Here is a 57,671-nt window from a genome sequence, read left to right as displayed (position 1 = left end):
GCACCTGTGCGAGCTCCGGGTCCTGCCTCTGCAGCAACCCGAAGTCGGGACCGTAGTAGGGTTCCCCACCCATTTCCCCACTGTACGACCTAATGTCCGTTTCTCCCAGCCACACCCCCTCGCCCCCTCAACCAGCCCCTCCCCGACTCCCCACCAACCGCCCTCCAAGCCACCGAAGGGGCGGTCTTAGGGGCGGCTCGGTGGCTACCGGCGGGAGACCGCCCCTCCAAGCCGCCCCTCAGGCCGCGCTCCAAGCCGCCCCTCAGGCCACGCTTCAAGCCGCCCCTCAGGCCACCCCCAAGCCGGCCCCTCGCGCCGCCCTCCACGTCGCCCTCTCCAAGCCGCCCCTCAGGCCGCGCTCCAAAACTGCCCCCAGCCCGCCCCCTCCAAGCCGCCCCTCGCGCAACCTTCCACGTCGCGGTCTCCAAGCCGGCCTCCCTGAAACGGCCCCCGCCACTCCCTCAAGCCACGTCTTCCCCGGCCCTCCCTCAAGCGGATTCGCGCCACTGCGCCACTAAGCGGCACTCTCCCCTGCCGCCTCAAGCGTCACCCCGGGCCGCTTTCCCTCCAGGGACCGCCCGGCTACTTCCCCTCAAAAGACCTCAGCCGGAGTACGGCGGTGTCGCGGGGCGATGGACCTCAGCCGGGCTACTGGAACGCGTGTGGCGCGTTGGCCGTCGTCGGGATCCACCTGGGCGTGTCCGCTGCCTCGTCGCTGATGGCGGTCAGCACGGAGTGGCGGTAGACGGCCAGCCTGGTACGCCATTCGCGGATGTCCTGGACATAGCGCTCGCCCACCGGCGCGTCCCACGTCTGAGGGCTCTTGGCCAGGCCGTACGCCTTGTCCAGTGCCGTCCTGAGCGTCTCCAGCTGCGGCAGCACGGTGTTCCAGGCCAGCACCAGGCGTTGATAGTCGGGGTTGAACTCCCAGGCCCTCTGAGGGCTGTCCAGGGCCCCTGAGGGGGCGGCGGGCGGTGTCTCGTCGCGCTCCCTGGGCCGGGGCGCCGGCGGGTCGACGTACATCACGCGCTCCTTTCCGGCGTACCGGGATCGACGTCGCCGGGCGGGCCGTCGGGCCGGATGTCCCTGGGCGCCCATTCACCCTTGCCGTACTCGCCCGGGGGAACCTCTACGGAGGGCATGTCGAGGGGCTGGATCTCGCGGTGGTGCTCCACGACCGTCCGCAGGGCGTCCAGGCTGGGCGGGGGGACGTCGACGGAAACGACATCGCTGCCGTCGTTCGCCCAGGCGTTGACGTCCGACGCGGCGGGGTAAGCGGCTTCCGTCCCGTATGCGATCTGCACCTGAACCGACGGGTTGGTCGGCGGGATCGCAACGGGCGTCCCTTGACCCCGCGTCCCCTGATCCCCGGTCGCCGGCCTATCGCCCCTCCCTTGACCGCCCTGCTCCCCCGCCCCTTGACCGCCCTGACCGCCCTGGCCGCCCTGGCCACCACCCTGACCACCCTGACCACCCTGACCGCCTTGGTCGCATTGACCCTGACCGCCCTGGCCGCCTTGGTCGCCCTGGCCACCTTGGCCGCCTTGGCCACCCTGGTCCCCTGCCCCATGGCCTCGCTGGTCGCCCGCCCCTTGACCACCCTGGTCGCGAGTCCCCTTGCCCTGGTCGCGGGTCCCCTGGTCGTCCTGACCGTAGGTGCCCTGATCGCCCGCACCTCGGCCCTGGTCGCGGGTTCCCTGATCGCCTTGGCCGTAGGTGCCCTGATCGCCCGCACCTCGGCCTTGGTCGTCGGCCCCTCGGTCGCCCGTCGGCTGGTCGCTGCCCGTCCGTTGGCCTGCGTCACCGCCTGAGGGCTGGTCCGGCGTCGTGTCCTTGGCACCCGGCGTGGTGTCGGTGCCTCCAGGCGTGGTGTGCGAACCGCCCTGCCTGGCGTCCGTACCTCCAGGCGTCGTATCCGTGCCACCCTGCCTGGCGTCCGTACCTCCAGGCGTCGTATCCGTGCCACCCTGCCTGGCGTCCGTGCCGCCGGGTGTGGCGTCCGTGCCGCCAGACGTGCAGGCGTCGTTCGCGCCTGCGGTGGCAGTGGTGCCGTCCGTGGGAGTGGTGTCGTAGCCGGAAGTGTCCGCTAATCCCGGCATGTCCAGCGGCGGGATTTCCCGGTGGTGCCCCACCACCGTCTTCAGCGCGTCCAGGTTGGGCGGAGTGGTGTCGGCGGAGACCACGTCGCTGCCGTCGTTCGCCCAGGTGTTGACGTTCGCGGCGGTGGTGCTGTCGGCGGGAACCTTCGGCATTTCTGCCGGTTGCACCTTGTCGGCGTTCTCGAGGAGGTCTTCCAGCTGCTCGGCCGTGGGCGGGTCGATGGGTATCTGGAGGACCTTTACGCCGTCCACTTCCACGATGTGCGGCTTGGTCGGGTCCTGCTGGTCGTTGGCCGGGGGGTTGACAGCGCCGCCGTCCGCCTCCGCGCCGCGATCGCGCCTGCTGCCCACATCGTCGTCCTTGGGCTGGTCGACGGGCTGATCGACGGGCTGATCGCCGGTCCTGCCGTCGCTTCCGGCGTCCTGGCCGATCCCGGTGTCCTTGGCGCCGTCGCATGCCTTCCCATCGGCATCGGAGCCCGTTTTCCCGTCAGCGCCGGTTTTCCCGTCGGAATCCGACTTGCCGTCAGCGCCGGTCTTGCCGTCGGAATCCGACTTGCCGTCAGCGCCGCTCTTGCCGTCGGAATCCGACTTGCCGTCAGCGCCGCTCTTGCCGTCGGAATCCGACTTGCCGTCAGCGCCGCTCTTGCCGTCCGAGTCCGACTTGCCGTCAGCGCCCGTCTTGCCGTCCGAGTCCGACTTGCCGTCAGCGCCCGTCTTGCCGTCCGAGTCCGACTTGCCGTCAGCGCCCGTCTTCCCGTCCGAGTCCGACTTGCCGTCAGCGCCCGTCTTCCCGTCCGAATCCGACTTCGGGTCGTCGTCCTTCGATGGTGGCTCGTCGGCCCGTGGGTTGTCGTACTTGTCCCGATCCCCCCGCACCTCCTTGGGATCGTCGTCCTCAGTAGCCCCCGCCCCCATCCGAGGCGGGTCGACGCGCTTCTCCAGCACCCCCAGCCGGACGTTGACGTCCTTGACCATCGCGTCGACGGCGTCCGCCACCTGGGCGGGGCGGTGGGTGGTCTGGGTGGACAGCCCGGCACGGTGCATGGCGGCCCTGACCTGGTCCTCGACCGTACGCATCTGCGTGGCCGCGTGTTTCACCTCGGTCAGCAGGTCACGGACCAGCTTGGGATCCATGCCGTCGAACTTGCCCATGGGCCACTCCCGGACGTAATCGCCGCTCCGGGCCTCACCGTAATGTCGGCCGGAGCGCGATCGCAGCCGGGATAAGCAGACGGTATACGTCAGTCGTCGGTGGCGACGTATCCGATGATGCCCCGGAGCTTCTCCACCGGGATGGCCCCGCGCCGCAGCAGCCGGGGCACGGCGGTGGTGAGGTCGAGCATGGTGGAGGGCGTGTTGTCGGTGGTCTTGCCACCGTCGAGATAGACCTCGACCGAATCGCCGAGCTGCTCCTCGGCCTCCTCCGCCGTGGTGGCGGCGGGGGCGCCGGAGCGGTTGGCGCTGGAGACGGCCATGGGGCCGGTCTCCTTGAGCAGATCGAGCGCGACCGGGTGGAGCGGCATGCGGACGGCCACCGTGCCCTTGGTCTCCCCCAGGTCCCAGGAAAGGGCCCTGTTGGCCTTGCAGACGAGCGTGAGCGGCCCGGGCCAGAAGGCGTCTATCAGGTCCTGCCCGTACGGCCCCAGGTCGTCTATGAGCGCTGTGGCGGCTCTGACGGTGCCCACGAGCACGGGCGGCGGCATCTCGCGGCCCCGGCCCTTGGCGTCGAGCAGTGCCGTGACCGCCGCCGGCGTGAACGCGTCGGCGCCGATGCCGTAGACGGTGTCGGTCGGCAGCACCACGAGCTCGCCGCGCCGCACGGCGGCCGCGGCCTCCATCACGCCCACGGTCCGCTGCTCCAGGTCGGAGCAGTCAAAACGTCTGGCCATCGGTCCTGTCACCTCGCTCGCATGGATCCTAGTCCTGGCCCAGCCGGGCCGTGACGAAGCGGTCCCTTCTGGTGAGGTCCTGGCGAAGGCGCACGTCGCGCCAGCCGTTGTCCTCGGGGAACGTCAGATAGACCGACCGGCCCTGCTGGTCGGCGTGCTCGACGACCACCCAGCCGCCGGGCCGCAGCAGGCGGCGGGCCGTGCGCTCGACCGCGCGCACCTCGCCGAGCCCGTCCTCGCCGGAGCCGTACAGCGCCCTGGAGGGGTCGTAGTCGCGCACCTCGGGGTCGCGCGGGATCGCGCCGGGCGGGATGTAGGGCGGGTTGGAGATGACCAGGTCGACCTTGCCGTTGAGCTCGGGCAGCGCCTCGGCCAGGTCTTCGGGGTGCAGGTGGGTGCGGCCCTGGCCGAGCTCGGAGATGTTGCGCTTGGCCCACGTGTACGCCCCGGGATCGACCTCCACGGCGTGGACCTCGGCCAAGGCCACCTCCTGGGCGATCGACAGCGCGATCGCGCCCGAGCCGGTGCCGAGATCGACGACGAGCGGGGCGGTCACGTCCATCGCGCGCAGCGTCTCGATGGCCCAGCCCGCCACCACCTCGGTCTCGGGCCGCGGCACGAACACGCCGGGCCCGACCGACAGTTCGAGGTAGCGGAAGTAGGCGTGGCCGGTGATGTGCTGCAGCGGCTCGCGGGCCTCGCGCCTGGCCACGCCCTCCCAGAACAGCGCGTCGAAGTCGGAGTCCTTGACCGTGTGGAGCTCGCTCCTGCGCACGCCGTGGACGAACGCCGCGATCTCCTCAGCGTCGGTGCGCGGTGAGGGAACACCTGCCTCGGCCAGCCGGGCGGTGGCGAGGGCGATCTCGTCCAGCAGAAATGTCATGAGTGTTGTGCGAGCTTCTCCGCCATCTCGGCGTCGATGAGGGCCTGGGTGACGGCGGTGAGCTCACCGTCGAGAACTTGGTCGAGGTTATACGCCTTGAAGCCGACCCGGTGGTCGGAGATGCGGTTTTCCGGGAAGTTGTAGGTGCGTACGCGCTCGGAGCGGTCGACCGTGCGGACCTGCGACTTGCGCTCGGCCTGCGCGGCGGCCTCGGCCTGCTCCTGCGCGATGGCCAGCAGCCGGGCCCGCAGGATGCGCAGGGCCGACTCCTTGTTCTGGAGCTGGCTCTTCTCGTTCTGGCAGGAGACGACCACGCCGGTGGGCAGGTGGGTGATGCGGACCGCCGAGTCGGTGGTGTTGACGCTCTGGCCGCCGGGGCCGCTGGAGCGGTAGACGTCGATGCGCAGGTCGTTGGGGTCGATCTGGACGTCGACGTCCTCGGCCTCGGGGTAGACGAGCACGCCCGCGGCGCTGGTGTGGATGCGGCCCTGCGACTCGGTGACGGGCACCCGCTGCACGCGGTGGACGCCGCCCTCGTACTTGAGCCTGGACCACACGCCCTCGTCGCCCTTGGCCTTGATACCGACGGTGACGTCTTTGTATCCGCCGAGGTCAGAAGGCTGGCTGTCGATGACCTCGGTCTTCCAGCCGAGCCGCTCGGCGTATCTCAGGTACATCCGCAGCAGGTCGCCCGCGAACAGCGCGGACTCCTCGCCGCCCTCGCCCGCCTTGATCTCCATGATGATGTCCTTGTCATCGTTGGGATCGCGCGGGATGAGCAGGTGCCTGAGCTTCTCCTCGAGCTGGGGGATGCGCTCCTCCAGCTCGACCGCCTCGGCCGCGAACGCCTCGTCCTCACCGGCCAGCTCCTTGGCGGCGGTCAGGTCGTCACGCGTCGAGTCGAGCTCGCGGTAGGTCGTGATGATCGGCGTGAGCTGCGAGTAGCGCCTGCCGAGGGTGCGGGCCTTGTTCTGGTCAGCGTGCACGGCGGGATCGGCGAGCTGCAGCTCCAGCTCGGAATACTCCTTGAGCAACTCGTCGAGATTCACCGTGTGTCCTTAGTCTTGGGGCCAGTCTTGGGGGCCTACACCAGCAACGCCGGCCCAGCGCACGCGCGTGCGTCCGGGCCGGCGTCGGTGAAGCTACTTGCCCGTGGCCTTCTTGCCGAAGCGCTTCTCGAAGCGGGCCACCCGGCCGCCGGTGTCGAGGATCTTCTGCTTGCCGGTGTAGAACGGGTGGCAGGCAGAGCACACGTCGGCGTGGATGACGCCGTTCTTGGCGGTGCTACGGGTGGTGAACGTGTTGCCGCAGGAGCAGCTCACCTGCGTCACGTTGTAGTCAGGGTGAATGTCGCGCTTCATCGCTGTCCTTTCGGGGTGCGGCCGCCGGGTCGCCTTCACGCACGGCGTGAACCGGAACCGCTAAATGGTCAGCTACCAGTGTGCCAGATCGTCCAACCATCCCAGGCCATCGCGCATTCCCGTCAGCGGCCCAGATAGGTGAGTACGGCCAGCACACGGCGATGATCCTCGGGCGCCGGCCCCAGAGCCAGCTTGGCGAAGATGCCGGAAATGTGCTTCTCCACCGCGCCTTCCGTGACGACCAGCCGGGCGGCGATGGCGGTGTTGGAGCGGCCCTCGGCCATCAGCGCCAGCACCTCGCGCTCGCGGGGGGACAGCGAGTCGAGCGGGGCGCCGCGGCGCTGGCGGCTCAACAACTGCACGACGACCTCGGGATCGATGATCGTGCCGCCCGCCGCCACCTGCCGCACCGCCTCCAGGAACTCGGCCACGTCCGCCACCCGCTCCTTCAGCAGGTAGCCGACCGCCTTGCCGATGAGGTCGCCGGCGTAGCGCTCCTCGACGTACTGCGACAGGACCAGGATCGGGAAGTCCGGCCTGGCCACGCGCACCTGCAGCGCCGCCCGCAGGCCCTCGTCGGTGTGGCTCGGCGGCATGCGTACGTCGACGATGGCCAGGTCGGGCTCGTGCTCAAGGACGGCGGACACCAGCGCGGGCCCGTCCGAGACGGCCGCGACGGTCTCGATGCCGCCGTCGGCGAGCAGGCGCGCGAGCCCCTCGCGCAAAAGTACGGAATCCTCGGCGATGACCACGCGCATGGCCACATGACTACCACTCGCAAGGCAGCTCCGCACGCACGATGGTGGGCCCGCCCACGGGGCTGTGCAGGACGAGCACGCCGTCGATGGTGGCCGCCCGGTCGGCCAGCCCCGACAGGCCGCCGCCCGGGCAGACGAGGGCCCCGCCGATGCCGTTGTCCCACACGTCCACGACCACGCCCCGATGGTCCCTGATCACCGTCACCGACGCCTCGGTGGCGCCGGAGTGCTTGGCCATGTTGGTCAGGGTCTCGGCCACGATGAAGTACGCGATGCTCTCGACCGCGGCGGGCGGCCGCTCCCGCAGCTCGACGGAGACGTCCACGCGGATGGGAGCCCGCGCGGCCAGCCCCGACAGCGCCGCGTCCAGGCCGCGGTCGCTCAGGATGGCCGGGTGGATCCCCCTGGCAAGGTTGCGCAGCTCGGCGATGGCGGCCTTGGTGCCCGCGTGGGCCTGCGCGATGAGCATTCTGGCCTCCTCGGGCTCGCTGTCGAACTTCGACTGCGCCCGCCCCAGGTCCACCGCCACCGACAGCAGCCGTTGCTGCGCGCCGTCGTGGAGATCGCGCTCGATCCGGCGCCGCTCCGCCTCTGCCGCGTCGACGCCCCTGGCCCTGCTGGCCCGCAGCCGCTCCTCCTGGCTGCCGCCGAGCAGCACCGTCGCCAGCGTGCCGTGCAACCAGGCCATCCCGCGTACGAGGTACGCCGCGAGCACGAACAGCAGCGCCCCGAAGACCATGGCGACGAAGGCGCCCGGCCCGCTGTCGATGGTCAGGTCCGTGTAGACATCCCCCATCACCCACAGCAAGAGCAGGACGGGCTGGATGATCAGCGTCACCGCCGTGAACCACAGCACGACGGACACGGCGGACTCGACCAGGCCGAGCGGGAGCAGCATCAGCAGGTATCCCAGGTCCTGCCAGGTGGCCGCGTCCCCCAGCAGCCAGCGGAGATGCGCGCCCACCCCGCGTTCCGGCCTGGCCTGGTACGGGTCGGCGATCTTCACGCCGAACGCCGCGTACATCAGCCGTCTCTCCAGCATCGCCCCGCCGCGCCACATCAGCACCGTGGCCATCATCAGCGGCACACCCACCCAGACGACGGTCAGCGCGAGCGACGTGGGAAGGGCGACGGACAGCGCGACGAACCAGCCGAGCCCGGTCACCCCCGTGATCAGCAGATACGGCGCCGCCCGCCACGTCATCGGGTCCACCACGACCCCCAGCGGGCCCTTGGCCCCGAACGGCACCCGGTCCTTCAAGGCGACTGATCGCATGCCTTCAGACTGCACTCAGGAGAGGCCGCCGTGAATCCGGATGGCAGCCGACGTCGGGTGGGGCTAGCCCCACCTACCGAGCTGGTACGCCCCCGACGCGAAAAGGGCGGCACGGGGAACCCCCATGCCGCCCCTCTCAGGGAGCCGCTAGTCGCGGTCGTTGCTCACCGTGGTCTTCTGGACCTGCAGGAGGAACTCCGCGTTGGACTTGGTCTCCTTCATCTTCTCCAGGAGCAGCTCGAGCGCCTGCTGCATGTCGAGCGCGTGCAGCACCCGGCGCAGCTTCCAGACGATCTGGAGCTCGTCCTTGCCCATGAGGATCTCTTCCTTACGCGTGCCGGACGCGTCCACGTCCACCGCGGGGAAGATGCGCTTGTCGGCCAGGGAGCGGTTGAGCTTGAGCTCGGCGTTGCCGGTGCCCTTGAACTCCTCGAAGATGACCTCGTCCATCTTGGACCCGGTCTCGACCAGGGCCGTGGCGAGGATCGTCAGCGAGCCGCCGTTCTCGATGTTGCGGGCGGCGCCGAAGAAGCGCTTGGGCGGGTAGAGCGCCGTGGAGTCGACACCACCCGACAGGATGCGCCCGGACGCCGGGGCCGCCAGGTTGTAGGCGCGGCCGAGGCGGGTGATCGAGTCGAGCAGGACGACCACGTCGTGGCCCAGCTCCACCAGGCGCTTGGCCCGCTCGATGGCGAGCTCGGCGACCGTGGTGTGGTCTTCGGCGGGACGGTCGAAGGTCGAGTGGATGACCTCGCCCTTCACCGACCGCTGCATGTCGGTGACCTCTTCGGGCCGCTCGTCCACGAGCACGACCATCAGGTGGCACTCGGGGTTGTTGCGGGTGATCGCGTTGGCGATGGACTGCAGCACCATCGTCTTACCGGCCTTGGGCGGCGAGACGATGAGGCCGCGCTGGCCCTTGCCGATCGGCGAGACGAGGTCGATGATCCGCGTGGTGAGGATGTTGGGCTCGGTCTCGAGGCGCAGGCGCTCCTGCGGGTAGAGCGGCGTCAGCTTGTTGAAGTCAGGCCGGTTGCGGGCCTGGTCCGGGTCCATGCCGTTGACGGTGTCGAGGCGGACCAGGGCGTTGAACTTCTCGCGCCGCTCGCCGTCGCGAGGCTGCCTGACGGCGCCGGTGATGACGTCGCCCTTGCGCAGGCCGTTGCGGCGGATCTGGGCGAGCGAGACGTAGACGTCGTTGCTGCCCGGCAGGTAGCCGCTGGTCCTGACGAACGCGTAGTTGTCGAGGATGTCGAGGATGCCGGCGATCGGGATGAGCACGTCGTCGTCGCCGACGACGGGCTCGCTGCCCTCGAAGCGGTCACGGCCGCGGCCGCGGTTGCGCTCCCTGAAGCGGCCCCGGCGACCGCGCCCGCCGCGGTCGTCGTCGTCCATGCCGCCGCGCTGGTCACCTCGCTGGTCGCTCCGGCCCGCGTCGGCGGCGCGCTCGCGCTGCTCGCCGCGGCCACCGTCACGTCCAAGGTCGCGCCCGCTGTCACGGCTGCTGTCGCGGCCACTGTCACGGCTGCTGTCGCGGCTGCTCTCACGCCCGCCGTCACGGCTGCTCTCGGCACGACCGCCCTCACCGCGGTCGCTGCCGGAGCGGTCGCCCCGCTCGCGGCGCTCACCGCGGCTGCGGCGCTCGCGACGGCTCTCGCCGCGCTCGGCGCGCGTCTCGCTCTGGCCGCTCTCCACGGCCTGGGCCTGCGGCTCCGCGACCGGCTCCGCCGGCGCGGCGGCCGCGACGGGCTCGGGGGCCGCGACCACGGGCTCCGCCGGCTGCGCGACGGGCTGGGCCGCGGGCTCCTCGGCGGTCTTGGCGCGGGAACGTTCCCTGCGCGTACGGGTGGGCCGCTCGGCGGCCGGGGCCGCGTCAGCCGCGGCGGCGGGCGCCTCGGCGGCCGGGGCGGAAGCCGGTGCGGCCTCGCCGGAACCGCCACCCTGCTTCTCCTGGATGGCCGCGATGAGCTGGCTCTTCCGCATGCGCCCGGTCCCGCTGATGCCCAGCTCCGCTGCCATCTTCTGCAGCTCGGGCAGCACCTTGGCGGACAGGCCGGTGCCGGAGCGACGCGCACGGGTGGTCTTCGCCGGTGCGCGGGTGGGGGTGTCGCCGGACGCCGGCTCAGCGCCTGATGCGTCGGAGAGGAGTTCGGTGGTGTCGCTCAACTAAAAGGTCCTTCCCAGGGGTCGGGCGCCGGTTTCGTTCTGCCGGGCGTCCCGGAGGTGCTTGCGATCCGGCGGGACAGACCGGGTCGGGGTGCACTCTGCGATCTTCGGCTGTCGCTGTGGACGGCCGCCACTCTTGGGGAGGGGCTCGTCCAAGCGGCCACAGGGCCGTGGCGCGTGGCTGACACCCCCCAGATTGCTGTCGCCAACCAGATGTCGATGTGATTCGAACGCGCAGGTCCCCGTCGTCGCCGCCTCGTTTCGAGCCAACCGGGTGTGGGCCAACCGGAGGCAACGGAGTCCGGGGAGACAGCCGCGCTGCTCACGCCTCGCGACGTGAAGCATGATGCAGCGATGTGTGGCTGACAAGCACGCACCCACCAAGGGGGCATCTGGTGCGGCTATCAGCCTAACATCACCAGCGCACACGGCTATTCCCTGAAGGTCTAAAGAGGCATCAGCGTGTCTCGGGAACCTGAACGTTCGCACCAACCGGGTCGACGTCCATTTGCTGGATGTGCCAGTCATTACCCACTTCTGGCGCGATCAAATCCTGCGTATCCGATGTCGAAAACGCAAGAACCGTGGGACCCGCTCCCGAAACGACCGCGGGCACGCCCACTGCACGGAGACGTTCTACCAGATTCGCGCTCTCCCGCATCGCAGGCGCGCGGTAATGCTGATGGAGTCGATCTTCGGTGGCGGCGAGCAGCAGCCACGACTGCGGTCGCTGGGTCAGCGCCGCGATCAGCAGCGCAGCCCTGCCGGCGTTGAACGATGCGTCCTTGTGGGGCACGTCCTTCGGCAGCAGCCCCCGCGCGGTCTCCGTGGCCAGCCGGGCAGTAGGAACGACCACGACCGGGCGGATGCGCTCGTCAGGAGCCAGTTTCACCATACGCGGCGTCCCGGAGTGGTCGTACCAGGCCACGGTCAGACCGCCGGCCAGGCAGGGGGCGACGTTGTCGGGATGCCCCTCTATCTCGGTGGCCAGCGCGAAAACGTCGTCGTCCGAAAATCGCCCGCGCTCAGAAAGTTGTTCGCCCTCAGCCAAAGCGCGGGCCGCCAGGATGCCCGCGCAAAGGGCGGCAGACGAGGATCCCAGCCCGCGCGCGTGCGGAATCCTGTTACGGCAGTGCAGGCGTATCCCGCTGGGCTGGGCGACCCCCATGCGGTCGAACGTCGCCCGCATCGCCTTGACGACCAGATGACCCTCTCCGAGATCCAGCTCGCCCTCGCCCTCGCCCTCGACGGTGACGCGAGCCCCGGCTTCGTCGGTGAGCGCGGCCTCGACGTCGTCGTACAGGCTCAGCGCCAGCCCGAGCGCGTCGAACCCGGGACCCAGGTTCGCCGAGGTGGCGGGCACGCGAATCTCAACGGTCCGCACATGAACTCCCTGTCAGGCGAGGTTGAGCGCCGCCGCGGCGGCGTGGACGTCGATGGGGATGACGACGGGCGCGGGCGCGCCCGAGATCGCCCAGTCGGGGTCCTTCAGCCCGTTGCCGGTGACGGTGCAGACGATGCGCCGGCCCGGGTCGACGAGCCCCTGCGCGTGGGCCTGCAGGAGCCCCGCGACGCTGGCGGCCGAGGCCAGCTCCACGAACACGCCCTCTTCCTGGGCCAGCAGCTTGTACGCCGCCGCGATCTGCCTGTCGGTCACCGCCTGGATGACGCCGCCCGACTCGTCGCGCGCCGCGGTGGCCAGCGACCAGGAGGCCGGATTGCCGATGCGGATGGCGGTGGCGATCGTGTGCGGATGGGAGACGGGCGCACCCTGGACGATCGGCGCGGCGCCGCTGGCCTGGAAGCCGAACATGCGCGGCCGCTTGGTCGACACGCCGTCGGCCGCGTACTCCTGGTAGCCCATCCAGTACGCCGAGATGTTGCCCGCGTTGCCCACCGGGATGCAGTGGATGTCCGGGGCGTCACCCAGCGTGTCGACGATCTCGAACGCCGCCGTCTTCTGGCCCTGCAGCCGGAACGGGTTGACCGAGTTGACCAGCGCGATCGGGTAGCTGGACGACAGCTTGCGGGTCATCTCGAGACAGTCGTCGAACGACCCCTCGACCTGCAGCAGCGTGGCGCCGTGCACGAGCGCCTGGGCCAGCTTGCCCATGGCGATCTTCCCCCGTGGCACCAGCACGGCGCAGGTCAGCCCGGCGCGTACGGCGTAGGCCGCCGCCGACGCCGAGGTGTTGCCGGTGGAGGCGCAGATGACCGCCTTGGCCCCCTCCTCGACCGCCTTGCTGATGGCCATGGTCATGCCGCGGTCCTTGAAGCTGCCCGTCGGGTTGGCTCCCTCGACCTTCAGGTAGACGTCGCACCCCGTCAGCGCGGACAGGCGGTTCGCGGGGACCAGCGGCGTGCCGCCTTCGAGCAGCGTGATGACAGGCGTCTTCGGAGTGACAGGAAGACGCTCGCGGTATTCCTCGATGAGGCCACGCCACGACCTGCTCATGATGACTCCCTACCTGCGGTGTTGGGCACAGAGTGTACGGGGTGCGGCAGCCCTCCGCGGATCCGCGTCCACCCCCCGGACACATCCATTGGACAGGGGCGCTATTCAGGAAATTCTCAGCATCTCCCGATAAGGTCTCGGGGCAGGGGGTCACCACCATGGACGCGCGTCCTGCTTTGAGGCAGAACGACTATTCACCGATCGCGGCGCCGGAGCTCGGCACCTGGTCACCCGCCCTTTCCGTGAGTGTGGTGATACCCGCTCACGGCGGGCAGGACCGGCTCGACCTGACACTCGCGGCGCTGGCGGCGCAGACGTATCCGGACCATCTCATGGAGGTCCTCGTCGTCGACGACGGCAGCGAACCTCCCATCCGGCTGCCCGAGATCCGCCCCGCCAACACCCGCGTCGTACCGGTGCGCGACGGCTGGGGCATCTCCAACGCCGTCAACACCGGCGCCAAGGCCGCCGACGGCGAGATCATCCAGCGTCTCGACGCCGACATGGTGGCCTGTCGCGAGCACATCGAGGCGCTGGCCCGCTGGCACCACGTGACGGACTATCTCGTCACGATCGGGATGAAGAAGTTCGTGGACGCGCCGCCGGTCACGCCGCGCCAGGTCTTCCGGGCAGGCCACCTGGGAGAGCTGTTCGACCTGGCCGGTGCCGTGTCCAGCTCCACCGAGGCGACGATCGCCAAGACCGACGGGCTGCGCAAGAGCCGCAATCCCTACCACGTGTGCACGGGGCCGACCTTCGCCCTGCCCAGGGAGGTCTTCCACGCCGTCGGCGGTCTCGACCCGAACGTGGCGCGGGGCGAGGACACCGAGTTCTCCTACCGGCTGGCCATGCACGGCGTGGTGTTCGTCCCGGACATGGACGCGCAGGCCGTGCACCTGGGGCTGCCCGCGCAGCACCGCGACAGGGAACGCGCCGTGCGGGCCGTGGAGCCGTACCTGGCGCACCGGATCCCGCTGCGCAGGGACCTGCGCAAGGACCGGGGGCGGCGGTGGCTGGTGCCGTACGTGGAGATCGTGCTCGACGTCACGGACACCTCCGAGTCGGTGGTGCGGCAGGCGGTGGCGGCGGCGCTGGACGGCAAGCTGCAGGACGTGGTGGTGACGCTGGTGGGGCCGTGGTCGCGGCTGAGCTCCGGGCGCCGGTCCGTCCTGTCGGACCCGTGTTTCGAGCTGCGGCTGATGCGTGACCTGTTCGCGCACGACGAACGCATCCGCCTGATCGACGAGGCCGCCCCCACGCCCGCGCCCACGCCGTTCCGCTACCGGGGGCCGGTCGACGTGCCGCTGCACCGGGCGACGCTGGAGCGCATGATCGAGTCGGTGCAGAAGGATCTCACCGGCGTGCTGATCGTCGACCTGCCCGACGGGCGCACGGCCCGGCTGGAGCGCACCTCCGCCCTCGGCCGCGCCGTCCTGCTCGCCGACCCGGGCGCCGACGTGGACGACCTCATCGCCACCACCCACGGGGTACGCCACGAGCCGCCGGACCGCTACTGGCCGGCTCCCGCCCAGCCCGACCCGGTCACCATCCCGGCCCCGGCCCCGGCCGCCACCGCGCCGGTGACCGTCTCGGTGCCGCCGGAGAACACGCTGCTGCGCCGCCTCAAGTCGGCCCTCCGCCCCAACTGACCCCGCCGCTCCACAGGCGGATCGGCGCGCGCGGGACGGGGCGAGCGCAAAGGGGCGTCCGGTGATCGGGGCGGTGGCCGCCGTGAAGGGCGGCGCGCCGGCGGTGGGCCGGCGCTGAAGGGCGGGTCAGCCGCGCAGGCGTTTGCGTAAGGCGCGTTTCATGGTCGCGGACACCAGGACCCGCAGGCTCTGCTGGACGCGACCGGCGGCGGCCAGCTGGCGGCGCAGCGTGCCGACCTCGCGCCGCAGCTCCACGGTCGACTTGCGCCAGCGCCCCGCCTCGTCCCGCCACTTGGCCACCTGCGCCCGCAGCCGCTCCGCCTCTTTGGCCAGCCGGGCCGCCTCGGCCTGCGCCTCCAGGCGCGCCCGGTACGCCCCGCGCCGCCCCAGCAGCGGCCCGGCCTCGGTCGTGAAGCCGTAGGTCTCCGCCTCCACCCAGGTGACGCCCGACACCGAGTCCACCGCGTCGTCCAGGTCCTCCCCCGGCGCCACCACGATGCGGGCCCGGGCGAAGGCGGACGCGCGTTCGAGGCGGGCCGCGACGACCCCCTGGGACGACTCGTGGAGCAGCACGTTCACCAGGCCGAGCCCCTCGTCGCGGGCCAGGTCGAGCAGGCGGGCGAGGGAGTCCTCGCCCGGGACCCAGCCGGGCGGCAGGCGCAGCACGAAGGGCACGGCCGGGTCGACGGACTCCGTGGCGGACAGGCGTACCCGGCCTTCATGCCGATAGTGGCCCTGGACCAGCACCAGGTCGAGGTCGGGGTCCTTCAGGGGGGCGCGGCGGTCGCGGTCGAGGGTGTCCCAGGGCCCGAGGACGAGCACGGACAGGTCGGGCAATGTGCCGGCGAGCAGCGCGTCCACCGTCGCGCGCACCGAGTCGTAGCCCGCCGTGCCGTCCACCACCACGGTGACGTACGGCACCTTCCACTGCCGCCCGGGATGCCCGCGCAGCCACCGGTAGGCCGGGATGCGGTCGGCCACGAACGCGTGGCTCACCCGGTCGATCGGCTGTTTGCCGCGCATCCGCATGGTGGGTCCGAGATGGTAGGCGCGGGCCGAGGGTTCCGGCACGAAGACGGCGCCCGCCTGGCCGAGCCGGTAGCCCATCTCGGTGTCCTGGCCCAGGATCAGCTCGTCGTCCATCGGCCCGGCGGCCTCGATCAGCCGGGCGTTGACCGAGGTCGCGCCTCCGACGTGCAGGCTGAACGGGCGCTGGGGGTTGTCGGTGAGGCCGTTGGTGCGCTCGACGAGATCGACGATCCAGGCGTGCGGCGCCGCGGGTTCGAAGTGCCTCTCCAGGTCGTCGGGGAGCTCGCGGGGCAGCTCGGCGTCGGTGAAGCGGATGTAGCCGGTGACGACCAGGTAGGGGGCGGCGTGGTGCCAGCGCATGTGGGCCTCGATCGCGCCCGGGGTGAGCACCACGTCGGAGTCGAGCCAGTGGATCACGTCACCGGTGGCCTCGGCCAGCCCGGCGTTGCGGGCGCTGGCCCGGCCCGGCTCCGCGCAGACGATCAGGCGCGTCCGCTCGGGGCGGACGGCGGGCAGGCGCAGCGGGGGCGCGCTGCCGTTGTCGACGACGATGACCTCGGTCAGCTCCGCCGGGTACGTCTGCCTGGCCAGCCCGGCGAGCACCAGGTCGAGCTTGTCCTGCCCGCCGTAGGCCGGGATGACCACGCTGACCGTGAGCTCGGGGGTGAGGTCTTCGGAGAGGGGTTCGAGGGTCCGGTAGTCGTTGCCGCGCACCCTGGCCGCACCGGCGACGTCCGTGGTCATGCGGCTTCCATCAGCAGGCTCGGGCGGAAGCCGCGCCACTGGTTGGCGGCCACCTTGAGGAAGTGGGCGAGGGGCAGCTGCCAGGTGTGCTCGTCGCGGAGCCCACGGCGCAGGACGTAGCCCAGCCCGTGGGTGCGGTAGACGCGCGCGCCGACCTTTTGCGCTGCTTTGAGAAACTCGAGATCGACCGCCCGTGAAAGCCCAGGAAATCCCCCAATTTCCTGAAATTTCTTCCGAGAAATCAAGATCGTCCCTCCCGCCACATGATCGGCCCACACCTCGCTCGGATACGCCGCCCCACTCGCGAAAGTCGTCCGCCGCACCGTGGCCCGCAGCGGCTCCAGGTAGAAGAACTCGGCCGTCGTCCCCACCACGTCGGCCCCCGAGTACGCCAGCGCCATGATCAGATCTCCCAGGTGGCGCGGCCCGTACCAGTCGTCGTCATCCCACTTCACCAGGTAGTCGCCGCGTGCCAGAGCCGCTACCCGGTTGAGCACCTCTCCGAACGGGACTTCCCGCGCGACCTCGATCCATTTCACGGGCAGCGAACACGACTCGACCGCCTCCCGCACCTCCTCGAAGCTCACCCCGTGCAGCCCGAGCAGCACCTCGGCCTCGACGTCCCGCTGCCGGCCCATCTGGGCCAGCGCCGTCGCCACCATCCCCGGCCGCTTGGTCGACATGACGATGCTGACCGAGGGCCTGGAGACGCGGTGCGCCAGGCGGCGCAGGCGTACGCTGTGCTCCTCCCGCCGCAGGTCGGCCAGCGAACGCGCGGTCCCGTCGGCCGCGTGGCCGAGCCAGTCGCGGTCGGTGAGCAGCGCGGCGAGGTCGCCGGGCACCCAGGGCGCGGCGCGGCCGGCGGTCAGCGGAACCCCGGCGGCGGCCAGCCGCAGCAATCCCTCCAAGGGCACCTCGGCGGCGGGCCACTCGATCTCCAGACCGCGCAGCGGGCGCAGCGCGGGCACGTCGGGGCGCTGGCCCTCCACCGCCCAGCCGTCGTGCGTCCAGTGCAGGCGGGCCAGCCCCTTCTCCGGCGTACGCGCGAAGCCACAAGGGGTGATCGACATGGGCCTCCTTGGGACTTGGTCGGCGCCTACCTTACGCCCGTTTTACTGACGGGTAGACGCGGCCTCCACATTCGGCAGGCCCTACGCCGCAGGTGGAGTGGAGGTGATTCTCAGTTTTCCTCCAGGAAGCTATGGCACGGTAGGTGCCGGAGTTTATTAAGGTGTCAATAATCCCCTGATGTCCTCGACGCCTCTGATGTTCCAAACGAAAGGTATGCGCGGATGCTCTCGCCCCGCCGACTGGCAGCGACCGCCGCACTCCTCGCAGCTCTCACCGCCGGCGTGCTCGCCCTGCTCGTCCTCGCCGGCCTGATCACTCTCGGCGCGGCAGCGGTCACGGTGGCCTTCCTGGTCACCCTGGCAGCCCTCGCCTTCCTCGTGCTCACCGTGCGCCGCCTCGACGGCAAGGCGCACCGCATCGATCTGCGGATCAAGAAGTACGAGGCCGAGCTGGCGAGGACCACCACCGCACTCAAGAACATCGAGACCAGGTTGGACCTGCTGGTGCAGGCCGTCGAGGACTCCGCCGCGCGGCGGGCCGACGACCTCGGCGCCATCCTGGCCTCGCTCGGGGAGGACCGGGTCAACGCCATGGCGCGGGCGCGAGAGGTGGAGGAGCTGCGCGCGGAGGTTCGCGCGCTGGCCAGGGACTCCGTATGACGCGGGTCCGGCACAACGACTACGGGGCGCTGACCCCGCCGGCGGTGGGGGCGTGGGAGCCCTCGCTGCGGGTCTCCGTGGTCATCCCGGCCTACGACTGCGCGGAGGCGCTGGAGCGCACGGTTCCGGCGCTGGCACGGCAGACGTACCCGGCCGAGCTGGTCGAGATCGTGGTCGCGGACGACGGCAGCGAGCCGCCGCTGCAGGTGGCGGGCGCGCGGGTCGTACGGGTGGCCGACGGATGGGGACGCGGCGCGGCCCGGCAGGCCGGGCAGCTCGCGGCCACCGGGGACGTGATCCACTGGCTCGACTCCGACATGCTCCTCGCGGACGACCACATCGAGGCGCACATGCGCTGGCACCACCTGATCGACCACGCGGTGGTGATCGGGGACGTCCGGTTCGTCGAGGAGCCGGGCGAGGAGGGCGTCCAGTCCGAGTACACGAGGAAGACCTTGGAGTCGACCAGGTGGCTCAAGGACGCGGGCGCGAGCGCGTACCTGCTGCACACGGGCGCGTCCACGTCCGTACGGGCCGATCTGCTGCGCGCGGCGGGCGGCGTGGACACCTCCCTGAACATGGCGGAGGACACCGAGCTCGGATACCGGCTGGCGCAGGCGGGAGCGGTGTTCATCCCTGACGCGCAGGCCAGGGCGTGGCACGTCGGGGCCTCCACCGTGATGCTGCGGGAGAAGGAGGTGCACCGGCACAACTGGTCCTATCTGGGCGATCTCATCCCCGACCTGCGCTGGCTGCGCAGCCATCCCCGGCGTCACTGGCGGGTGCCGTACGTCCAGGTCGTCGTGACGGCGACCACCTACGAGCAGACGCGGGCGAGCGTCGACTCGGCCCTCGCGGGCACCCTCGCGGACGCGGCCGTCACCCTCGTCGGCCCCTGGGGCAAGCTGACCGGCGAGCGCCGCTCCAACCTCGACGACCCCCTCCTCGACCTGCGCCTGCTGCACAATCTCTACAGGCACGAGCCCCGGGTCATGTTCGCGGAGAGCGTACCCGCCTCCGCCGCCCCCGCCCCCTTCCTGCTGCACGTCCCCACCGGGTGGACGCTGGGCGCCGACACGCTCTCCAGGCTGGTACGCCACGCGGACGGCGACCTGCTCGGCCTGGTCAGCGTCGCGCTGTCGGAGGGCAAGTCCGGCGTCGTGGCCGCCCGCCTGGAGCGCACGGCCGCCTTCTCGCGTGCCGCGCTCCATGAGGGCCGGGCCGACGACCTGGTGGACGAGATGTTCGGGTCGGAGTGGGTCAGCGGGGGCGAGTACGGGTTCGCGGTGGCGGAGGAGGCCGAACCGCTGGCCGGGGAGCCCGCGAAGTGGCGGGCGCTGGCCGGGGAGCGGTTGCGGGAGGTCAAGGAGCTGCGGGCGGAGGTCGAGCGGCTCTCGGCCGAGGTCGAACGGCTGTCCGCCGAGCCGCCCGCCGACGAGTCCGCGGGACGGGGCGGGCTGAGCTCACTGATCAGGCAGCTGCGGAGCGCCGGATGATCCGTCAGCTGCTGGCGGAGCTGCCCGGAGCGCGGGTCTTCTTCGCCGGGATCGACGACGTCGCCCCTCTCTACGCCGTCCCCGCCGCCCGCCATCGCTCCTCGGGAACGTCCTGCGAGGCCCGGCACGTCGTGGACCTCGATCGGGACCTGCTGGAGCCGTCCGCCGAGAACGAGCAGGTGGGCGAGGTCCTCGTGCTCGCCAGGACACCGGCCGACCTGCGCAGGGTCGCGACGCTGCACAAGCTGCTGCCACAGGCCGAGCGGGTGGTCGTGGCCGTGCTCGACACGCCCGCCGCCCACCCCGCGCCGGTCCCCACTCCCACCCCCGCGCACCGGTGGCGGTCCTTGACGGATCTGCGCGTCTACCAGCCCAGGAACCGGGTCTGGGTGGTCGACGCCCGGTTCTCCGCCTCCACGCCCGCGGGCCGTACCGTGGCCGCGACGGCGCGGGCGTTCGCGGGCCATCGCCTCGACGTGATCACGGCCCCTGCGGCGGCGATCGCGGGCGTCGGGGCGGCCGACTGGCGCCCCGGCGACCCCAACGCGACCCCCGCCGAGGTGACGGGGCCGGTGCCGGAACGGGTCGGCGCGCCGGGCAGCGACATGGTCCTGCGTACGCTCGGCCACCCGTCGGTGGAGAACGTGAGCGACGCGCCGTCCTCCGTCCCGGATGCCGGCGACGGGGAGCCGAGCGACGACGCGGAGACCGTGGAGTGGGCCGGGGACGAGACGCCCATCGAGCGGCCGACGCTGCGGGCGGTGACCTGGGAGCACCTCGGACGGCCGGGCATGGCCGACTCGCCGCTGGCCGATCCCGACGTGCTGGGCGAGACCTCCATGGTCCCGCCGGTGGACGAACGCCTCGTGAACCCCCAGGGTTTCGTCACCACCCCCTCCCGCGGCATGGCCTCGCTCGTGGAGCGGGACGGCCGGTGGTCGGTGGTGCTGGACGACAAGGTCGTGACGTCGTTCGCCGAGTCCGGCGGGGTCACCGACGCCGACGTGGCCAGGCTCCGGCAGATCCGCGGCGTCGAGGTGGACTGGCGGCACGCGCACAGCGGTCCCCTGGCCGCCGTACGGGTGCTGACCGGCCTGGCCGCCGCCGGGGTGCCGCTGCGCGCGGAGGACGTGCCGCGCTGGGCGGGTGCGCTCGGGGACGAGATCATCGAACTCGTCGAACACTGCCCGGACCTCTCGGACGACCTTCGGCGCGAGGAGCACAGCATCCGCCTGCGCCGCGCCGCGCTCCGTACCCACGGCGTCGCCGCGAGGTGGGAGCAGCTCGGCGCGCCCGCCCCCGCGCCCCCGCTCACCTCTGTCCTGCTGGCCACGCGCCGCACGGACATGGTGTCGTTCGCGCTCGACCAGGTCGCCCGCCAGCGCGACGCCGAACTCGAGGTGATCCTCGCCCTGCACGGCGTCCCGAAGGGCCACCCGGACGTGGCCAAGGCGATCGAGGCGTTCGAGGGCCCGTTGACGGTGTTCGAGGCCGATCGCCAGGACGTGTTCGGCGAGGTGCTGAACCACGCGGCCGCCAGGGCCTCGGGTTCGTTCCTGCTGAAGATGGACGACGACGACTGGTACGGCCCCGACTTCCTGTCCGACCTGCTGCTGGCGCACTCGTACTCGGGCGCCCAGGTGGTGGGCACGGTGCCCGAGTTCGTGTACCTGACGTCCATCGACGTCACCGTGCACCGCAGGCAGGTCACCGAGCAGATCACCAGCTTCGTCGCCGGAGGGACGATCCTGGTGGAGCGCTCGGCCTTCCAGGCCGTGGGCGGGTTCCGTCCGTTGCGGCGCTCGGTGGACACCCAGTTCCAGGAGGCCCTGCAGGCGGCGGGCGGCCAGATCTACCGTACGCACGGGCTCGGCTACATCCTGCGCAGGGGCCCGGCCGCCAACCACACGTGGCAGGAGCCGATCGGGACGTTCCTGCAACGCAACAGGCAGCAGTGGCGCGGCTTCCGCCCGAACGCCCTCATGGCCCTGGACGGGAGCCCCCTCCCATGACCGGCATCCCCCGCATCCGCCGCAACGACTTCGGCGTGCTCACGCCGCCCGCCCTGGGCGCCTGGGAGCCCGCGCTGACCGTCACCGTCGTCATCCCGGCCCACGACCGCCAGGAGACCCTGGACCTCACCCTGGCCGCCCTGTCCGCCCAGAGCTACCCCGAGCACCTGCTGGACGTCATCGTCGTGGACGACGGCAGCGCCACCCCGCTCCACCTCCCGGAGCTCGTCCCGGCCAGGACCAAGCTGATCTCCAGCCCGCCGGGCGGCTGGGGCCGGGCCTGGGCCGTTCAGGCGGGCCTGGACACCGCGACCGGCGAGGTCATTTTCGTCCTGGACGCCGACATGGTCCCGCACCGGCACCACGTGGAGGCCCAGCTGCGCTGGCACCACCTGGCCCCGTACGTGGTGGCCCTGGGCTGGATCGACTTCACCGCCGCGACCGACCTCCCGACGCAGGAGCGGGTACGCCAGGCGCTGGAGTCGGACGAGGAGGGCGAGCTCTTCCCGCTGTCACCGCACCGCCACGACTGGGCCGAGCAGATCATCCACGACCACGACGGCCTGCGCACCGCCCCCAGCTCCCTGGCGACCCGCATCCACGTGGGCGCCACGGTGTCGTACCCGGCCGAGCTGCTGCGCTCGATCGGCGGCCTGGACACGTCCCTGGTGCTGGCCGAGGACACCGAGCTGGGCTACCGGCTCACCCAGGCGGGCGCGGTGTTCGTCCCGGACCCGGAGTCGCGTGCCTGGCACGTCGGGCTGCCGACGGCGATGCGCGAATTCGCGGCGCTGAAGCGCTACAACGACCCCTTCGTCGCCGACCGGGTCCCCTACCGGCGCTACCTCCGCACGGATCCGGGCCGGCAGTGGCTGGTGCCGTACGTGGACGCGACGGTGCCGGCGGGCCCGTACGAGGACGTGCGGGCGACGGTGGACGGCCTCCTGGCCGGCACGATCCCGGACGTCAGGGTCACCGTCCCCGGCCCCTGGGAGTCACTGAGCACCGAACGCCGCTCCCCGCTCGCCGACCCGCACCTCGACCTCCGCCTCATCCAGGCCAACTTCGCCGGCGACCCCCGCGTCCACCTGACCGGGCCCCTGGAGGGGACGGCCCCGTTCCAGCTCTCGGTGCCGCCCGGATGGGTCCCGTCGAAGGACACGGTGGAAAGCCTGCTTGACCACATGGAGCAGCACGACCTGGGCACCCTCTGCCTGGCCCTGGAGGAGACGGAGCAGGGCGTCACGCTGGCCCGGCTGGACCGCACGGCCGCCCGGTCAAGAGCCGCGCTGGTGGCCGCCCCGGACGACGAGTGGGACGACCTGATCGACGCCCTCTTCGGCCTGGAGTGGCTGGACGGGGAGAGCTGGGGCTTCAAGCGCCGCCCCGCCGTCTACCCGCCGCGCAAGAGGCCCGTCCCGGAGCTCGACCGGCTCACCGCCGAGCACGAGAAGAAGCTCGCCCTCTACCGCAAGCGCACCGCCGCCCTGCGCGCGGAGCTCGCGCAACTGCGGCGGGAGTCGGCCAAGAACGGCCGGGACGCGGCGCGCTGGCGCGAGAAGGCCGAGGCCTGGCGCAGGGAGGCGGTCCGCCTCGCCCGCGCGCAGAACCGCACGGTCCTCAAGCGAGCCGTCCGCAAGGTCCGCTCCCTGGCCTTCCCCGACGACTCCCCCGCGCGAGAAGGCTAGTCGTCGCCCTCCACGCGCATCACGCTGGCCACGGCGCGGACGATGTCCAGCTCGCGCAGCCCCTCCATGGTCGCCGACAGCGCGGCATCCGTGGCGCGGTGGGTGACGATGACGAGCTGGGCGTCGTCGCCGTGCCCCTCCTGGCGTACGGTCTGGATCGACACGTCGTGCTTGGCGAACAGCTCCGCCACCCGCGCCAGCACGCCCGGCTTGTCGGCCACGTCGAGCGCCACGTGGCAGCGCGTGACCGTGTCGCCCATGGGATGGGCCACCAGGTCCGCGTACGTCGACTCCTCCGGCCCGCGCGTGCCCGCCAGGCGGTTGCGGGCGACGGCCACCAGGTCGCCGAGGACCGCGGAGGCCGTGGGCGCCCCGCCCGCCCCCTTGCCGTAGAACATGAGCTGCCCCGCCGACTCCGCCTCCACGAAGACCGCGTTGTACGCCTCCCGCACCCCGGCCAGCGGGTGCGACCGCGGGATCATCGCGGGGTGCACCCGCACCCCGAACGAGCGGCCGTCCTCGGAGCGGGCGCAGATGGCCAGCAGCTTGATGACGTAGCCCATGGCCTTGGCCGAGGCCACGTCGGTGGCGGTGATCTCGGTGATGCCCTCGCGGTGCACCTCGGCGGCCGTGACACGGCTGTGGAAGGCGAGCCCGGCCAGGATGGCGGCCTTGGCGGCGGCGTCGAAGCCCTCGACGTCGGCCGTCGGGTCGGCCTCCGCGTAGCCGAGCGTCTGGGCCTCCTCCAGGGCGTCGGTGAAGGACGCGCCCGTGGTGTCCATCTTGTCGAGGATGTAGTTGGTGGTGCCGTTGACGATGCCGAGCACGCGCTTGACGTGGTCGCCCGCCAGCGACTCGCGCAGCGGGCGCAGCAGCGGGATGGCGCCGGCCACGCTGGCCTCGAAGTAGAGGTCGCCGTTGCCCTGCCTGGCGGCCTCGTGCAGGGTGGCGCCGTCTTCGGCCAGCAGCGCCTTGTTGGCGGTGACCACGGACTTGCCCTTGGACAGGGCGGCGACGATCAGCGTGCGGGCGGGCTCGATGCCGCCGATGACCTCGATGACGATGTCGACGTCGTCACGCGTGACCAGCGCCTCGGCGTCGGTGGTGAACAGCGAGGGGTCCACGTCGACGTCACGCTTGCGGCCGAGCCGGCGTACGGCGACGCCGGCCAGCTCCAGCGGGGCACCGATGCGCGCGGCCAGGTCGGCGGCCTGCTCGTGCATGAGCCTGATGACCTGCGAGCCGACGACGCCACAGCCCAGCAGCGCCACTTTCAGCGGTTTCACAGCTGCCCCCTCAACAGGTCGTCCTCGGTCTCGCCCTGCACGATCACGCGCGACTTGCCGCCGGAGACGGCGACCACGGCGGGCCTGGGCAGGTAGTTGTAGTTGCTGGCCAGCGACCGGCAGTAGGCGCCGGTGGCCGCCACCGCGATCAGGTCACCGGGGACGAGGTCGGCGGGCAGGTGGAAGTCGCGCACGATGATGTCGCCGCTCTCGCAGTGCTTGCCGACCAGGCGGCTGAGCATGGGCTCGGCGGTGCTCTCGCGGCTGACCAGCGCCGCGGTGTATTCGGCGCCGTAGAGCGCGGTGCGCACGTTGTCGCTCATGCCGCCGTCGATGCTCACGTAGGTGCGCAGGCCCTCGACGTCCTTGACCGTGCCGACCGAGTAGAGGGTGATGCCGCCGGGCCCGACGATGGTGCGCCCCGGCTCCACGGTCAGCCTGGGCACGGGCAGGCCCGCGTCCGTGCACACCTTGGTGACGATCTCGCGCAGCCCGTCGGCCAGCTCCTTGATGTCGGGCGCCTCGTCACCCTCGACGTAGGCGATGCCGTAGCCGCCGCCCAGGTCGAGCTCGGGCAGCACGACGCCGTGCTCTTCCTTGATCTGCACGAGCAGCGCGGCCAGGCGCCTGGCCGCCACCTCGAACCCGGCCGTGTCGACGATCTGGGAGCCGATGTGCGAGTGGAGCCCGACGAGCTCGAGCTGCGGCAGGGCGAGGATCCGGCGTACGGCCTCCGCGGCCGCCCCGGTGTTGAGCGACAGCCCGAACTTCTGGTCGTCGTGCGCCGTCGCGATGAACTCGTGCGTGTGCGCCTCGACCCCGGTGGTCACCCGGATCATCACCTTGGGCCGCTTGCCCAGCCGCTGGGCGAGGTGGCCGAGCCTGGCGATCTCCTCGTACGAGTCGACCACGATGTGGCCGACCCCGACCTCCAGCGCCCTGGTCAGCTCGGCGACGGACTTGTTGTTGCCGTGCATCGTGATGCGCTCGGGCGGGAACCCGACGCTGAGCGCCACCGCCAGCTCGCCGCCGCTGGCCACGTCGAGCCCGAGGCCCTCGTCGTGGAGCCAGCGCACGATCTCCTTGCACAGGAACGCCTTGCCCGCGTAATGGACGTCGGAGCCGGCGAAGGCCGTGGCGTAGTCGCGCATGCGCGAGCGCACGTCGTCCTCGTCGAGGACGTAGAGCGGCGTGCCGTGCTCGCGAGCCAGCTCGCGCACGTCGACGCCGCCGACAGTGAGCGTGCCATCGGTCCGGGTCGACGTTCGCGGCCAGATCGCCGGGTTGATCCGGTTGAGGTCGGCGGGCGCCAGCGGAGGGCGCTCGTGGGGCAGCATCTCGGCGTGCCGGTCCCCGGCGGGATGGACGAATCGACTCACCTGATCGAGGCTATCGGAACCGCAACTAAGCCATGACCCTATGCCCACGTATCGAGACGCGATCAAGCCCGGGAAGGGATATTTTTACGATTTTTCGCCGTTTGGCCGAATATTTTGCGACCCGCTATATCCGTTCCGGCCCAGGAAGCACACCGGTCACAGCCTCGGCCAGCCGCACCCGCGCCGTGTGCACCGGCCCCGGCGCCTCGTCGCCGACCGGGACGGCGGGCGCGTGCTCGTGCGCGTCGTGATAGGCCAGGGCCAGCCGCACGAGGTACGTCTCCCACCCCGGCTCCCTGCTCACCGTCCGCCCGGGCAGCTCGGCCAGCACCCGCAGCACCCGCCGGTCGTACGGGCCGTCGAGCAGCTCCCCCCTGAACCCCTCGGACGGCACCCCCAGCTCCCCCGCCCACCTGAGCACCGCGCGGGCCCGCGCGTGCCCGTACCGCACCACGAACCCGGGGTTGTCCCAGGTCCGCGGGAAGTCCGGCCACAGGGGCTCCGGGATGTCGAGCGGCCCGACACCTGCCACCAGCTCCCCGGGCTCGCTGACCACGATCCGCAGGAACCCGTCCCGCCGGACCTCCACCAGGGACACCCCGGCCAGCTCCCGCACCCGCCCGGCGAGCGACTCGGCGGGGACCTTCCGGCGCAGCGCCGCGGCGGAGACGTAGACGGCCTCCTCCTCCCACGTCCCCTCGGGCGCCGGCGGCTCCCCCAGCACCTCGGCCAGTTCCGGGAGCGTCATGGCCGAAACCCTAGCCCCGGGGCTCAGATGAGCGCGTGCGGCTCGGCGGAGCCGTACTCGACCAGATGCGCCGCCCCGAGCAGCCAGCGGTCCTCGTCGCGCACCCGCACGTAGCCGAACCGGTCGGCCGAGAACACCTTGATCCCGTCCGTCCGGCACTGCCGCATGAGCACCTCGTCCCACCCGTCCGTGAGGTCCGCGAAGCCGATCTCGCGGAGGGTGTTGCGGCGGGCCAGGAGGGTCGCCCCGGCGATCTCCGGGAGGTAGGTGTACTCGGCCTCGGGCTGCTTGAGCAGCGTGGCCTGCGGCTTGCGGAGGTGGGCGTAGAAGGCCGCCTTGCCGACGATGTCGGCGGTGCTGAAGAGGAACGCCCGCCGCAGGTCCGCCAGGTAGTGCGGGCCGTACACGTCGCGCGGGTCCATGACCGCCACCAGGTCGGCCTCGCACAGGTCGATGCCGGCGTCGAGCATCGCGCCCTCGGTCATCGCCGGGTGCGGGCGGCGGTAGACGATCTCCACGTCCGGCAGCACGTCGCGGGCCCGCAGCTCCGACTCCGGCGGCCCGATGACGATGAGCTGGTCGACCCCCGACTGCTTGGCGACCTGCGCCAGCGCGTGCTCCATCAGGTACGGGTCCATGATCGGCAGCAGCACCGAGGTGTTGAGCGTGGCGCGGGCGCTGGGCAGGCCGATCGCGTCGAGAAGCTCGTCGATCCGCTCGGTCATCGTGCCCATCTGGTACGCCCGCCGCAGCGCCACGTGCGCCCGCCGCGTGTCGGCCTCGGTGCCGATGGGCGTGCCGCAGGCGGCGAGCTCGGCCAGCCGCCACTGGGGCGTGCCCGGCGGGCAGTCCACCGCGGCCGGCCAGCGGTAGGAGGTCAGGACGTCGGGGTAGGTCAGGTGCCCGGGCAGCAACTGGTCCAGCGTGAGGACCCGGTCGATGCGCCCGCCGGACAGCGGCAGCGGGTTGTGCACCCTCGGCTGCACCCCGAACTGCAGCCGCGGCCAGGCCACCGTGAGATCGGTCGTGAACCGGTGCTCGAACAGCTCGGCCGCCGCCGCGTATGCGGCCACGTCGCCCTGCGTGTGCCAGAAGACCGTGCGGATGCCGCGCTCGGCGCACCAGGCCAGCAGCGCCTTGAGCCCCTCGCCCGGCTCGCCGGTGATCTCCTCGGCCCACGGCCCCTGCGAGACGGACTCGACCACCAGCAGGTGGGGCACCTCCAGCGGGAGCACCCTGGCGAAGTCGCGCGGCGTGAAGCCGGTCGTCTGCCGCCACTCGTACCTCAGCAGCGCCTCGGCGTGCGGGTCGGCGATGACCGCGGCCGTCAGGTGCGGCCTGGTGTTGGGGCCCGTCGGCACCCGGAAGGGCTTGAGCTTGAAGGAGGCGCCCCCGAGCGTCCTGGTCGTAGTGGTGGCCTGGTACGCCGCGCCGGGACGCTCGTCCTTGGCCTTGGCGGCCGTAGGGGGCTTGCGCTTGGGCGCGATGGGCCGCTTGACGGGCTTGGCCGCGCCCCTGAGCCCCTTGGCCAGCCGGACCGGGTTGCTCTTGCCGCTCTTGATCGCGTCACCGAGGCGGTTCCAGCGGGCGACCTTGATCGAGGACAGCTTCCAGTTGGCCACCTCGGCCTGGAAGCGCTGCTCGGCCAGCTCCTTGCGCAGCTTGTCGGCCGCCGCCTGCTCGGTCTCCAGCCGCTCCTCGGCCTCGCTCAGCCGCTCGGCCAGCGACCTGGCCTCCGCTGCGCTCTGCTCGGCGGCGGCCAGCTTGGCCTCGGCGGCGTCCAGCAGCCTGGCCAGCTCGGCGGCACGCTCGGCCTGCGCGACGGCATCCCGCAACGCCCGCCGCGTGCTCTCAAGCTCCGTAGTCAATTGACCCTCCGCTCCCTCAGCCCGGCAAAGGATACTCTTTTTGCCTGAAGCGTCTCGAAGGGATGAGATCCGGTGCAGTTCAACGTGCGGCCCTACGTCTGCGGCGCTCTCGGCCGGATCGACCCCGCCATACTCGGCAAACTGACCACGGCGGGCCCGAGACTCCTGCCTGCGCTCCAGTCGGCCGACGCGGCGCTGTTCAGCTCGGCGCCGCTGCCGCCCTATCACCGCCTGGGGCACTCGTACGCGTTCTCCTGGGGCGAGCGCAAGCCGTCCGGGGACGACGACTGGATGACGGTCGCGGAGACGTTCGAGACCCCCGGGCTGATCGGCGACGCCGACAGTGTCACGCTCCACACGGGCGCCCTGGGCCTCGTGGACGTCTACTACGTCCGCCTGGGCGAGGCGGTCTACTTCTCGTCGCAGATCCAGCCGCTGCTCAGCCTGGTGCCGGTCGAGATCGACTGGTCGGCGTGGGCGTCGATCCTCCAGGTGACGTTCCCGCTGGGCGAGGCGACGCCGTACGCGGGCGTCAAGCGGCTGCCCGGCTCCAGCGCCCTGGTGTGGCGGCACGGCAGGCTCGCGACCGAGCGCAGGCTGCCGCGCTGGCTGCGTTCGGAGCCACACGAGTCGTGGATCAGCCCGAGCGAGATCGTCGAGCTGCTGGACGAGGTCTACCGGGACTACGAGGGCCGCAAGCTGCTCGTGCCGGTCAGCGGCGGCTACGACTCGCGGCTGCTGGCCGGCGTGGCCAAGGCCCGCGGGATGGACGTCGAGTCGTGGACGACCAGCCCGGACGACGGCACCGACACCGACATCGCGTTCGCCAGGTCGATCACCAGGGAGCTGGGCATCCCCCACCGGGTGATCACCCAGGACGCCGCCGACTACCCGGACGACGCCGTCGAGGTGGCCCGCAGGCTCGAATACCTGACGCCGCACCACGCCTGGTACGCGCCCTTCGCCAAGGAGGTGCACAAGGCGGGCCGGATCCTGGTCGACGGCCTGGCCGGCGGGCCGCTGCTGAAGAACTTCATGGTCAGCGGGGCCGCGCTGGAGGCCACGACGCAGGCCGAGCGCTCGGCGGCCGTGCTCGGCTCGCTGTCGCTGGGGGCGCCCTCGCAGCCGTTCCTGTCCAAGGCCGCCGCCCAGTGGATGGAGGAGACCGTGCGCGAGCAGTTCCTGGCCGCCACCTCCATGCTCCACGGGCACCGCGCCGAGCTGCCGCTGTCGGTGCTGCACACCAGGACCGTGCGCGGCATCGCGCGCTCCGCGGTCAACCTGGTGGGACCCGAGGCGTCGTTCGCCGCACCGTTCATCGACCCGCGCTTCTTCGACGCCGCGTTGTCGGTCGGCGTGGCCCGCAAGGACAAGGGCCGTTTCTACCGCGAAGTGCTCCATGCGGCCAATCCACGGGTGGCCGCACTCCCCTCGACGAATGTGGTCAAACAGCCGCTCCAAAGGGTGCCGCTGCGTTCCACGGCCGCCCCCGCCCGAAATTATTCGCACCGCATGCTGGAGACTGTGGTGAGGAGAGTGCCGGGGCTGCTGTCGGACGAGCTGCACGAGGTGGTCTCAGGCGGTCCCGACGCTTTGACCAGGTTCAACGGCTGGAACGATCGTTTCTGGGTGCGGGGGTTGGTGCTCTTCGGGCTGTGGCTGAGCGACTTCGAGAACGACCTCTCGGACCTCGCGCCACCTTTTTAGTGAACTCTCGGTAACAGGGCGATTACGTACGGATCTCACGGGTATTAACCCTCGCACAGCAGAAGCGGGTTCCGGAAAGCCAACGGGCTGGTAGTGTTCGGCCCGTAAGCGCCGCACAAACGGGCACCAGATCACAAATCCGGTCTCGTTCTAGGGCAGTGGAGTTCGCAGGGATGACGACTCCACGCGGCGCGGTCACCAGATAACAACGCCGGGGCAACCGGTGACTTCGTCCTGCCCACATCTCTTCCTGTGAGCGACATATGATCAACGCATCCCCATTGCCGGAGCCGATCTCCGAGGCGTTCGTCTCAGAGGATCCTGCCTGGTACAAGCGGGCGGTGTTCTACGAGATCCTCGTCCGGGGGTTCAAGGACTCCAACGGCGACGGCACCGGCGACCTTCGCGGTCTCATCGAGAAGCTGGGCTACCTCGAGTGGCTCGGCGTGGACTGCCTGTGGTTGCTGCCGCTGTACGAGTCGCCTCTGCGCGACGGCGGATATGACATCTCGGACTACATGAAGATCCTTCCGGACTTTGGGGACCTGGGAGACTTCGTGCAGCTGATCGAGAAGGCTCACGAACGTGGCCTGCGGATCATCACCGACCTCGTGATGAACCACACCAGCGATCGCCACCCCTGGTTCCAGGCGTCCCGGCACGACCCCGAGGGTCCGTACGGCGACTTCTACGTGTGGTCGGACCATCCTGGCGGCTATCCCGACGCCCCGATCATCTTCATCGGCGCCGAGGAGTCCAACTGGACCTACGACCCGGTGCGCAAGCAGTACTACTGGCACCGTTTCTTCCACCACCAGCCGGACCTCAACTATGACAACCCGGCGGTGCAGGAGGCCATGCTGGAGGTGCTGCGGTTCTGGCTGGACCTGGGCATCGACGGGTTCCGGCTGGACGCGGTGCCGTACCTGTTCGAGCGTGAGGGCACCGCGTGCTCGGGGCTGCCGGAGACGCACGCGTACCTGAAGAAGATCAGGGCCGAGGTGGACCGGCTCTACCCCGACCGGGTGCTGCTGGCCGAGGCCAACGGCTGGCCCGAAGACGTGGTGGAGTACTTCGGCGACCCCACCACGGGGGGCGACGAGTGCCACATGGCCTTCCACTTCCCGCTCATGCCGCGCATCTACATGGCGGTCAAGAAGGAGACCCGCGAGCCGATCTCCGAGATCATGTCGCTCACGCCCAAGCTGCCCGACAAGGCGCAGTGGGGCATCTTCCTTCGCAACCACGACGAGCTCACGCTCGAGACGGTGAGCGAGGAAGAGCGCGACTACATGCACAAGGAGTACGCCAAGGACCCGCGCATGCGGGCCTACCTGGGCATCCGCCGGCGCCTGGCCCCGCTGCTCGACAACGACAGGGACCGGATCGAGCTGTTCACGGCCCTGCTGCTGAGCCTGCCGGGTTCGCCGGTCATGTACTACGGCGACGAGATCGGCATGGGCGACAACATCTGGCTGGAGGACCGCGACTCGGTCCGCACGCCGATGCAGTGGAGCCCAGACCGCAACGCCGGGTTCTCCTCGGCCGACCCCGGGCGGCTCTACCTGCCCGCGGTCATGGACCCGATCTACGGCTACCAGGCGGTCAACGTGGAGGCCCAGCAGCGCCATGAGGGCTCGCTGCTCCACTTCACCCGCAAGATGCTGGAGATCCGGCGCAACCATCCGGTGTTCGGCGTGGGGGCGTACACGGAAATGTGGTCGTCGAACCCCGCCGTGCTCACCTTCGTCCGCGAGGACCGCGACGACATCATGCTGTGCGTGAACAACCTGTCGAAGTTCCCGCAGCCGGTCGAGCTGGACCTGCGCAGGTTCGAGGGGATGGTCCCGGTCGAGGCGCGGGGCGGGGTGGAGTTCCCGCCGGTCGGCGAGCTGCCGTACCTGCTGACGCTGCCGGGGCACGGCTTCTACTGGTTCGCGCTGAAGAAGAAGGAGAAAGCCGCTCTCAGCGCGACGTGACCGGCACCTGGGCACGGGCCGCGCGGCGGGCGGGAATGAGCGCCACCGCGAGGGCCGTGCCCACGGCCGACACGACGGCGACGGCCAACGTCAGGGCAGAGGGCGCGCGCCCGATGCCCGCGCCGACGCCGCTCGTGTGGCCCTGCAGGTCGATCAGCCCGGTCACCACGGACATGCCCGCCGCGGCGCCCGCGCCGACGCCGAGCACGACCAGCAGCCCGGTGCCCGTCACGAGCGTGGCCATGACCTGGCGCGGCGTGAGCCCCATGGCCTTGAGCACGGCCAGGTCGAACGCGTGGTCGCGCAGCCCGAGCGCGCTGGCGGTGAGCAGGTTGGCCAGGGCGATCAGCATCAGCACGGCGATCAGCGCCACGATCACCACCCGGATGATCGCCAGCCGGTCCGCCGGGTTGACCGCGGCCTGCACGTCGAGGCTCTCCTTCGACTCCGCCAGCAGCCGCCCGCGCACCTCTGCGGGGTCCGCGCCCTTCTTGAGGGCGAGCGCGTAGTACTCCGGCGGCACCGAGTCCTTGGCCGCCAGGCTGTCGAGCCCCACGGAGATCACCTCGCCGTCGAGGTCGGGCTCGACTGTCCTGCCGACGATCCTGACGATCAGCGGCGTGCCGCCCACGGTCAGCCGCACCCGGTCGCCGATCTTGATGCCCAGCAGGTCGAGCAGTCCCTGCCCGGCCACCGCCTCCCCCTGACGGCCGTACATGCGCCCCTCGACCACCGGGAACGGGTACGGCTCCGTCGAGCTGCCGATGGCCCGCACGCGGACCGAGCGGGCCATGCCGGGCGCCAGGGCGTCCACGTCGGTGCCCGGATAGACCGTCGCCACGTCCCTGTCGAGCTTGGCGACGCGCTCGGCCTCGGCCGGCTCCGCCTTGCCCGGCCTGACGTACAGGCTCGCGTGCTGGCCGACCTGCTCGGGGTGGTCGGCGAAGTTGTCCAGCGTGGCCCAGACGCCGAGCCCGATCGTGATCATCATCATCGGCACGGCCAGCCCGAACGCCGTCAGGAACGCCGGCACGCGCCTGGTGAAGGCATCTCTGGTGCCCAGGACGAGGGCGGGCGGGAGGCGTACGAGGAGGGCCAGCCGGGCCAGCCTGGACAGGCGGCCGCGCGGCGGCAGGGCGGGCGCGTCGGGGATCGGCGGCGTGCGGCCGCCGCGCCAGGCGGGCAGCCCCACGGCGGCCAGCACCACCAGGGCCGTGCCCGCGACGATGGCCAGCACGGGGATCGGCGCCACGGACGTCGCGCCGAGCATCGCCGCCATCACGCCCCAGCCCACCACGGCGCCGATCGCGACGCCGAGCAGGCCCAGCGCGCCGTGCTCGACCAGGAGCAGCAGCGCGATCTGGCCCTTGGTGAAGCCCATCGACTTGAGCGTGGCCAGGTCGCGGAGCTGGGCCAGCACCCGGCCGCCGGCCGCGTTGGCCAGGGCGAGCGCGGCGGCCACCAGCCCGACCACCCCGAACAGCGCCAGCAGCGTGCCCAGCAGCCGGTTGTCCAGCTCCATGGCGGCCCTGACCTCGCGCCAGGTGTAGACGCGCTGGAGCTTGTCCTCCAGCATGACGACCACGCGCTGCGAGACGACCTGCGTGGCGTCGGGGTCGGCCAGGCGCAGCCCGGTCACCCACTCGCTGCGGCCCAGCATGGGCTCGATGCGGTCGAGCATGACGGGCAGCACGTAGGCCAGGCCGGGCGTCCACTGGGGGTAGAAGCCCTGCTCGGCGGAGTCGGCGATGCCGCGTACGTACAGGGTGTGGCGCTCGCCGCTGAGCGCGATGATCGTGAAGGACGCGCCGATCCTGAGCCGCAGCGAGCTCGCGAACGAGCGCTCGACGACCACGCCGTCGGGCTGTGAGGCGTCCAGCCACCTGCCCTCGGCCACCACCGGGTGCGCCACCTGCGGCGGCGCGGCGGGCATCGCGCGCAGCGCGGCCGGCTCCCTCTTGCCGTCCTGCGCCACGGTCACGGGCGCCGACCGGTAGGGGCCCGCGATCTGCGTCACGCCGTCGATGCCGCTCAGGTCAGCCTGGGGGCTGTCGTCGGTGTAGAGCCAGATGTGGGCGCCGTCGGTCTGGGCGAACAGGCTGCGCCACGGGTTGGTGCCCTCCTCCAGCAGGGTCGCCGCGGTGATCAGCGCGGCCACGATCCCGGCCACGGTCAGCACCGTCAGCACCGCCTGGCCCTTGCGGGCCCGCAGGTCGGCCTTGATCCACCGGCTCCCCGCCAAAGAGGCACTCATCGGAGGTCGATCACCTCGCCGGCCGTGCGCGTGCGGCGGCGCGCGATGCGGCCGTCGTCCACGATCTCCCCGTCGAACAGCGACACCAGCCGGTCGGCCAGGCTCGCCACGCGCGCGTCGTGGGTGACCATCACGATCGTCTGGCCCTCCTTGTGGACGTCGCTGAGCAGGCGGAGCACGTCTCGGGTGTTGCGGCTGTCGAGGTTGCCGGTGGGCTCGTCGGCCAGCAGCACGCTGGGCTGGTTGGCCAGCGCCCTGGCCAGCGCGACCCGCTGCTGCTCGCCCCCGGAGAGCTGGGCGGGCGAGGCCTCGGCGCGGTCGGTGAGGTTGAGCGCGCCGAGCAGGCTCTCCCTGCGCTCGCGGGCCACCTTGGGCGAGGCCCCGGCCAGCAGCGCGGGCAGCTCGACGTTGTCGCCCACGGTCATGTTGGCGACGAGGTTGAAGAACTGGAAGACGAACCCGACCTTCTTGCGCCGCAGCAGCGCCCAGGCGCTCTCCGAGAGCGTGTCGACGCGTTTGCCGTCGAGCCAGATCTCGCCGCTCGTCCGGGTGTCGAGCCCGCCGAGCATGTGGACGAGCGTGGACTTCCCGGAGCCGGACGGCCCCATGATTGCGACGAATTCACCCGGCTCGACCTGCAGGTCCACGCCGCGTACGGCAGGCACGGGCACCGCGCCATCCTGGTAGATTTTGACCAGATTGACCGTTTTCACAACCGCGCTCATGCCAGATCCTCCTGGCAACGCTCCAGCCAGTCAAGATCTGCCTGCAGGTGGAGCATGGCGCCCTCGATGAGGAGCATGGCCACCCGGTCGGTCGGCGCAGTGCGGGCCAGGAGGTCATTGAGATCGCTCATGAGCGACAGGTAGTGGCGGCGCTGACGACTGATCAGCGCCATCCGGTCGGCGATGCCGGTGAGTGGGGCCAGCACGAGCTTCATGAAGAACTCGTCGCGCACCCTGGGGCCCTCGGTGGGCTCGTCCACCCAGAGGGTGAGCACGTCACGGCCCTTGGCCGTGAGGTAGTAGACCTTCTTGTTGGGCCGGTTGGACTGTTCGACGTCCACCGCCCTGACGAGGCCGTCCTTCTCCAGCCTGCCGAGCGTGACGTAGATCTGGCCGATGTTGGGGGACGGATAGGCACTGCCGAACGTCTGCTCGAGCGCCTGTTTGAGCTCGTAGCCATGGGCCGGCTCTTTCGCCAGGAGCGCCAGCAGGTGAAGCCGCACCGCCCCACCTCCCCGCCGTGTTACGAACGCGTTACGCAGCTAGCCGTTGACCTACAGATTACATGTGTGCATAACATGAATGCATCTACCTAACACGTATGTAAATCACTCTGAACGCGGAGGAAACAGAGTGCGCTCGCTCACGCTCCCCCTGGTCGTCCTCCTGGCGGCGGCCGGTTGCGCGCCGGCGAGCAATGAGGGCGGCGGCGAAACTGGCACGGGCGGCACAGGCCCCATCACGTTCGCCACCGGCCGCGACACCACGGCGTACCTGCAACCCTTGCTGGACCGCTGGAACCAGGCCCACCCGGCCGAGAAGGTGACGCTGCTGGAGCTGCCCGAGGCCGCCGACGAGCAGCGCGCTCAGATGGCGGCCAACCTCCAGGCCAAGAGCAGCCGGTACGACGTACTGGGGCTCGACGTGGTGTGGACCGCCGAGTTCGCGGAGAACGGCTGGATCATCCCCCTGGAGCGCGGGTTGTTCCCGCTCGACAGGTTCCTGCCGCCCGTCGTGGAAACGGCGGTCTACAAGGACAAGCTCTGGGCCGTCCCGTACACGAGCAACGCAGGGTTGCTCTACTACCGGACCGACCTGGTCAAGAAGCCCCCGCGGACGTGGGCCGAGCTTCGCGACCAATCACGACAGATAACGAAAAAGCACGATATTGGAGGCTATGCCGGGCAGTTCCTGGCTTATGAAGGGCTCACCGTCAACTTCTCCGAGGCTCTGCAGTCCGCCGGCGGGCAGATCGTCAGCAAGGACGGCGCCGAGGTGACCCTCGACCCGGCCAAGACGCGCATCGCACTCGACTTCCTGCTCCAGGGCCTGCGCGAGGGCTGGATCCCCAAGGAGTCGCTGAGCTACAAGGAGGAGGAGACGCGCCTGGCCTTCCAGGAGGGCCGGCTCGCCTTCGCCCGCAACTGGCCGCACGGCTACGGCCCGGCCAGGGCGAAACTGGGCGACAAGCTGGGGGTGACCCGGCTGCCGGGGCTCAACGGCCCCGGGTCCAGCACGCTGGGCGGCGCCAACCTCGCCATCAGCGCCTACTCCAAGCGTCAGCACACGGCGCAGGAGTTCATCCGCTACTTCACCAGTCTGGAGAACGAGCGCCGCGTCCTCACCGAGGGCTCCTTCCCTCCCGTGTGGACCGAGCTCTACGACGACCCCGCCCTGATCAAGCGCTTCCCCTACCTGCCCGTGCTCAAGGAGAGCATCCTCGCCGCCAAGGCACGGCCGGTGAGCGCCAACTACAACCAGCTGAGCCTGGTGATCGCCAGTTCGGTCGCCAAGGCGCTCGGCAACCCCTACACCGAGTCCGCGGACGACGTCGCGGTCTCCATGAAGTCAGAACTCGAAGAGATCATCAGAACCCAGTGAGGCAGCCATGCGAAACGCCAGAGCAGCAGCAATCCTGGCCGGGCTCGCGGTAGCCGTTGCCGCCTGCGGCAACGCCCCGACAACCACCTCGCCGTCCACCGACGCTTCAGGCTCCGCGTCGGCCCCCGCCGCCGGCGCCAAGCCGCTGCAGGGCGTGAAGCTCGAGGTCGCCGCCAAGTGGACCGGCGACGAGCAGAAGAACTTCCAGCAGGTGCTCAAGGCCTTCACCGAGAAGACCGGCGCGCAGGTCACGTACGCCTCCACCGGTGAGGACACCGGCGCCTACCTCGGCCCGCGCATCCAGGGCAAGAACCCGCCGGACGTCGCGATCCTGCCGCAGCCTGGCCTGGTGCAGCAGTACGCCGACCAGAACGCGCTCATCCCGCTGACCGACGACGTCGTCAAGGAGGTGGACACCAACTACACCCCGTACTGGAAGGAGCTCGGCTCCGCCAGCGGCAAGGTGTACGGCGTGCTCATCAAGGCGGCGCACAAGTCGCTGGTCTGGTACCGGTCGCAGGCGTACGACGACGCGGGCGTGCAGCCTGCCACCACCTGGGACGAGCTGGTCAAGAACGCGCAGACCATCGCCGACTCCGGCACCGCGCCGTTCTCGTTCTGCGGCGCGTCCGGCTGGACGCTGACCGACCTCTTCGAGAACGTCTACCTGTCCACCGCCGGGCCGGAGAACTACGACAAGCTCTCCAAGCACGAGATCCCGTGGACGGACCCCACCGTGACCACCGCGCTGGAGAAGATCGCGCAGATCGCGGGCAAGAAGGAGTTCGTGGTCGACGGCAACGCCGGCGCCCTGCAGACCGACTTCCCCGGCTGCGTGACCAAGGTCTACGGCGACAAGAAGGCCGCCATGGTGATCGAGGCCGACTTCGTGGCCGTCTCCGCGGCGCAGTCGAAGGCCAAGGTGGGCGAGGACGCCAAGTACTTCCCGTTCCCCAAGGTCGGTGACACAGCTCCCGTCGTCCTGGGCGGCGACGTCGCGGTCGCGATGAAGGACTCCCCCGGCGCGATGGCGCTGCTGCAGTTCCTGGCCTCCAAGGAGGGCGGCGAGATCTGGGCGAAGCTGCCCGGCTACCTGTCGCCCAACAAGAACGTCTCCCCCGACAACTACCCCGACGAGCTGACCAAGCAGCTCGGCCAGACGATCGTCTCAGCCGGCGACGCCGTCCGCTACGACATGTCCGACCTGGCGCCGAGCGCGTTCGGCGCCACCGACGGCAAGGGCGAGTGGAAGGCGCTGCAGGACTTCCTGCGCAACCCGAGCGACATCAAGGGCGCTCAGACCACACTGGAAGCCGAGGCCAAGAAGGCCTGGAAGAAGTAAAGAGGTAAGGCCGTGACCGAACGGTTGGACGGCCCGCAGGTCTCGTCCGCGGACACCGCGGACGAGCCCTCCACCGGACCGGCTGAAACCCCCCGTACGCAAAGACGCCTCGGCCCCTCGCCGGCGGTCGCCATAGCCTTCCTCCTCCCGGCGGCGGTGCTGCTGGGCATCTGGGTGGTCTACCCGATCGTCTACTCCATCTTCCGGAGCCTGTTCGACTCGGCGGGCACCGGATTCGTGGGACTGGGCAACTACGCCACGATCTTCACCGACTCCGGCATGCTCACCACGATCCGCAACAACCTCATCTGGGTTGTCATCGCGCCGATCGTGGTGACCACGCTGGGCCTGATCTTCGCGGTCCTGACCGAGCGGATCAGGTGGTCGACGGCGTTCAAACTGATCGTGTTCATGCCCATGGCGGTCTCCCTGATGGCGGCGGGCGTGATCTTCCGCTTCGTCTACGAGCAGGACCCCGCCAAGGGCGTGGCCAACGCCGTGCTCACCACCGTGCACGACACGTTCTCCTCCTCGCAGGGCTACCCGGAAGCGCGCCCACGCGAGGGCGACCAGTCACCGGTCGCCGCCGACGGCGGCGCGGTCGTCACCAAGCAGCCCGCCCAGGCGGGTCAACCGGTGCTGATCCCGATCGTGGGCGTCAAGCCGAACGCCCTGCCGAGCAACGCCCAGGCCGCCAAGGCCCCCGCGGCCGGCGACGGCCTCTCGGGGACTGTGTGGTTCGACTTCACGCCGGGAGGCGGCGGCAAGAACGGCGAGGTGGACGCCTCGGAGAAGGGCCTGCCGGGCATGACCGTCGAGGCGGTGCAGAACGGCAAGGTCGCCGCGACCGCTACGACGGCCGACGACGGCTCGTTCCGCTTCCAGGACCTGTCCGCCGGCTCCTATGTCGTACGACTCCCGCAGTCGAACTTCCAGGCCGCCTACAAAGGCCTGAGCTGGCTCGGCCCGACACTCATCACCCCGGCGATCATCGGCGCGTTCGTGTGGGTGTGGGCCGGTTTCGCCATGGTGCTGATCGCGGCGGGGCTCGCGGCGATCCCGCGTGACGCGCTGGAGGCGGCCCGCATCGACGGCGCCACGGAGTGGCAGGTGTTCCGCAAGATCACCGTGCCGCTGCTGTCGCCGGTGCTGCTCGTCGTCTTCGTGACGATGATCATCAATACACTGAAGGTGTTCGACCTGGTCTTCATCATCGCTCCGGCCTCGGTCCAACCCCAGGCGAACGTGGTCGCGCTGGAGATGTGGCGCGTGGCGTTCGGCGGCGGGAACAACCAGGGTCTGGGCAGCGCGCTGGCCGTCTTCCTGCTCGTTCTGGTCCTCCCCTTCATGATCATGAACATTCGCCGGTTCAGGAGGGACGAATCATGACGACAGCCACGGCTACCGCCCCTTCGGGGCTGGAGACGGGCGCGCCGCGCAGGAGCGTGGCGAGCAAGATCGTGGACCGGATCGGCGGCGGCGCCGTCCAGGTGATCATGATCTTGCTGGGCCTGTTCTGGCTGGTGCCGACGCTGGGCCTGCTCGTCGTCTCGATGCGTACGACGGACGTCAACACCTCCGAGGGCTGGTGGACGATCTTCACCAAGCCCGCCGAGCTGACCCTGGCGAACTACGCGGACCTGCTGGCCAGCGGCTTCACGGCGTCCTTCTGGAACACCGTGCTGATCACGGTGCCGACCACGATCCTGGTGATCGGCATCGCGGCCATGGCCGCCTACGCGTTCGCGTGGATGGAGTTCCCCGGGCGTGACGGGGCGTTCCTCGTCGTGGTCGGGCTGCTGATCGTGCCCATCCAGATCGCGCTGATCCCCGTCGCGTCCTTCTACGGAGGCATCGGGATCTTCGGCTCGATCCCGGGCGTGGTGCTGTTCCACACGGCGTTCGGCCTGCCGTTCGCCATCTTCCTGCTGCGCAACTTCTTCGTCGGCATCCCGTCCTCCCTGCTGGAGGCGGCGCGGATGGACGGGGCGCCCGAGTGGAAGATCTTCGTGTCGGTGGTGTTCCCGCTGGGCAAGCCGGCGATCGCCTCGCTGGGCATATTCCAGTTCCTGTGGGTGTGGAACGACATGCTCATCGCGCTGGTCTTCGCCAACACCGACAACCAGCCGATGACCAAGGCCCTGCAGTCTCAGATGCGGCAGTTCGGATCGAACGTGGACATCCTCTCGTCCGGTGCGTTCCTGTCGCTGATCATCCCGCTGGTCCTGTTCTTCGCGTTCCAGCGGTACTTCGTCCAGGGCATGATGGCCGGCTCCGTGAAGTGATCAAGGTGCCCGCGCGGTCCGCGCGGGCACCTTGTGATCATTCTGGTACGGCTGGACCCGACGTTTCGGCAGCAAGCCGTACCAGACCTAGATAAGCTCATCGGCCATGGCCGGTCGTCCACTGAACGAAGTCGTCGAAGCCGGATGGGCCCGCGCGCTCGAGCCCGTCTCCGAGCAGATCTCCCTGATGGGCGAGTTCCTGCGCAAGGAAATCGCCGATGGCAGGCAGTACCTGCCCGCGGGCACGCACGTGCTGCGTGCCTTCAACCAGCCCTTCGACGACGTCAAGGTGCTGATCGTGGGCCAGGACCCCTACCCCACGCCCGGTCACCCGGTCGGGCTGTCGTTCTCGGTGGCGCCCGAGGTGCGGCCACTGCCCGGCAGCCTGGTCAACATCTACAAGGAGATGGAGACCGACCTCGGCCTCCCCCGCCCCGCCAACGGCGACCTGACGCCGTGGGCCGAGCAGGGCGTCCTGCTCCTCAACAGGGTCCTCACCGTGATGCCCGGCAAGCCCGCCTCCCACCGGGGCAAGGGCTGGGAGCAGGTCACCGAGCAGGCCATCCACGCCCTCGTGGCGCGCGACAAGCCGATGGTGGCCATCCTCTGGGGCCGCGACGCCCGCAACCTGGCCCCGATGCTCGGCGACGTGCCCCGCATCGAGTCCGCCCACCCCTCCCCCCTCTCGGCGCGCAGCGGCTTCTTCGGCTCGCGTCCCTTCAGCCGGGCCAATGAGCTGCTGGAACAGCAAGGCGCGGCACCTGTCGAGTGGAAGCTGCCCTAGAGTCGTCGCCATGAGTGATGAACCGAAGTTCCTGCGCCTCACGGTCGAGCTGACCGTCGAGGTGCTTGACGTGGACGCGTTGCAGGCGGCCGCGCTGGCCGAGATCCGGCACCCGGACGCCGACCTCACCGCCGAGGAGCGCACCGAGCAGGCCGAGCTGGTCGGCTCCGACGAGACGGGCGCCTCGGCGCTGCAGTGGCTCATCGAGCCGGACCACGTGCTGCAGCTCGTCGACCACATCAACGAGATCGAGCCGCGCGAGGCCGTCCTCGGGGTGGAGCCCTCCGAGGGCCCCAGCGAGGATGAGGACGAAGAGGAGCACGACCACGCGTGACGCGTGGATGAAGTGCGGCGGGTGGCCACGGCGTTCTGGGAGGCGTCGTGGCTTTTCGCTTCTCCCCGACGGCCGGCTGAGACCTGACGGCTGGTCAAGTCCTGGCGGCTGGCTAAGATCGAGACCCTCCGGCCCGCCGCAAGGAGGCACGCAATGATCGTCGCATTCTCCATCACCCCGCTGGGCGTCGGCGAAGGTGTCGCCGAGCCCGTCGCCCGCGCCGTCAAGGTGGTCCGCGACAGCGGCCTGCCCAACCGGACGGACGCCATGTTCACCACGATCGAGGGTGAGTGGGACGAGGTCATGGACGTGGTCAAGCGCGCGGTGGACGCGGTGGCGGAGGTCGCGCCCCGGGTCGGCCTGGTGCTCAAGGCCGACCTCCGGCAGGGGGTCACCGACGGGATGACGAGCAAACTCGAGTCCCTGGAACGCCACCTCTCCGAGTAGCCGGTTTTCCAACCTTGGGCCCTTCGGCGAAGTTGTTTTATGCATGGACCGTTATGAGGGGTTCCACGAGTTCGTACGAACCCGCCAGCAATCGCTGATGCGGACGGCGTACCTGCTCACCGGGAACGCCCACCTCGCCGAGGACCTGTTGCAGACGGTCCTCACGCGCGTCGCCTCCCACTGGGTCAAGCTCGCCAAGGGCGGCAACCCCGAGGCGTACGCGCGCAAAGCCCTGGTGAACCAGACCATCTCCTGGCGCAAGCGGAAGCGGCTCGAGGTTCCTGAGGCCGAATTACCGGAGTTCGCGGCCTCCGGGCAGCCGCACGACGAGGCGACTGTACGCCGGCTCGCCCTGCTCCACGCGCTCGCGCGGCTCACGCCGAAGCAGCGGGCGCTGATCGTGCTGCGCTTCTACGAGGACCGCACCGAGCACGAGACCGCGCAGCTCCTGGGCGTCTCGATCGGCACCGTCAAGAGCCAGACCCACTACGCGCTGTCGAAACTGCGCGCGCTCGTCCCCCAGGAGGTGTACCGGTGAACTCCCTGCGCGAAGACCTGAACGCGCTGGCCGAACAGGCGCCCGCCGTCGATCTGGCCGCCCAGGCGGTGCGGGGCGCCCGCCGTCGGCGCGCCACCCGCCTGACCGTGGCCATCGCCGCGGCGACCTGCCTGATCGCAGGTGGCGGCACCGTGCTCTTCCAACAGCTACGCCCCGAGGCTCCGGTCGTGCTCACCCCGCCGGAGACGACGGTCTCCCCGCTGCCCTCGGAAGGCGTCGGGCCGATCGAACAGGCGTACCGGCCGGAATGCCGCACCACCGCGTGCACGAAGCGCGCCTGGCGGCTCGTGACCCGCGACGGCGCCACCTACGAACTGACCGCGGCACCGCAGACCGGCCCCCTGGCGGTCACGGCGGACGGACGCCGGCTCGCGTACTACAACTCGAAGCAGCGCACGATCGTCGTGCGCGACCTGGCGAGCGGCAAAACCTGGAAGTCCCCGCTGAAGCAGCCCGCGGAGGACTTCTCGGTCTCGAACGAACACGCCCTGCGGCTGTCGCCCAACGGGCTGAGGTTCATCGTGTCGAGCTGGGGCGGGCGACGAGAGCCCAACAAGCTGGTGGACGTGGAGCGGGGCACGGTGTCCGACCTCCCGCGCGGCTGGTGGCCCGTGAGCGTGTCGGACGGCTCCGGCCCCGTCGTGCTCGCCAAGCCGTACGACAACAGCAGCCAGGTGTGGGTGCTCGACCACGACCCGATCACCATCCCGGACTTCACCTACGACTACAGCGCCCTCGCCCCCGACGGCCGCACCCTCGCCCGCCTGGGCCAGACCTTCGACGCGAACCGCGAGCCGATGGTGCAGCAGGACGGCTCGATCGTCGTGTTCGACGCCGTGCAGGGCGGCCGCGAAACCCGAATCCCGATCTCCGGCATCCCGGAAGAGCTCCATCCGTCGGGTCTCGGCAGCTGGCTGAACGCCACCGAGGTAACCGTCGTGGCCGTCCCCGAGTCATCACGCGGACCCACATCGATGGTCTACGCGGTGAACGTGAAAACCGGCAAGACCCGAGAACTCTTCGCCCTACGCAACTACGGAACGACCTTGGTCCCAGGCCTGGTGCACTGACACCCACACAACAACGGACGGGCCCCGCGCCCCCAAGCGCGGGCCCGCCCCACCCCGGAACGCGCCCCAACGCCCCACCCTCGACTGTGGTTTCTCAACCTCCAACACCCTGACCATGCCCGATTCCCAAAACTCCGACTGTGCGCCAATCGCCATACGCCCGAGCGTCCCCTCAACTCCCGACACTCCTGACCGTGTTCGCCCTCAACCGCCGCCACCCAGACCACCGCCGCATCGCTACCACCTCCAGCAACCAGCACCAGCCCGCCACCCCACGCCACCTAAAGCCTCAAACCGGTGCGGCCCTCACCTCGCCCGCCACCATCAACTTCCACCTCCAACCCTCGAGCCACCTCCAATCCCACCGTCAACCCCACCCCCGCGCCGCCCATCGCCGCCACCCCGAAACGCGATATGTCTTGACCATGCCTTCATACGCGACATATCGTGTCCCTCGACCATAGACGCGATACTACGCGTTTTCCGGAGGTGGACAAGCATGAAACAAGAGCGGGTGCCCGTCCTGGTGGTGGGCGGTGGGTACGCAGGGCTGAGCACGGCAACGCTCCTGGCCTGGCGCGACGTACCCGTCATGCTGGTGGAGAAGCACCCGAGCACCTCGATCCAACCCAAGGCGTTCGGAGTCGGCCCGCGAGCCATCGAGCTGCTGCGCCCCGTACCCGGCATCGAACAGGAGCTGCGCGAAACCTGGGCAGGCATCGGGGACAACATGCGCATAGCGATCGCCAAGAACCTGGCCGACCCGGACCCTCACATGATCATCAGCGACGAGCAGGAGGAGATGGCCTTCCTGGCCGACATCACCCCGGCGGCGCAGGTGGGGGCGCCCCAGGCCGCGATCGAGCGGCTGCTGCGGTTCACGGCCGAGGAGCTGGGCGCCGACCTGCGTTTCTCCACCGAGTTGGTCTCGCTGGAGCAGGACGAGGACGGCGTGACCGCGCTGATCCGCGACGCCGGCGGCGACCGTCTCGTGCGAGCCGACTACGTGGTGGCCGCGGACGGCTACCGGAGCCCGCTGCGCCGCCTCCTGAACGTCCCCACCTCGGGCAAGGGCGAGCTGGGCCGGATGTGCTCGATCATGTTCGACGCGGATCTGAGCGGGCTGGTGCGCGAGCGCGAGGTCACGCTCTGGTACCTGCAGAACGACACCTTCACCGGTGTGATCGTGACCGGCACCGGCGTCGGGGCGCACGTGCTGGGCGTCAACTACTCCGATGGCCAGAGCGACGCCGACTTCACCGAGGAGCGCTGCAAAGAGCTGGTACGCATCGCGACCGACCAGCCCGACCTGGACGTTCAGCTACTGGACAAGGCGTCGTTCGCCCTGGGGCACGTGGTGGCCGACACGTACCGCTCCGGCCGGGTGTTCTTCGCCGGGGACGCGGCCCACACCATGCCGCCCACCGGCGGGCAGGGCGGCAGCACCGCGCTCCAGGACGGCTGCGATCTCGCCTGGCGCCTGTGGCTCGTCGTCACCGGCCAGGCCGGGCCCGACTTCCTCGACACGTACGACGCCGAACGCCGCCCGATCGGCACGCTGACGGCCGATGCCCAGCTCGCCAACCTCGGCGTACGCATGCCTCCGACCGCCCGCGTCGGCTACCCGGAGCCCGTCGAGGACTTCATCAGCGTCATCATCGGATACCGCTACCACTCCACCGCCATCCTGGACGAACCCGGCGACGACGGCTCCATCCTGGAGGACCCGCGCGTACCCAACGGCCGTCCCGGCAGCCGCGCCCCTCACGTGGTGCTCGACTGGGAAGGCCAGCGCATCTCGACCATCGACCTCTTCGGCTCCGGCTTCGTACTGCTGGCCGACAGACAGGGCGGCCAGGCCTGGATGGACGCCGGACGTCTGGTCAAGGAGCGCCTCGGCGTCCAGCTCACACGGTTGGTGGTAGACGAGGAGCTGAAAGACGTGGACGGGCACTTCCGGGAGCGGTACGGCGTCAGCGGGGGCGGCGCCGTCCTGGTCCGACCGGACGGCTACGTAGCCTGGCGCTCCCCCGGCCCCGTCCCAAACCCGGCAGCCACCCTCGACCAGATCATGACCCAACTCCTCAGCCGCTAACAAACCCACCGACCACCCCAAAGCAACACCAGGCCTCAGCAGACCAGCACCTCCCCCCGACCAACCAACAACCCATCACCCAACCGCCACCAAACCCACCGACCACCTCGGAGCAGCCCCGGGCTTCAGCTGAGCAGCACCTCCTCCCGGCGAGCTCGCAGCCTGTCACGTAGCCGCCCCAGCTCCCGGCAACGCTCCTCGAGCTGCTGCACCACTTCTCGGACACCGCCCATCCCCTGAACGCCGCCTTCCGCCATCATGCCGAGCGCCTCCACCTGCCGGACGAACTCGCCCACCGTCCCCCGGCCATACAGGGCCTCGAGCCCGGCCGCCCGGGCTCGTTCCCGAGCAGGCAACTCCACATCCAGCTCGGCGAGCAACCGTCCGATCTCCAGCAGCTCGGCGCCCCGGGGATCGGCCGAAGCGGCCACTCGCCGCTCCTCACGTGCCAGCAACTCCTCGTAGAGCTCCCACGCCGGCCCCACCTCGGCCAGGTCCCGTTCCACCGCCGCGAGCATGGCCAGGTACGCCCCCAGCCTCGTTTCCGCGACGGCTACCTGCTCCTGATCCCACACCCCGACCGCGTCGAGCTCCCGCCGGGCCTGCCTCACGAGGGCGGCGACGGCCGTGTGGCGCTCGCTCAGCCCTTCCCAGCGACGCGCCCGCTGACGCGCCGTACGCAGATCTTCATCGATCATCTCAAACGGGATCACGTCACTTGGACGGCCGAATACCTCGATTCGGTTCAGGACGAGCATGCACTTTTACCAACAAATCCGACCATAACAGGCACCACACCCGTCCCATCCATTGCTCCCTCCTGCCCACAGGTGCGTAAGAGAAGGATGTCCGTCGACGCCATAGCCGGGGTCGCGCCGGGGTCGCTGGGGTCGAGCTCAGGCTGCTGCACGTTCAACCCCCACGCCTGAAGGCCGAGCCGCGATCGGAGTCGGAGTCACGCCGAGGTCGCTGGGACCGGACTCAGGCTGCTGCACGCTCGACCCCCACGCCTGAAGGCCGAGCCGCGATCGGAGTCGGAGTCACACCGGGGTCGCCGGGGCCGGACTCAGGCTGCTGCACGCTCGACCCCCACACCTGAAGGCCGAGCGGCGATCGCAGTCGGCGTCACGCCGAGGTCGCTGGGACCGGACTCAGGCTGCCGCACGCTCAACCCCCACACCTGAAGGCCGAGCCGGGATCGCAGTCGGCGTCACACCGGGATCGCCGGGACCGAACTCAGGCTGCCGCACGCTCAACCCCCACACCTGAAGGCCGAGCCGGGATCGCAGTCGGCGTCACACCGGGGTCGCTGGGGCCGGACTCAGGCTGCCGCACGCTCAACCTCCACGCGTGGGGGGTGAGCAGGGGTAGGAGTCGGTGTCGCGACCGGGGTGGAGGCCGGCGTCGGTTTCATGGGCGGAGCCGGCTGCGCGGCTCGAGTCGGCTCCAGGGGGTGGGGTGGGGTCAGGGGCGTTGGGAGGAATGGGGTTGCTCGTGAAGGGGTGGGTGGGGCTGGGGGGTGACAGTTGATCAAGGTGAGTGGGGGGTGGGCGGGCTTTTGGGTGGCGCATAGCCAGTCGTTCAGGGAGCCGGGGAAGCCTGAGGGCGGGCCGACCTTCAGGCAGGTGATCTGGCCGGCACCGGGTGGTGGGCCGATCTTGAGGCGGCGGATGGTGCCTGTGCGGCCCAGTTCTCCCTGGTCGGCGTCGTAGGGCGTCAGCTGGACACCGAAAGGTAGGCCGCCGTCCGGCTGGTCTGCGGGGCTTATCTGGAGGAAGTCGTCGATCTTGCGGTCGGTCGCCTCCGGGTGAGCGGCTACGTAGGCCAGGTGGTCTGTGACCAGGCGGTGGGCCACTGTGCGGAGGAGATTGGTCGCGCACAGGTTGTGGGCGCAGGCGGCGCCGTCGAGGGTGATCTCAGGGAGGGCGAAGCGGCGCAGGCCTCGGGACGTGACGCGCAGGCAGTCGCATACACCCATGTCGGACGGGTCCCAGGGTGGACAGGTCGCGGCGTCGTGGACCTGGACGTCCCAGGACAGCCAGTCGTCGGTGAGGCGGAAGTCCGTGGGCTCGCCTGCGCATCTTCCGCAGGTGAGGATGGTGGTGCCCGTCAGTGGGTCGATCAGGAGGCCGTCGCATTCCCTCGCCAGGGCTCGGGCCGTCGCTCTCGCTGTCTGAATGCTGATCGGGAGCTTGTGTGGGGGTGCGGTCGTGGACACCACCACGTGTTGGCCGGTGCGGCGTAGGCGGCGTCTTTCCTCGTCTGTGAGGTTGGTCGCTGTTGGTTTCCAGGGGGTCTGGTGGTGGATCACCGTCAAGGAGCCGCTGCCTGCTGCGCTGATCGCGGCTCTTCTGTACGGGCCGGCTACGCGCCAGGGCACGAAGGAGTCGACTTCGAACGGCAGATGGTCTGTGGCCACGACGAAGAGGGAGGTCAGCGTGGCGGGCAAAGGCAGGATGATCTTCATGGTGAATGCGCTCCGGGTTGGTCTTTGGCTCCGCGCGAACCGTGGTGGTGGGGCGGGTGCGGTGGGCTTGGGGATGGCGTCTCGGGGTGTAGAGCTATAGCGGGCGTTGCGATGAAGCGGGCGTTGTGGTGTAGCGGGATTACGGGGGTGGCGTGTTACAGGCGTTGCGGGGCGTCACGGGGTTGCTCGGGGTTGATGGGGGTTGCTGGGATGTGAAGGGGTGTTGCGATGTTGCGGGGTTGTTAGGTGTCGCCCGGGTGTTGCGGGGTTGCTGTGTCGAGGGGTTGTGGGGTGTTGGGGTGTCGGGGTTGGTGAGGCACTCAGGATCATCGGTGATCGCCGGGGGCTTGGGCGGAGTGGAGCGGGGTTCTGTGGATAATGCCTGGGGCTGTGGTCGCCCTTGTGGATAGCGCTCCGCTCCGATCCGCTACGGTCCACCCAATCGGCTGCGCTCCTCTGTGATCCGGTGGAGTCGGCGTGGCATTTGCTGGGAGCGGTCGCCGTAAGTGTCGGCGTGAGATCGGCTCAGTGGCGTCATCGGGCCATCGGCGCGCGCTCGACAGCGTGACGTCACCAGACTGTCGGCGCGCGTTCGACAGCGCGTCATCGGGGCGTCGGCCTGCGCTCGGCCGCGTGGCGGCGCCGTGGGGCGAGGGGTTGTCGGGGAGGAGTCTGAGGTGGGTCGCTTCGTGGAATGTATGGCGGGCCATTAAGGCGTGAGGGATGGCGTGTCGGGGGTGAATCGTCGGTGGCGTGCCGGCTGCCAGTCGCTTTGCGGCAGCTGTAGGCGGGCGCTCACCAGGCCGATCGTTTTCATCGGGGAGCGCGACGTGCGGAAGTCTCGATGAGTCGGCCGTGCTCGTGGTGCCGGAAGATGGCGCCGGGCGTCAACTCTGGTTCAAGATATTTTGCGCTCAGCCGGCTCGACCGCTGGCTAGAGTGGCGCGGTGAACCTCCCAAGATCCAGAAATCGAAGTCGAGGTCTCGCTGGGCTCGCCACCGCAGCCGTACTGCTGGGCGGTTTGGTCGTGCCGACTCCGGCCGCCGCGGCAGAGGACGGCTCCGCGAGCGTGCTCGCGCATCACTTACGCCGGACTCTCGACCAGTTGCAGTTCGAGCAGGTCCTGGACACCAATCCGCCGACCGGCGCAGCCGAGTTGAACGCGCTTCGGCAGGACAACGTCGACAAGGAGGCGAGGAAGCCACCGAATAAGGCTGATCTGCTCGCGACCGTCGCGGCGGCCGAGCCTATCTCGCAGCAGCCGCAGATCGACCTGACCGTCATCGAGCTGAACCGGGCCGGGCGCCCCGTCTCCTCGGGCACCGTGCTGATGAGCCCGCAGTATCCGGACGGGAAGGTCGTGCCGGTCGACCGCAACCTACACACCACCGACGTCCGCTGGCGGCAGTGGGACGACGCCGGCTGGTACGCCAACCACGGCCAGGGCACCATCGACATCGTGCCGGGCCGCGAGAACGCCTCCATCGACTTCATGAGCCCGTACCCCGCGTCGGTGCTGAAGCTGATGGTGGCCTTCGGGGTACTGCGTCTGGTGGACCAGGGCCAGCTCTCGCTCGACGACACCTACGACTACAAACCCACGACGATCAGCTCACTGTGCGGCCCGGCCAGCAGCAACACGGTCCGCAACTTTCTCGACGCCTCACTCACCTGGTCGTCCAACGCCGCCACCTGCGCCATGGTCAAGCTGCTGCACGACCGCAGCGCGGTCGACGGCCTCAACCAGACCTTCCAGGACCTGGGCCTGGAAACACTTCAGCTGAAGAACACCAACCCGGCCAACGGCGCCCGGTGGGGCAACCCCGTCACCATGAGCTCGCTCGACACGGCCAAGCTGCTGATGCTGGTCAACGGCGGCCTCGGCACCCTGTGGAGGGCTCCCGACGGCAACGGCGTCACCGCCGCCGTCCTCAGCGACGCCTCCCGTACGTTCTTCAAGAGCAAGCTCGGCGATCAGGGCATGAACCTCACCCTGTCGACCACCAACTGGTGCGGCGCCGCCTACCCCGCCCCGGGCATCCCGCAGCTCACGCCCTCGCGTTGGATCGGCGCCGACGGCACCGTGACCATCCCCGGGCAGGGCATCTCGTACGGCCACGACGTACGGCCGTGCAACGACGCGGCCGAGGTGACGTACGCCCACAAGAACGGCTGGGTGAACAACTCCGGCGCTGACGCGGGCATCGTGAAGGCCCTGCCCGGCAAGGGAGGCCGCACCTACGTTGTCGCCATGTTCTCCAACCTCGGCTACCAGTACGTGGACTCCAACCGCCCGCCGACGGGCGCCGAGAACGTCTGGTTCACCGAGAAGCTCGCCAAACTGGGCAAGGTCATCGACGACTACGAGAAGCGGCGTCATCCCTAACTAGCGCACCGAACCTCGGCCGAGCTGGGTAGGCCGGCCGAGGGTAGGCGCGCCACGCCCGACTCGGCCGGGCGGGTCTGGCAGTCACGCGGCACGCCCATTCGGTCTGGGCTGGGCCGGGCCGGGCACGCGCGCGGCACGCCCCACCCGGGTCGGGGGGTCGGCCGGGTCGGGCAGGCGCACCCGGGTCGGGCGGGGCGGCCGGGTCGGGCAGGCGCACGGCACGGCACGTCCCGCCCCGCTCGGCCGTGACCAGGTCCATCCATAGCACCGCCCAGAGCGACTGGGGCGCCTGGGGCACTCCGAGCGGGCCGTGCCCCAAGCCCCCGGAGTGTCCCGAGTCCCCGGTGTCCCGGGTGCCGGGGTGCCGGACTGCTCGGGGTGCCGGGGTGCTCGAGGTGCCGGGGTGCCCGGGAAGCCGGGGAGCCGGGTGCCCGGAGTGCCGGAGTGCCCAGGGTGCCGAGGTGCCGGGGTGCCGGGGTGCCGGGGAGCCCGGGGAGCCCGGGGAGCCCGGCGAGCCGGGAGAATGGTGCGGGTCTGGTGCTGGTGCTGGTGAGGGTGGACAGGGCGGTCCCGTGGTGGGTGGCGGTAGGGGTGCTACGGACGTCCGCAAGCATCACGGCGCGGTCGGGCCGCGTCGAAGAAGCCGCCTGACGCCCTACGCTACGAATCAAACCGCCCTGTCAATGAGCCGGATGGGGCTTGCAGATGGCCATGGATTGGGCGGGAAGGCGTAGGGAGCTGCCGTCCGCCATGACAGGATCGTCCGAGGCCAACAGCACCGTCCCAGAGAGCACCGGTACCGTGGCCGACTCCTGGGCGAAGTTCACCGCCACCGCCAGTGACCCCCGCCACATCACCAGCCACTTCCCCAGCGCATCCACCTCCACCCGGACCCGATCCATACGCGGATCGCACAGCTCGGGCAGCGCCTTGCGCAGGGCGATCAGGTCGCGGTACCAGCACAGCAGCGACCAGTGCTCCTCCTCCTTCACCTCCCCCCAGTCCAGTTTCGAGCGCAGGAACGTGTCCTCGTCCGACGGGTCGGGCGCGTCCCAGACGTACCCGAACCCCTCGAACTCCCGCTCCCGCCGCGCCGCCTCGCTCTCCCGCAGCGCGGGCTCCATGTGATCGGAGAAGAACAGGAACGGCGTGCGCGCCCCCCACTCCTCCCCCATGAAGAGCATGGGTGTGAACGGTGAGGTCAGCAGCAGGCCCGCGCCCAGTTTGAGCGCGGGGACGGACAGGCGGTCGCCGCCGGGGCGGTTGCCGATCTGGTCGTGGTTCTGGACGCAGGCGACGAGCCGGTGGCCGGGCACGCCCGTGAAGGGACGGCCGTGGGAACGGTCGCGGAAGGACGAGTAGGTGCCGTCGTGGAGCACTCCCGAGGTCAGCACCTTGGCCAGCGCCGGCAGGGAGGCGAAGTCGGCGTAGTAGCCGTGGGACTCCCCGCTCACCGCGCAGTGCAGGGCGTGGTGGATGTCGTCGCACCACTGGGCGGACATGCCCAGGCCGCCGGCGTCGAGCGAGCGCACCATGCGCGGGTCGTTCAGGTCGGACTCGGCGATCAGGGACAGCGGGCGACCGAGCGAGCAGGCCAGCGCGTCCACCTCCTCCGACAGCGCCGCCAGCAGGTGCTCGGCGCGGCGGTCGTGCAGCGCGTGTACGGCGTCCAGCCGCAGCCCGTCGATGTGGTAGTCGCGCAGCCACTGCACCGCGTTGCCGATGAAGTACCGCCGCACCTCGTCGGAGCCCGGCCCGTCCAAATTGACCGCATCACCCCAATAACTGCCCTTAAATCCGGAAAAATAGGGCGCGAACGGGTGCAGGAAGTTCCCCGACGGACCGAGATGGTTGTAGACGACGTCCAGGATGACCCCGATCCCGGCCCGATGACACGCGTCCACGAACGACTTGAGCCCGTCAGGCCCCCCGTACGTCTCGTTGACGGCGTACAGATCCACCCCGTCATAACCCCAGTTCCGCCCCCCGGGCACAGGAGCGACCGGCATGACCTCGACGAAGTCGACCGACAGCTCCACCAGGTGCGGCAGCTTCTCGACGGCCGCCGAGAACGTCCCCTCCGGCGTGAACGTCCCCACGTGCAGCTCGTAGATCACCGCCCCCCGCAGGTCGCGGCCCTTCCACTCGTGGTCGGACCACGTGAAGCGACCGTGCTCGTACACGGCGCTCGGCCCGAAGATCCCCTCCGGCTGCCGCAGCGACCGCGGATCCGGGTACGGCCCTTCGCCGTCCACCTGGTACGCGTACCGCGTGCCGTGCGAGGCCCCCGCCACCTCGACCGACCACCAGCCCCCCTCCCCGCGCGACATCGCGTGAGGTGCGCCCGCGGCGAACAGTTCGACAGCCGTGGCCTTCGGTGCCCAGACCTCAAAGATCATGTCGCTCCAGCAGTGAGACCGGATACTGACCGAGCAGGTGCGCGAGCGGGATCCGCCCCGTGTAGAGGCCGCCGGTGAGCAGGTCGCGCCAGGTCCCGCCGGGGAGCGTCAGGGACGTGGAGCCCCATCCGCACCGGGCCAGACGCGCGGGAAGCCGGGTGGCGACCGCGACGGCCTGCGGCCGCTCCCCGCGGGCGAAGGCGATCACGTGCGCCGCCGCCGGCCCCTCCGCCCACAGCGGCCGGTACGGCGCCGCTCCCCCGAGCCGGCGGCGCAGCCGCAGCGCCTGCGTCGTCACCAGCAGCTTGGCCGCGTCCCACGCGGTCTCGGGTTTGCGGGGGTACGTCACCGGCCGCCGGTTGTCCGGGTCGACCAGCGAGAAGTCGGTCGTCTCGTTGCCCTGGTACACGTCGGGCACCCCGGGCATCATGAGCTGCACGAGCTTGGCCCCGAGCGAGTTGGACATGGCGTAGGGCTCGATCCGCGCGGTGAACTCGCCGACCGGCTGCCGCACCGCCGCCGCCGCGAACTCCCGCAACCCACGCTCATAGGACGGATCCGGATTTATCCAGGAAATGGCGGTCTTGGCCTCCCGCGCCGCCTTGAGCAGGTAATCCGTGAACCGCTCGACCGAGATCGGCCAGGCCGCCATGAGGTTCTGCCAGGCCAGATAGTCCAGATGGGGGTCGAAGCGCACCGAGGCCGACCACGACGCCATCGCGGCGGCCCACTCCTCGGGCAGCTCCGACAACACCGACAGCCGCGCCCGCACGTCCTCCGACCGCTTCGTGTCGTGCGTGGACAGCGTGGTCATCGTGTACGGCCGCAGCTCGGCGCAGAAGTCGTGGAAGTCCTCCACCGACACCCCGAACGCGTCCGGCTCCCCGCCCACCTCGTTGAGGCACGCCAGCGGATACCACCGGTAGAGCGCCGTGTCCTCCACGCCCTTGGCCATGACGGGCCCGCATGCCTGCTGGAACCGTACGATCGCCTCGTCCCGGCCGTACAGGACCTCGCGGGCCAGCGGCAGCACGGCGGGCGAGCACGCCTCGGCGGCCAGCTCGACGATCTCGACGGACTCGGGCGGCGGCGGTTCGCCGGGCACCACGTACGCGCGGTAGACCGGCATCGCGGCGAGCAGCTCGCGGACGGCGGCGGGGTCCTGCCCGGCGGCCCTGGCCAGGCGCGCGACCTCGGCGCCGAAGAACAGGTCGATCACCTCCCGCTTGGCCTGCGCCATCACGGGCCGGTACTCGGAAGGTTGCCCGGTCATGTCAGCAAAAAGCTGGACCAGGGGAGCTTTGCCGTCGGGATCGACGAAGAGCCCGTTCACCCGGTTGAGCACGTCGTAGCCGCTGGTGCCGTCGCAGGCCCAGTCGCCCGGCAGCCGTTCGGGCCCGATGAGGATCTTCTCGACCACGGTCCAGGTCTCGCCCACCCTGGCGCGCAGCCGTTCCAGGTAGCCCCGCGGGTCGGCCAGCCCGTCGGGGTGGTCGACCCGCAGCCCGTCCACCAGCCCCTCGTCGAGCAGCCAGAAGATCACCTCGTGCGTGGCGAACAGCACCGCCGGATCCTCCACCCGCAGGCCGATTAAGGAGGACACGTCGAAGAAACGCCGGTAGCCGGGCCCCTCGCGCCAGTCGACCAGCCGGTAGTGGCCGGGATAGGGGTAGGTGTGCCCGTGGTAACGCACCACGTCGCCGTGCACGTACGGCTCCGTGTCGTCGCCGAGCACGGGCAGCGCGACCTTCCCGTCCTTCCAGTCGATGTCGAACCAGCTCGCGTACGGCGAGGCGGGCCCGTCCTTGAGCACGGACCAGAACTGCGCGTTGACCGTGTTCATGTGGTTGGGCACGATGTCCACCACGATGCCCAGGTCATGGGCGGCGAGCTGCTGCGCCATCTCCCTGAACCCCGTCGCCCCGCCGAACTCCTCCCTGATCCTGGAGTGGTCGGTGACGTCGTAGCCGTGCCGCGACTCGGGCGTGGACTGCAGGATCGGCGACAGATAGACGTGGCTCACGCCGAGGTCGCGCAGGTAGCCGGCGATCTCGGCCACCTGGGCGAAGCCGAAGTCGGGGGTCAGCTGCACCCGGTAGGTGGAGGCCGGCCTAGACACGGCGCAACACCCGCACACTCCGTCCGGGCACCTCGATGGCCTCCCCGCCGCGGCAGATCCGCACGTCGAGCATGATCGGCATGGCGGTGTCGATCTCCGTGTGCCACATTTCGCCGTAGTCCTCGGGGATCGTGAACTTGATCGTGTCGTAGTGCGCGTTGAACAGCAGCAGGAACGAGTCATCCCTGATCGGGCGGCCCCGCCGGTCGGGCTCGGTGATGGCGTCGCCGTTGAGAAACACGGCCAGCGACTTCGCGTATCCGACGTTCCAGTCGCCGTCCGTCATCTCCTCCCCGGACGGCGTGAGCCACGCGATGTCGTTGAGCCCGCGTACCGGCTTGCCGTAGAAGAAGCGCCTGCGGCGGAAGACCGGATGCCGCTTCCGCAGCGCGGCCAGGCTCTGCGTGAACTCCAGCAGCAGCCAGTTCTCCCGCACGTCGGACCAGTCGACCCAGGTCAGCTCGTTGTCCTGGCAGTAGCCGTTGTTGTTGCCCTTCTGCGTGCGGCCGAGCTCGTCGCCGTGGGAGAGCATCGGCACGCCCTGCGACAGGAAGAGCGTGGTGAGGAAGTTGCGTTTCTGCTGCTCGCGCAGCGCCTCGACGGTGTCGCCCGCCTGGCCCTCCTCGCCGCAGTTCCAGGACCGGTTGTCGTCGGTGCCGTCGCGGTTGCCCTCCTTGTTGGCCTCGTTGTGCTTGACGTTGTACGAGACGAGGTCCTGCAGGGTGAAGCCGTCGTGGCAGGTGACGAAGTTGATCGAGGCCGCCGGGCGGCGGCTGTCGTCCTGGTAGAGGTCGCTCGACCCGGTGAACCTGGACCCGAACTCGGGCAGCGTGGCCGGCTGCCCGCGCCACAGGTCGCGGATCGTGTCGCGGTAGCGGCCGTTCCACTCCGTCCACCGCGACGGGAAGTTCCCGACCTGGTAGCCGCCCGGCCCCACGTCCCACGGCTCGGCGATCAGCTTGACCTGCGACAGCACCGGGTCCTGCTGCACCAGGTCGAAGAACGAGCTCAGCCGGTCGACCTCGTGCAGTTCCCGGGCCAGCGTCGAGGCGAGGTCGAAGCGGAACCCGTCGACGTGCATCTCGATGACCCAATAGCGCAGCGAGTCCATGATCATCTGCAGGACGTGTGGCGAGCGCATGAGCAGGCTGTTGCCCGTGCCCGTGGTGTCCACGTAGTAGCGCGGGTCGTTGTCGACCAGGCGGTAGTAGTCGGGGTTGCCGATCCCCTTGAGCCCCAGCGTCGGCCCGAGGTGGTTGCCCTCGGCGGTGTGGTTGTAGACGACGTCGAGGATGACCTCGATGCCCGCCTCGTGCAGCCCCCTGACCATGGCCTTGAACTCCAGCACCTGCCCGCCGCGCTGCCCCTGGCTGGAGTAGCGGTTGTGGGGCGCGAAGAACCCGATCGAGTTGTAGCCCCAGTAGTTGGACAGGCCGCGCTGCTCCAGGATGTGGTCGGTCACGAACTGGTGCACCGGCATGAGCTCCAGCGCCGTGACGCCGAGCTTGGTGAGGTGGTCGAGGATCTCGGGGTGGCCGAGCGCCGCGTACGTGCCACGCAGGTGCTTGGGGATCTTGGGATGGCTGATCGTCAGCCCCCGCACGTGGGCCTCGTAGATCACGGTGTCGTGGTACGGCGTCGCGGGCGGCCGGTCGTGCCCCCACCCGAAGAACGGGTTGATCACGATAGACCGCGGCACGTACGGGGCCGAGTCGGTGTCGTTGCGCGTGTCGGGCTGGCCGAACCGGTAGCCGTAGACCGCCTCGTTCCAGGTCACGCCGCCCTCGATGGCCATGGCGTACGGGTCGAGCAGCAGCTTGGCCGGGTTGCAGCGCAGCCCGCGCGCCGGCTCGTACGGGCCGTGGACGCGGTAGCCGTAGCGCTGGCCCGGCCCGATCCCCGGCAGGTAGCCGTGCCAGATGAACCCGTCGACCTCGGTCAGCGGCACCCTCGACTCGACGTTGTCCTCGTCGAACAGGCACAGCTCCACAGCGTCCGCGACCTCTGTGTAGAGCGAGAAGTTCGTTCCCGCGCCGTCGTAGGTCGCCCCGAGCGGATAGGGGTCTCCCGGCCAGATCTCGATCATCGAGGCTCCCTTGCGGTCTCTCCCCATGTTCCGTTCCCCCGCTCACCCGGACAAGCCGCTTTGTTCCTTCCCACCCTCACCAGGTCGTTATTCCAGTTGAACGGGGTGAGCCGTCCCCGACACGCGCGGTATCGGAGGCGGCCCGCACTCAGAGCATGGTTTGCCGGCGCCGATCCTGGCTACGTGGTGGTGCCATGGGCGGCTTCAAAAGGTTCTTACTTCGCGGCAA

Annotated in this window: 45 protein-coding genes (2 of these 45 running past the window's edge); 19 read left to right on the top strand and 26 right to left on the bottom strand. The window is 70.2% G+C overall.

What is annotated here, in order from left to right:
* From glyA to thrC, 12 genes are all read right to left on the bottom strand, one after another.
* On the bottom strand, positions 1-73 hold the 5' end (the start) of the coding sequence (gene glyA / locus ACIBI9_RS34045; protein WP_397228121.1) for a serine hydroxymethyltransferase. Its footprint begins 1,193 nt before the window's first position; only the first 73 of its 1,266 coding nucleotides appear in the window; its start codon is at positions 71-73; its stop codon lies off the left edge, out of view.
* Between the two features lie 575 nt (positions 74-648).
* The gene (locus ACIBI9_RS34040; protein WP_357727531.1) at positions 649-1,023 is read right to left on the bottom strand and encodes a hypothetical protein; all 375 of its coding nucleotides are present in this window, start codon (positions 1,021-1,023) and stop codon (positions 649-651) included.
* Positions 1,023-3,254, bottom strand: coding sequence for a hypothetical protein (locus tag ACIBI9_RS34035; protein WP_397228119.1), 2,232 nt, complete (start codon positions 3,252-3,254; stop codon positions 1,023-1,025). The genes ACIBI9_RS34040 and ACIBI9_RS34035 overlap by 1 nt, the downstream gene beginning before the upstream one ends.
* 89 nt (positions 3,255-3,343) lie before the next feature.
* Positions 3,344-3,991 carry an L-threonylcarbamoyladenylate synthase gene (locus tag ACIBI9_RS34030; RefSeq protein ID WP_397228117.1) on the bottom strand — a complete coding sequence of 216 codons (648 nt, stop codon included), beginning with the start codon at positions 3,989-3,991 and terminating at the stop codon, positions 3,344-3,346.
* Between the two features lie 28 nt (positions 3,992-4,019).
* Positions 4,020-4,874 (bottom strand): peptide chain release factor N(5)-glutamine methyltransferase, encoded by an 855-nt coding sequence (prmC, locus tag ACIBI9_RS34025; RefSeq protein ID WP_397228115.1) that lies wholly within the window; start codon positions 4,872-4,874, stop codon positions 4,020-4,022.
* On the bottom strand, positions 4,871-5,923 hold the full coding sequence (prfA, locus tag ACIBI9_RS34020; protein ID WP_397228113.1) for a peptide chain release factor 1: 1,053 nt from the start codon (positions 5,921-5,923) through the stop codon (positions 4,871-4,873). The genes prmC and prfA overlap by 4 nt, the downstream gene beginning before the upstream one ends.
* A 93-nt stretch (positions 5,924-6,016) precedes the next feature.
* Positions 6,017-6,235, bottom strand: coding sequence for a 50S ribosomal protein L31 (rpmE, locus tag ACIBI9_RS34015; RefSeq protein ID WP_106248153.1), 219 nt, complete (start codon positions 6,233-6,235; stop codon positions 6,017-6,019).
* A gap of 122 nt (positions 6,236-6,357) precedes the next feature.
* Positions 6,358-6,993, bottom strand: coding sequence for a response regulator (locus ACIBI9_RS34010; RefSeq protein ID WP_397228111.1), 636 nt, complete (start codon positions 6,991-6,993; stop codon positions 6,358-6,360).
* A gap of 10 nt (positions 6,994-7,003) precedes the next feature.
* Positions 7,004-8,269 carry a sensor histidine kinase gene (locus ACIBI9_RS34005; protein ID WP_397228109.1) on the bottom strand — a complete coding sequence of 422 codons (1,266 nt, stop codon included), beginning with the start codon at positions 8,267-8,269 and terminating at the stop codon, positions 7,004-7,006.
* 147 nt (positions 8,270-8,416) lie between these two features.
* Entirely contained in the window at positions 8,417-10,435 is a 2,019-nt protein-coding gene (gene rho / locus ACIBI9_RS34000) for a transcription termination factor Rho (protein ID WP_397228107.1), read from the bottom strand.
* A gap of 457 nt (positions 10,436-10,892) precedes the next feature.
* Positions 10,893-11,819: a homoserine kinase gene (gene thrB, locus ACIBI9_RS33995; RefSeq protein WP_397228105.1), complete on the bottom strand. Its 927-nt coding sequence runs from the start codon at positions 11,817-11,819 to the stop codon at positions 10,893-10,895.
* 12 nt (positions 11,820-11,831) lie between these two features.
* Positions 11,832-12,890 carry a threonine synthase gene (gene thrC, locus ACIBI9_RS33990; RefSeq protein WP_364244741.1) on the bottom strand — a complete coding sequence of 353 codons (1,059 nt, stop codon included), beginning with the start codon at positions 12,888-12,890 and terminating at the stop codon, positions 11,832-11,834.
* Between the two features lie 158 nt (positions 12,891-13,048).
* Between thrC and ACIBI9_RS33985 the strand changes: the two genes are divergently transcribed.
* A complete protein-coding gene (locus tag ACIBI9_RS33985; RefSeq protein ID WP_397228103.1) occupies positions 13,049-14,539 on the top strand; it encodes a glycosyltransferase in 1,491 nt (496 codons plus the stop codon).
* Between the two features lie 126 nt (positions 14,540-14,665).
* Here ACIBI9_RS33985 and ACIBI9_RS33980 read toward each other — a convergent pair whose 3' ends face one another.
* The gene (locus ACIBI9_RS33980) at positions 14,666-16,312 is read right to left on the bottom strand and encodes a glycosyltransferase (protein WP_397228101.1); all 1,647 of its coding nucleotides are present in this window, start codon (positions 16,310-16,312) and stop codon (positions 14,666-14,668) included.
* Positions 16,309-17,382 (bottom strand): glycosyltransferase family 2 protein, encoded by a 1,074-nt coding sequence (locus tag ACIBI9_RS33975; protein WP_397228099.1) that lies wholly within the window; start codon positions 17,380-17,382, stop codon positions 16,309-16,311. The genes ACIBI9_RS33980 and ACIBI9_RS33975 overlap by 4 nt, the downstream gene beginning before the upstream one ends.
* A 222-nt stretch (positions 17,383-17,604) precedes the next feature.
* On the opposite strand from ACIBI9_RS33975, the gene ACIBI9_RS33970 reads away from it, so the two are divergent.
* The 4 genes from ACIBI9_RS33970 to ACIBI9_RS33955 are packed head-to-tail and all read left to right on the top strand — an operon-like array spanning position 17,605 to position 23,238.
* On the top strand, positions 17,605-18,042 hold the full coding sequence (locus ACIBI9_RS33970) for a hypothetical protein (protein ID WP_397228097.1): 438 nt from the start codon (positions 17,605-17,607) through the stop codon (positions 18,040-18,042).
* On the top strand, positions 18,039-19,538 hold the full coding sequence (locus ACIBI9_RS33965; protein ID WP_397228095.1) for a glycosyltransferase: 1,500 nt from the start codon (positions 18,039-18,041) through the stop codon (positions 19,536-19,538). The genes ACIBI9_RS33970 and ACIBI9_RS33965 overlap by 4 nt, the downstream gene beginning before the upstream one ends.
* A complete protein-coding gene (locus tag ACIBI9_RS33960) occupies positions 19,535-21,550 on the top strand; it encodes a glycosyltransferase (protein ID WP_397228093.1) in 2,016 nt (671 codons plus the stop codon). Before ACIBI9_RS33965 ends, ACIBI9_RS33960 begins: the two co-directional genes overlap by 4 nt.
* The gene (locus ACIBI9_RS33955) at positions 21,547-23,238 is read left to right on the top strand and encodes a glycosyltransferase (RefSeq protein ID WP_397228091.1); all 1,692 of its coding nucleotides are present in this window, start codon (positions 21,547-21,549) and stop codon (positions 23,236-23,238) included. Before ACIBI9_RS33960 ends, ACIBI9_RS33955 begins: the two co-directional genes overlap by 4 nt.
* On the opposite strand, the gene ACIBI9_RS33950 is transcribed toward ACIBI9_RS33955, so the two are convergent.
* From ACIBI9_RS33950 to ACIBI9_RS33935, 4 genes are all read right to left on the bottom strand, one after another.
* Positions 23,235-24,524, bottom strand: a complete 1,290-nt coding sequence (locus tag ACIBI9_RS33950; protein WP_397228088.1) for a homoserine dehydrogenase — start codon at positions 24,522-24,524, stop codon at positions 23,235-23,237. The genes ACIBI9_RS33955 and ACIBI9_RS33950 overlap by 4 nt on opposite strands.
* Positions 24,521-25,903: a diaminopimelate decarboxylase gene (lysA, locus tag ACIBI9_RS33945; RefSeq protein ID WP_397228086.1), complete on the bottom strand. Its 1,383-nt coding sequence runs from the start codon at positions 25,901-25,903 to the stop codon at positions 24,521-24,523. The genes ACIBI9_RS33950 and lysA overlap by 4 nt, the downstream gene beginning before the upstream one ends.
* A gap of 124 nt (positions 25,904-26,027) precedes the next feature.
* The gene (locus ACIBI9_RS33940; RefSeq protein WP_397228084.1) at positions 26,028-26,651 is read right to left on the bottom strand and encodes an anticodon-binding protein; all 624 of its coding nucleotides are present in this window, start codon (positions 26,649-26,651) and stop codon (positions 26,028-26,030) included.
* Positions 26,652-26,674: 23 nt separating this feature from the next.
* Positions 26,675-28,519: a hypothetical protein gene (locus ACIBI9_RS33935; protein WP_397228082.1), complete on the bottom strand. Its 1,845-nt coding sequence runs from the start codon at positions 28,517-28,519 to the stop codon at positions 26,675-26,677.
* Between the two features lie 72 nt (positions 28,520-28,591).
* On the opposite strand from ACIBI9_RS33935, the gene ACIBI9_RS33930 reads away from it, so the two are divergent.
* Both ACIBI9_RS33930 and treS read left to right on the top strand, forming a co-directional pair.
* Positions 28,592-30,226 carry an asparagine synthetase B family protein gene (locus ACIBI9_RS33930; RefSeq protein ID WP_397228080.1) on the top strand — a complete coding sequence of 545 codons (1,635 nt, stop codon included), beginning with the start codon at positions 28,592-28,594 and terminating at the stop codon, positions 30,224-30,226.
* A gap of 263 nt (positions 30,227-30,489) precedes the next feature.
* On the top strand, positions 30,490-32,205 hold the full coding sequence (gene treS, locus ACIBI9_RS33925; protein WP_397228078.1) for a maltose alpha-D-glucosyltransferase: 1,716 nt from the start codon (positions 30,490-30,492) through the stop codon (positions 32,203-32,205).
* On the opposite strand, the gene ACIBI9_RS33920 is transcribed toward treS, so the two are convergent.
* The 3 genes from ACIBI9_RS33920 to ACIBI9_RS33910 are packed head-to-tail and all read right to left on the bottom strand — an operon-like array spanning position 32,192 to position 35,687.
* Positions 32,192-34,459 (bottom strand): FtsX-like permease family protein, encoded by a 2,268-nt coding sequence (locus ACIBI9_RS33920; RefSeq protein WP_397228076.1) that lies wholly within the window; start codon positions 34,457-34,459, stop codon positions 32,192-32,194. The two genes, treS and ACIBI9_RS33920, sit on opposite strands and share 14 nt — an antisense overlap.
* Positions 34,456-35,184: an ABC transporter ATP-binding protein gene (locus ACIBI9_RS33915; RefSeq protein WP_397228074.1), complete on the bottom strand. Its 729-nt coding sequence runs from the start codon at positions 35,182-35,184 to the stop codon at positions 34,456-34,458. The genes ACIBI9_RS33920 and ACIBI9_RS33915 overlap by 4 nt, the downstream gene beginning before the upstream one ends.
* Positions 35,181-35,687, bottom strand: a complete 507-nt coding sequence (locus ACIBI9_RS33910) for a PadR family transcriptional regulator (protein ID WP_397228072.1) — start codon at positions 35,685-35,687, stop codon at positions 35,181-35,183. Before ACIBI9_RS33910 ends, ACIBI9_RS33915 begins: the two co-directional genes overlap by 4 nt.
* Positions 35,688-35,817: 130 nt before the next feature.
* Here ACIBI9_RS33910 and ACIBI9_RS33905 point away from each other — a divergent pair, with 130 nt between their 5' ends.
* The 10 genes from ACIBI9_RS33905 to ACIBI9_RS33860 all read left to right on the top strand — a co-directional run bounded on the left by ACIBI9_RS33905 (position 35,818) and on the right by ACIBI9_RS33860 (position 45,981).
* Positions 35,818-37,065, top strand: coding sequence for an ABC transporter substrate-binding protein (locus ACIBI9_RS33905; protein ID WP_397228070.1), 1,248 nt, complete (start codon positions 35,818-35,820; stop codon positions 37,063-37,065).
* A 7-nt stretch (positions 37,066-37,072) separates the two neighbouring features.
* Positions 37,073-38,407 carry an ABC transporter substrate-binding protein gene (locus ACIBI9_RS33900; RefSeq protein WP_397228068.1) on the top strand — a complete coding sequence of 445 codons (1,335 nt, stop codon included), beginning with the start codon at positions 37,073-37,075 and terminating at the stop codon, positions 38,405-38,407.
* A gap of 12 nt (positions 38,408-38,419) precedes the next feature.
* On the top strand, positions 38,420-39,796 hold the full coding sequence (locus ACIBI9_RS33895; protein WP_397228066.1) for an ABC transporter permease subunit: 1,377 nt from the start codon (positions 38,420-38,422) through the stop codon (positions 39,794-39,796).
* The gene (locus tag ACIBI9_RS33890) at positions 39,793-40,692 is read left to right on the top strand and encodes a carbohydrate ABC transporter permease (RefSeq protein WP_397228064.1); all 900 of its coding nucleotides are present in this window, start codon (positions 39,793-39,795) and stop codon (positions 40,690-40,692) included. Before ACIBI9_RS33895 ends, ACIBI9_RS33890 begins: the two co-directional genes overlap by 4 nt.
* Before the next feature lie 106 nt (positions 40,693-40,798).
* The gene (locus ACIBI9_RS33885) at positions 40,799-41,476 is read left to right on the top strand and encodes a uracil-DNA glycosylase (protein WP_397228062.1); all 678 of its coding nucleotides are present in this window, start codon (positions 40,799-40,801) and stop codon (positions 41,474-41,476) included.
* Positions 41,477-41,486: 10 nt separating this feature from the next.
* Positions 41,487-41,810: a hypothetical protein gene (locus ACIBI9_RS33880; RefSeq protein WP_397228060.1), complete on the top strand. Its 324-nt coding sequence runs from the start codon at positions 41,487-41,489 to the stop codon at positions 41,808-41,810.
* A gap of 153 nt (positions 41,811-41,963) precedes the next feature.
* The gene (locus tag ACIBI9_RS33875) at positions 41,964-42,257 is read left to right on the top strand and encodes an MTH1187 family thiamine-binding protein (protein WP_394501231.1); all 294 of its coding nucleotides are present in this window, start codon (positions 41,964-41,966) and stop codon (positions 42,255-42,257) included.
* A 43-nt stretch (positions 42,258-42,300) separates the two neighbouring features.
* Positions 42,301-42,795: a SigE family RNA polymerase sigma factor gene (locus ACIBI9_RS33870; protein ID WP_397228058.1), complete on the top strand. Its 495-nt coding sequence runs from the start codon at positions 42,301-42,303 to the stop codon at positions 42,793-42,795.
* A complete protein-coding gene (locus ACIBI9_RS33865; protein WP_397228056.1) occupies positions 42,792-43,886 on the top strand; it encodes a hypothetical protein in 1,095 nt (364 codons plus the stop codon). The genes ACIBI9_RS33870 and ACIBI9_RS33865 overlap by 4 nt, the downstream gene beginning before the upstream one ends.
* A gap of 499 nt (positions 43,887-44,385) precedes the next feature.
* The gene (locus tag ACIBI9_RS33860; protein ID WP_397228054.1) at positions 44,386-45,981 is read left to right on the top strand and encodes an FAD-dependent monooxygenase; all 1,596 of its coding nucleotides are present in this window, start codon (positions 44,386-44,388) and stop codon (positions 45,979-45,981) included.
* 125 nt (positions 45,982-46,106) lie between these two features.
* Here the strand turns inward: ACIBI9_RS33860 and ACIBI9_RS33855 are convergent, their stop codons facing one another.
* The gene (locus ACIBI9_RS33855; protein ID WP_397228052.1) at positions 46,107-46,679 is read right to left on the bottom strand and encodes a hypothetical protein; all 573 of its coding nucleotides are present in this window, start codon (positions 46,677-46,679) and stop codon (positions 46,107-46,109) included.
* Between the two features lie 623 nt (positions 46,680-47,302).
* Positions 47,303-48,448: a hypothetical protein gene (locus ACIBI9_RS33850; RefSeq protein ID WP_397228050.1), complete on the bottom strand. Its 1,146-nt coding sequence runs from the start codon at positions 48,446-48,448 to the stop codon at positions 47,303-47,305.
* 1,028 nt (positions 48,449-49,476) lie between these two features.
* Here ACIBI9_RS33850 and ACIBI9_RS33845 point away from each other — a divergent pair.
* Positions 49,477-50,835, top strand: coding sequence for a serine hydrolase (locus ACIBI9_RS33845; RefSeq protein WP_397228048.1), 1,359 nt, complete (start codon positions 49,477-49,479; stop codon positions 50,833-50,835).
* A 683-nt stretch (positions 50,836-51,518) separates the two neighbouring features.
* Here the strand turns inward: ACIBI9_RS33845 and treZ are convergent.
* Genes treZ through glgX form a run of 3 tightly spaced genes read right to left on the bottom strand, consistent with a single transcriptional unit; the run spans position 51,519 to position 57,442 of the window.
* On the bottom strand, positions 51,519-53,237 hold the full coding sequence (gene treZ, locus ACIBI9_RS33840) for a malto-oligosyltrehalose trehalohydrolase (RefSeq protein ID WP_397228046.1): 1,719 nt from the start codon (positions 53,235-53,237) through the stop codon (positions 51,519-51,521).
* Entirely contained in the window at positions 53,227-55,356 is a 2,130-nt protein-coding gene (gene treY, locus ACIBI9_RS33835; protein ID WP_397228044.1) for a malto-oligosyltrehalose synthase, read from the bottom strand. Before treY ends, treZ begins: the two co-directional genes overlap by 11 nt.
* Positions 55,349-57,442 (bottom strand): glycogen debranching protein GlgX, encoded by a 2,094-nt coding sequence (gene glgX, locus ACIBI9_RS33830; RefSeq protein ID WP_397228042.1) that lies wholly within the window; start codon positions 57,440-57,442, stop codon positions 55,349-55,351. Before glgX ends, treY begins: the two co-directional genes overlap by 8 nt.
* Positions 57,443-57,636: 194 nt before the next feature.
* Here glgX and mscL point away from each other — a divergent pair, with 194 nt between their 5' ends.
* Positions 57,637-57,671: the start of a large conductance mechanosensitive channel protein MscL gene (gene mscL, locus ACIBI9_RS33825; protein WP_397228040.1), read on the top strand. Its footprint extends 385 nt past the window's final position; only the first 35 of its 420 coding nucleotides appear in the window; the start codon lies at positions 57,637-57,639; its stop codon lies beyond the right edge, outside the window.

This window comes from Nonomuraea sp. NPDC050451 (assembly GCF_044458585.1).
Note: the sequence above shows the minus strand (reverse complement) of the source record. Positions and strands in the feature narration are given on the sequence as shown.

Excerpts from the sequence above, each read along its gene's own strand:
- ACIBI9_RS33875 (WP_394501231.1), top strand. The coding sequence starts at position 41,964 with ATGATCGTCGCATTCTCCATCACCCCGCTGGGCGTCGGCGAAGGTGTC.
- treZ (WP_397228046.1), bottom strand. The coding sequence starts at position 53,237 with ATGATCTTTGAGGTCTGGGCACCGAAGGCCACGGCTGTCGAACTGTTC.
- ACIBI9_RS33850 (WP_397228050.1), bottom strand. The coding sequence starts at position 48,448 with ATGAAGATCATCCTGCCTTTGCCCGCCACGCTGACCTCCCTCTTCGTC.
- ACIBI9_RS33980 (WP_397228101.1), bottom strand. The coding sequence starts at position 16,312 with ATGACCACGGACGTCGCCGGTGCGGCCAGGGTGCGCGGCAACGACTAC.
- rpmE (WP_106248153.1), bottom strand. The coding sequence starts at position 6,235 with ATGAAGCGCGACATTCACCCTGACTACAACGTGACGCAGGTGAGCTGC.
- ACIBI9_RS34040 (WP_357727531.1), bottom strand. The coding sequence starts at position 1,023 with ATGTACGTCGACCCGCCGGCGCCCCGGCCCAGGGAGCGCGACGAGACA.
- ACIBI9_RS33915 (WP_397228074.1), bottom strand. The coding sequence starts at position 35,184 with ATGAGCGCGGTTGTGAAAACGGTCAATCTGGTCAAAATCTACCAGGAT.
- ACIBI9_RS33870 (WP_397228058.1), top strand. The coding sequence starts at position 42,301 with ATGGACCGTTATGAGGGGTTCCACGAGTTCGTACGAACCCGCCAGCAA.
- ACIBI9_RS34030 (WP_397228117.1), bottom strand. The coding sequence starts at position 3,991 with ATGGCCAGACGTTTTGACTGCTCCGACCTGGAGCAGCGGACCGTGGGC.
- glgX (WP_397228042.1), bottom strand. The coding sequence starts at position 57,442 with ATGATCGAGATCTGGCCGGGAGACCCCTATCCGCTCGGGGCGACCTAC.
- ACIBI9_RS33920 (WP_397228076.1), bottom strand. The coding sequence starts at position 34,459 with ATGAGTGCCTCTTTGGCGGGGAGCCGGTGGATCAAGGCCGACCTGCGG.
- ACIBI9_RS33970 (WP_397228097.1), top strand. The coding sequence starts at position 17,605 with ATGCTCTCGCCCCGCCGACTGGCAGCGACCGCCGCACTCCTCGCAGCT.
- ACIBI9_RS33940 (WP_397228084.1), bottom strand. The coding sequence starts at position 26,651 with ATGACGCTCCCGGAACTGGCCGAGGTGCTGGGGGAGCCGCCGGCGCCC.
- thrC (WP_364244741.1), bottom strand. The coding sequence starts at position 12,890 with ATGAGCAGGTCGTGGCGTGGCCTCATCGAGGAATACCGCGAGCGTCTT.
- ACIBI9_RS33880 (WP_397228060.1), top strand. The coding sequence starts at position 41,487 with ATGAGTGATGAACCGAAGTTCCTGCGCCTCACGGTCGAGCTGACCGTC.
- ACIBI9_RS33955 (WP_397228091.1), top strand. The coding sequence starts at position 21,547 with ATGACCGGCATCCCCCGCATCCGCCGCAACGACTTCGGCGTGCTCACG.
- ACIBI9_RS34010 (WP_397228111.1), bottom strand. The coding sequence starts at position 6,993 with ATGCGCGTGGTCATCGCCGAGGATTCCGTACTTTTGCGCGAGGGGCTC.
- ACIBI9_RS33975 (WP_397228099.1), bottom strand. The coding sequence starts at position 17,382 with ATGTCGATCACCCCTTGTGGCTTCGCGCGTACGCCGGAGAAGGGGCTG.
- treS (WP_397228078.1), top strand. The coding sequence starts at position 30,490 with ATGATCAACGCATCCCCATTGCCGGAGCCGATCTCCGAGGCGTTCGTC.
- ACIBI9_RS33965 (WP_397228095.1), top strand. The coding sequence starts at position 18,039 with ATGACGCGGGTCCGGCACAACGACTACGGGGCGCTGACCCCGCCGGCG.
- ACIBI9_RS33890 (WP_397228064.1), top strand. The coding sequence starts at position 39,793 with ATGACGACAGCCACGGCTACCGCCCCTTCGGGGCTGGAGACGGGCGCG.
- ACIBI9_RS33960 (WP_397228093.1), top strand. The coding sequence starts at position 19,535 with ATGATCCGTCAGCTGCTGGCGGAGCTGCCCGGAGCGCGGGTCTTCTTC.
- ACIBI9_RS34035 (WP_397228119.1), bottom strand. The coding sequence starts at position 3,254 with ATGGGCAAGTTCGACGGCATGGATCCCAAGCTGGTCCGTGACCTGCTG.
- ACIBI9_RS33900 (WP_397228068.1), top strand. The coding sequence starts at position 37,073 with ATGCGAAACGCCAGAGCAGCAGCAATCCTGGCCGGGCTCGCGGTAGCC.
- ACIBI9_RS33860 (WP_397228054.1), top strand. The coding sequence starts at position 44,386 with ATGAAACAAGAGCGGGTGCCCGTCCTGGTGGTGGGCGGTGGGTACGCA.
- ACIBI9_RS33985 (WP_397228103.1), top strand. The coding sequence starts at position 13,049 with ATGGACGCGCGTCCTGCTTTGAGGCAGAACGACTATTCACCGATCGCG.
- ACIBI9_RS34005 (WP_397228109.1), bottom strand. The coding sequence starts at position 8,269 with ATGCGATCAGTCGCCTTGAAGGACCGGGTGCCGTTCGGGGCCAAGGGC.
- ACIBI9_RS33885 (WP_397228062.1), top strand. The coding sequence starts at position 40,799 with ATGGCCGGTCGTCCACTGAACGAAGTCGTCGAAGCCGGATGGGCCCGC.
- prmC (WP_397228115.1), bottom strand. The coding sequence starts at position 4,874 with ATGACATTTCTGCTGGACGAGATCGCCCTCGCCACCGCCCGGCTGGCC.
- ACIBI9_RS33855 (WP_397228052.1), bottom strand. The coding sequence starts at position 46,679 with ATGATCGATGAAGATCTGCGTACGGCGCGTCAGCGGGCGCGTCGCTGG.